The organism is Pseudoduganella namucuonensis (genome assembly GCF_900116645.1).
GTDB classification, from domain to species: Bacteria; Pseudomonadota; Gammaproteobacteria; order Burkholderiales; family Burkholderiaceae_D; genus Rugamonas; species Rugamonas namucuonensis.
The window spans coordinates 1-57,671 of the sequence record NZ_FPBO01000032.1; the positions used below are offsets into that span (position 1 = coordinate 1).

General features: G+C 65.5%; 37 protein-coding genes, 1 tRNA gene and 1 pseudogene (1 of these 39 running past the window's edge). 10 read left to right on the forward strand and 29 right to left on the reverse strand.

What is annotated here, in order from left to right:
• Positions 1-551: acetyl-coenzyme A synthetase N-terminal domain-containing protein (locus BM436_RS26595; RefSeq protein ID WP_143133316.1), on the reverse strand; the 551-nt coding region annotated here is incomplete at its 3' end.
• A 210-nt stretch (positions 552-761) separates the two neighbouring features.
• On the opposite strand from BM436_RS26595, the gene BM436_RS26600 reads away from it, so the two are divergent.
• The 4 genes from BM436_RS26600 (at position 762) to BM436_RS26615 (ending at position 4,026) form a co-directional block, all read left to right on the forward strand.
• Positions 762-1,373, forward strand: a complete 612-nt coding sequence (locus BM436_RS26600) for a YqhA family protein (RefSeq protein ID WP_093558560.1) — start codon at positions 762-764, stop codon at positions 1,371-1,373.
• Between the two features lie 26 nt (positions 1,374-1,399).
• A complete protein-coding gene (locus BM436_RS26605) occupies positions 1,400-2,929 on the forward strand; it encodes a fumarate hydratase (RefSeq protein ID WP_093558561.1) in 1,530 nt (509 codons plus the stop codon).
• A gap of 57 nt (positions 2,930-2,986) precedes the next feature.
• Positions 2,987-3,832 (forward strand): glutamate racemase, encoded by an 846-nt coding sequence (murI, locus tag BM436_RS26610; RefSeq protein ID WP_093558562.1) that lies wholly within the window; start codon positions 2,987-2,989, stop codon positions 3,830-3,832.
• Positions 3,833-3,950: 118 nt separating this feature from the next.
• A tRNA-His gene (locus BM436_RS26615) sits at positions 3,951-4,026 on the forward strand.
• Positions 4,027-4,082: 56 nt separating this feature from the next.
• On the opposite strand, the gene BM436_RS26620 is transcribed toward BM436_RS26615, so the two are convergent.
• Both BM436_RS26620 and BM436_RS26625 read right to left on the reverse strand, forming a co-directional pair.
• Entirely contained in the window at positions 4,083-4,883 is an 801-nt protein-coding gene (locus BM436_RS26620; RefSeq protein ID WP_143133317.1) for a substrate-binding periplasmic protein, read from the reverse strand.
• Positions 4,884-5,061: 178 nt separating this feature from the next.
• On the reverse strand, positions 5,062-7,251 hold the full coding sequence (locus BM436_RS26625) for a hybrid sensor histidine kinase/response regulator (protein ID WP_177307529.1): 2,190 nt from the start codon (positions 7,249-7,251) through the stop codon (positions 5,062-5,064).
• 477 nt (positions 7,252-7,728) lie between these two features.
• Between BM436_RS26625 and BM436_RS26630 the strand changes: the two genes are divergently transcribed.
• The gene (locus BM436_RS26630) at positions 7,729-8,175 is read left to right on the forward strand and encodes a hypothetical protein (protein ID WP_093558565.1); all 447 of its coding nucleotides are present in this window, start codon (positions 7,729-7,731) and stop codon (positions 8,173-8,175) included.
• Between the two features lie 289 nt (positions 8,176-8,464).
• Here BM436_RS26630 and BM436_RS26635 read toward each other — a convergent pair whose 3' ends face one another.
• The 19 genes from BM436_RS26635 to BM436_RS26725 all read right to left on the reverse strand — a co-directional run bounded on the left by BM436_RS26635 (position 8,465) and on the right by BM436_RS26725 (position 33,894).
• The gene (locus BM436_RS26635) at positions 8,465-8,839 is read right to left on the reverse strand and encodes a hypothetical protein (RefSeq protein ID WP_093558566.1); all 375 of its coding nucleotides are present in this window, start codon (positions 8,837-8,839) and stop codon (positions 8,465-8,467) included.
• Between the two features lie 165 nt (positions 8,840-9,004).
• A complete protein-coding gene (locus tag BM436_RS26640) occupies positions 9,005-9,343 on the reverse strand; it encodes an energy transducer TonB (protein ID WP_371859677.1) in 339 nt (112 codons plus the stop codon).
• 60 nt (positions 9,344-9,403) lie between these two features.
• Positions 9,404-9,736 (reverse strand): energy transducer TonB, encoded by a 333-nt coding sequence (locus BM436_RS26645; protein ID WP_093558567.1) that lies wholly within the window; start codon positions 9,734-9,736, stop codon positions 9,404-9,406.
• Positions 9,737-9,816: 80 nt separating this feature from the next.
• Positions 9,817-11,553, reverse strand: a complete 1,737-nt coding sequence (locus BM436_RS26650; protein ID WP_229490751.1) for a methyl-accepting chemotaxis protein — start codon at positions 11,551-11,553, stop codon at positions 9,817-9,819.
• A 362-nt stretch (positions 11,554-11,915) separates the two neighbouring features.
• On the reverse strand, positions 11,916-12,944 hold the full coding sequence (gene dusA, locus BM436_RS26655; RefSeq protein ID WP_093558627.1) for a tRNA dihydrouridine(20/20a) synthase DusA: 1,029 nt from the start codon (positions 12,942-12,944) through the stop codon (positions 11,916-11,918).
• A gap of 150 nt (positions 12,945-13,094) precedes the next feature.
• The gene (locus tag BM436_RS26660) at positions 13,095-15,665 is read right to left on the reverse strand and encodes a DUF3141 domain-containing protein (RefSeq protein WP_093558569.1); all 2,571 of its coding nucleotides are present in this window, start codon (positions 15,663-15,665) and stop codon (positions 13,095-13,097) included.
• 115 nt (positions 15,666-15,780) lie between these two features.
• Positions 15,781-17,613 carry a translational GTPase TypA gene (typA, locus tag BM436_RS26665; RefSeq protein WP_093558570.1) on the reverse strand — a complete coding sequence of 611 codons (1,833 nt, stop codon included), beginning with the start codon at positions 17,611-17,613 and terminating at the stop codon, positions 15,781-15,783.
• 151 nt (positions 17,614-17,764) lie between these two features.
• On the reverse strand, positions 17,765-18,700 hold the full coding sequence (gene truB / locus BM436_RS26670) for a tRNA pseudouridine(55) synthase TruB (RefSeq protein WP_093558571.1): 936 nt from the start codon (positions 18,698-18,700) through the stop codon (positions 17,765-17,767).
• Positions 18,697-19,113: a 30S ribosome-binding factor RbfA gene (gene rbfA, locus BM436_RS26675; protein ID WP_093558572.1), complete on the reverse strand. Its 417-nt coding sequence runs from the start codon at positions 19,111-19,113 to the stop codon at positions 18,697-18,699. The genes truB and rbfA overlap by 4 nt, the downstream gene beginning before the upstream one ends.
• Before the next feature lie 104 nt (positions 19,114-19,217).
• The gene (gene infB, locus BM436_RS26680) at positions 19,218-22,088 is read right to left on the reverse strand and encodes a translation initiation factor IF-2 (RefSeq protein WP_093558573.1); all 2,871 of its coding nucleotides are present in this window, start codon (positions 22,086-22,088) and stop codon (positions 19,218-19,220) included.
• Positions 22,089-22,134: 46 nt separating this feature from the next.
• Complete coding sequence (nusA, locus tag BM436_RS26685; RefSeq protein ID WP_093558574.1) at positions 22,135-23,700, reverse strand: transcription termination factor NusA; 1,566 nt, start codon at positions 23,698-23,700, stop codon at positions 22,135-22,137.
• On the reverse strand, positions 23,697-24,185 hold the full coding sequence (rimP, locus tag BM436_RS26690) for a ribosome maturation factor RimP (RefSeq protein ID WP_093558575.1): 489 nt from the start codon (positions 24,183-24,185) through the stop codon (positions 23,697-23,699). The genes nusA and rimP overlap by 4 nt, the downstream gene beginning before the upstream one ends.
• A 338-nt stretch (positions 24,186-24,523) precedes the next feature.
• Positions 24,524-26,911, reverse strand: coding sequence for a pseudouridine synthase (locus BM436_RS26695; RefSeq protein ID WP_093558576.1), 2,388 nt, complete (start codon positions 26,909-26,911; stop codon positions 24,524-24,526).
• Positions 26,898-27,686, reverse strand: a complete 789-nt coding sequence (gene scpB, locus BM436_RS26700; protein WP_093558577.1) for an SMC-Scp complex subunit ScpB — start codon at positions 27,684-27,686, stop codon at positions 26,898-26,900. Before scpB ends, BM436_RS26695 begins: the two co-directional genes overlap by 14 nt.
• 206 nt (positions 27,687-27,892) lie before the next feature.
• On the reverse strand, positions 27,893-28,924 hold the full coding sequence (locus tag BM436_RS26705; RefSeq protein WP_093558628.1) for a glucokinase: 1,032 nt from the start codon (positions 28,922-28,924) through the stop codon (positions 27,893-27,895).
• 210 nt (positions 28,925-29,134) lie between these two features.
• Entirely contained in the window at positions 29,135-30,100 is a 966-nt protein-coding gene (locus tag BM436_RS26710; RefSeq protein ID WP_093558578.1) for a VTT domain-containing protein, read from the reverse strand.
• Positions 30,101-30,112: 12 nt separating this feature from the next.
• Positions 30,113-31,825, reverse strand: coding sequence for an ABC transporter ATP-binding protein (locus BM436_RS26715; protein ID WP_371859678.1), 1,713 nt, complete (start codon positions 31,823-31,825; stop codon positions 30,113-30,115).
• 2 nt (positions 31,826-31,827) lie between these two features.
• Positions 31,828-32,946, reverse strand: coding sequence for an ABC transporter permease (locus tag BM436_RS26720; RefSeq protein WP_093558580.1), 1,119 nt, complete (start codon positions 32,944-32,946; stop codon positions 31,828-31,830).
• A 9-nt stretch (positions 32,947-32,955) separates the two neighbouring features.
• The gene (locus BM436_RS26725) at positions 32,956-33,894 is read right to left on the reverse strand and encodes an ABC transporter permease (protein WP_093558581.1); all 939 of its coding nucleotides are present in this window, start codon (positions 33,892-33,894) and stop codon (positions 32,956-32,958) included.
• A 533-nt stretch (positions 33,895-34,427) separates the two neighbouring features.
• On the opposite strand from BM436_RS26725, the gene BM436_RS26730 reads away from it, so the two are divergent.
• Entirely contained in the window at positions 34,428-37,079 is a 2,652-nt protein-coding gene (locus tag BM436_RS26730; protein WP_229490753.1) for a TonB-dependent receptor, read from the forward strand.
• Between the two features lie 597 nt (positions 37,080-37,676).
• Positions 37,677-40,493 carry a TonB-dependent receptor domain-containing protein gene (locus tag BM436_RS26735; RefSeq protein ID WP_229490754.1) on the forward strand — a complete coding sequence of 939 codons (2,817 nt, stop codon included), beginning with the start codon at positions 37,677-37,679 and terminating at the stop codon, positions 40,491-40,493.
• 158 nt (positions 40,494-40,651) lie between these two features.
• On the opposite strand, the gene BM436_RS26740 is transcribed toward BM436_RS26735, so the two are convergent.
• From BM436_RS26740 to BM436_RS26760, 5 genes are all read right to left on the reverse strand, one after another.
• Positions 40,652-41,941, reverse strand: a complete 1,290-nt coding sequence (locus BM436_RS26740; protein ID WP_093558583.1) for an aspartyl/asparaginyl beta-hydroxylase domain-containing protein — start codon at positions 41,939-41,941, stop codon at positions 40,652-40,654.
• A gap of 133 nt (positions 41,942-42,074) precedes the next feature.
• On the reverse strand, positions 42,075-43,136 hold the full coding sequence (gene aroG, locus BM436_RS26745; RefSeq protein ID WP_093558584.1) for a 3-deoxy-7-phosphoheptulonate synthase AroG: 1,062 nt from the start codon (positions 43,134-43,136) through the stop codon (positions 42,075-42,077).
• A 251-nt stretch (positions 43,137-43,387) separates the two neighbouring features.
• Positions 43,388-44,848 carry a metalloprotease TldD gene (tldD, locus tag BM436_RS26750; protein ID WP_093558585.1) on the reverse strand — a complete coding sequence of 487 codons (1,461 nt, stop codon included), beginning with the start codon at positions 44,846-44,848 and terminating at the stop codon, positions 43,388-43,390.
• A 120-nt stretch (positions 44,849-44,968) separates the two neighbouring features.
• Positions 44,969-45,766 (reverse strand): carbon-nitrogen hydrolase family protein, encoded by a 798-nt coding sequence (locus BM436_RS26755; protein ID WP_093558586.1) that lies wholly within the window; start codon positions 45,764-45,766, stop codon positions 44,969-44,971.
• The gene (locus tag BM436_RS26760; protein WP_093558587.1) at positions 45,766-50,052 is read right to left on the reverse strand and encodes a YhdP family protein; all 4,287 of its coding nucleotides are present in this window, start codon (positions 50,050-50,052) and stop codon (positions 45,766-45,768) included. Before BM436_RS26760 ends, BM436_RS26755 begins: the two co-directional genes overlap by 1 nt.
• Positions 50,053-50,225: 173 nt before the next feature.
• Here BM436_RS26760 and glnE point away from each other — a divergent pair, with 173 nt between their 5' ends.
• The 3 genes and pseudogenes from glnE to BM436_RS26770 all read left to right on the forward strand — a co-directional run bounded on the left by glnE (position 50,226) and on the right by BM436_RS26770 (position 56,402).
• Positions 50,226-52,964, forward strand: coding sequence for a bifunctional [glutamate--ammonia ligase]-adenylyl-L-tyrosine phosphorylase/[glutamate--ammonia-ligase] adenylyltransferase (gene glnE / locus BM436_RS26765; protein ID WP_093558588.1), 2,739 nt, complete (start codon positions 50,226-50,228; stop codon positions 52,962-52,964).
• Positions 52,965-53,534: 570 nt separating this feature from the next.
• Positions 53,535-53,909: pseudogene (locus tag BM436_RS38735) on the forward strand (TonB-dependent receptor plug domain-containing protein); the annotation flags it as partial.
• Positions 53,910-54,512: 603 nt separating this feature from the next.
• On the forward strand, positions 54,513-56,402 hold the full coding sequence (locus BM436_RS26770; RefSeq protein WP_371859679.1) for a TonB-dependent receptor domain-containing protein: 1,890 nt from the start codon (positions 54,513-54,515) through the stop codon (positions 56,400-56,402).
• A 154-nt stretch (positions 56,403-56,556) separates the two neighbouring features.
• Here BM436_RS26770 and gap read toward each other — a convergent pair whose 3' ends face one another.
• Positions 56,557-57,567, reverse strand: coding sequence for a type I glyceraldehyde-3-phosphate dehydrogenase (gap, locus tag BM436_RS26775; RefSeq protein ID WP_093558590.1), 1,011 nt, complete (start codon positions 57,565-57,567; stop codon positions 56,557-56,559).
• Between the two features lie 30 nt (positions 57,568-57,597).
• Positions 57,598-57,671, reverse strand: the 3' portion of a protein-coding gene (tkt, locus tag BM436_RS26780; protein WP_093558591.1) for a transketolase. Its footprint extends 1,924 nt past the window's final position; only the last 74 of its 1,998 coding nucleotides appear in the window; the start codon falls outside the window, past its right edge; the stop codon is at positions 57,598-57,600.

A 57,671-nucleotide genomic window follows, 5' to 3' on the forward strand; every position in this document is an offset into this window, starting at 1 on the left:
ATGCGCTCCTGCAGCGACTTGGCGGAGAAGCCGCCGAACACCACCGAGTGCGTGGCGCCGATGCGCGCGCAGGCCTGCATGGCGGCCACGCCTTCAACCGACATGCTCATGTAGATGATGACGCGGTCGCCCTTGCCGATGCCGCGCGACTTCAGGCCGTTGGCGAACTTGCAGACCTTCTCGTGCAGTTCCTTGTAGCTGACCTTGGTGACGGCGCCGTCGTCCGCCTCGAAGATGATGGCGGTCTTGTCGGCGTTGCCGTTGGCCAGATTGCGGTCCAGGCAGTTGTACGAGACGTTGAGCTTGCCGCCTTCGAACCATTTGTAGAACGGGGCGTTGTCCTCGTTCAGGGTGCGGGTGAAGGGCTCCTTCCATTCGATGTGCTCGCGCGCCAGGCGCGCCCAGTAGCCTTCGTAGTCGGTCGTGGCTTCGGTCCACAGCGCCTTGTACGCGTCCATGCCCGAGATGTTGGCCTGATCGACGAACGCGGCCGATGGATTGAACACGCGCGATTCCTGCGGGCCTTGTTGTTCTGTGGTTTGGGCTGTCATGCTGATGTCTCCGTAGTGGTAGTAGTTTGCCAATACCTTAAGCGTAGTCGCTTACTGATGCCTTACATGGTTTTTTGCGTACCGATTGACCTGCCTGGCAATCTGGCCTTTTCTACAATTCTACGGCAAACCACACGGGCCGGTGCTTGCGGGCTGGACCGCGTGTAAAATGTCGGCATTTCCGCTGCGGCACACAAGGAGTCAGCATCAATGTTGGATATGGAACCGAATCAATCGCGCAAGCTCTCGCCGCTTCCGGCGTTCATCTTCATGTCCCGCTGGCTGCAGCTGCCGCTGTACCTGGGCTTGATCCTGGCGCAGTGCGTCTACGTGTTCCACTTCTGGGTCGAGCTGAAGGATCTGATCGGCGCGGCGATCGGCAACGAGGCCGCGTTGGAGCACATTTTCCACGCGGTGGCCGTGCCGGGCGCGGCCGTGCCGACCAAGCTGAACGAGACCACCATCATGCTGGTGGTGCTGGGCCTGATCGACGTGGTCATGATCTCCAACCTGCTGATCATGGTGATCGTGGGCGGCTATGAAACCTTCGTCTCGCGCATGCATCTGGAAGGCCACCCCGACCAGCCGGAGTGGCTGTCGCACGTGAACGCGTCCGTGCTGAAGACCAAGCTGGCCATGGCGATCGTCGGCATCTCGTCGATCCACCTGCTGAAAACCTTCATCAACGCGGCCTCCTATTCGATGGAGGTGATCATCGCGCAGACCGCCATCCACATCGTCTTCCTGCTGTCCACCATCGCCATCGCGTACACGGACAACCTGATGACCCGGACCCAATTACTGTCGAAGCAGCCTCACTAAAGTTTTTATCCTCCAGCGAGTACATCATGACCATCATAAAGCAAGACGATCTGATCGAATCCGTAGCCGCCGCGCTGCAGTACATTAGCTACTACCACCCGGCCGACTACATCCAGCACCTGGCGCGCGCGTACGACGCGGAACAGAGCCCGGCGGCGAAGGATGCGATCGCGCAGATCCTGACCAACTCGCGCATGTGCGCCGAGGGCAAGCGTCCGATCTGCCAGGACACCGGCATCGTCAACGTCTTCCTGAAGATCGGCATGGGCGTGCGCTTCGAGGGCTTCACCGGCACCGTCACCGACGCCGTCAACGAGGGCGTGCGCCGCGCATACAACTTCGACGACAACAAGCTGCGCGCCTCCATCGTGGCCGACCCGCAGTTCGACCGCAAGAACACCAAGGACAACACGCCGGCCGTGGTGCACATGGAACTGGTCGAGGGCAACACCGTCGACGTGAGCCTGGCGGCCAAGGGCGGCGGCTCGGAGAACAAGACCAAGTTCGTCATGCTGAACCCTTCCGATTCGCTGGTGGACTGGGTGCTGAAGACCGTGCCGCTGATGGGCGCCGGCTGGTGCCCGCCGGGCATGCTGGGCATCGGCATCGGCGGCACCGCCGAGAAGGCGATGCTGATGGCGAAAGAGTCCCTGATGGGCGACATCGACATGTACGAGCTGAAGCAGCGCGGCCCGCGGAACAAGACCGAGGAACTGCGCATCGAACTGTGCGACAAGATCAACGCGCTGGGCATCGGCGCGCAGGGCCTGGGCGGCCTGACGACCGTGCTGGATGTGAAGATCAATATGTATCCGACCCACGCGGCCTCGAAGCCGGTGGCGATGATCCCGAACTGCGCGGCCACGCGCCACGGCCACTTCGTGCTGGACGGCTCCGGCCCGGCCTACATGGAACCGCCGAAGCTGTCGGACTGGCCGGACGTGAGCTGGACCCCGGACACCGAGAAGTCCAAGCGCGTCAACCTGGACACGCTGACCAAGGAGGAAGTGGCTTCCTGGCAGCCGGGCCAGACCCTGCTCCTGAACGGCAAGATGCTGACCGGCCGCGACGCCGCGCACAAGCGCATCCAGGACATGCTGGCCAAGGGCGAGCAGTTGCCGGTGGACTTCACCAACCGCGTGATCTACTACGTCGGCCCGGTCGATCCGGTGCGCGACGAGGCGGTCGGCCCGGCCGGTCCGACCACCGCGACCCGCATGGACAAGTTCACCGACATGATGCTGGAGAAGACCGGCCTGATCGCGATGATCGGCAAGGCCGAACGCGGCCCGGTGGCGATCGAGTCGATCCAGCGCCACAAGTCGGCGTACCTGATGGCCGTGGGCGGCGCCGCCTACCTGGTGTCGAAGGCGATCAAGAGCGCCAAGGTGCTGGGCTTCGAGGACATGGGCATGGAGGCCATCTACGAGTTCGACGTGGTGGACATGCCGGTGACGGTGGCGGTCGACGCGGCCGGCACCTCGGTGCACAACACCGGCCCGAAGGAATGGCAGGCCAAGATCGAGACGTTGAACGTGGCGGTCGTAACGGCCTAAATTCGGCCTTGCAGAGTCCAGGAATCACAATCCTGGACTCTGCGTGACCTCGCCACCATGATCCCTACCCATCCCTTCCCCACCCCGGCCGACGCCCCCATCGGCGTCTTCGACTCCGGCGTCGGCGGACTCTCGGTGCTGCGCCACATCCGGGCGCTGCTGCCCGATGAACACCTGATCTACCTCGCCGATTCGGCCTGGGCGCCCTACGGCGGCAAGCCGGAGGAAGTGATCGCCGAGCGTTCGCTGGCCATCGCGGCCTTCCTGGTGCGGCAAGGCGCGAAGGCGCTGGTGGTGGCCTGCAACACGGCGACCGTGGCCGCCATCAAGGCCGTGCGCGCGCACTTCCCCGAACTGCCGATCGTCGGCGTCGAGCCCGGCCTGAAACCGGCCGCCGCGGCCACGCGCAGCGGCAAGGTCGGCGTGCTGGCGACCCAACGCACGCTGGCGGGCGAAAAGTTCCTGCTGCTGCGCGACCAGGTCGCCCTCGCCAGCAAGGCAGAGTTCCTGCTGCAGCCCTGCGTGGGCCTGGTCGACCGGATCGAGCTGGGCGAACTCGACACCGAAGCCACGCGCGCCATGCTGGAGCGCTACATCGCCCCGCTGCTGGCCGGCGGCGCGGACACGCTGGTGCTGGGCTGCACGCACTACCCCTTCGTGCGGCCGGCCATCGAAGACGTGATCGCCGGGCTGGGTGCGCGGGACGTGGCGCTGATCGACACCGGAGACGCGGTGGCGCGCCAGCTGGCGAGGCTGCTGGAGGGATCGGGTCTGCAGCGTCCGGGCAGCGTGGGCCATCCGCCGCTGCTGCACGGCTACACCACCGGCGGCGTGGACGCGCTGCTGCCCGCGTTCCGCAAGCTGCTGGGCATGGAGGCGGACGTGGAAACGCTGAAAATCTGAGCAAATCGGGTTTTTTTGAAAAAAGGGCCAAATACCCTTTGCAAGATCGAAATGGCGCTATATAATTCGGCCCTGTCTGCGAAACACAGCATGACAGAAAGCGGTAAGCAAGACAGTGGTGGCTGTAGCTCAGTTGGTAGAGTCCAGGATTGTGATTCCTGTTGTCGTGGGTTCGAGCCCCATCAGCCACCCCAAAGAATATGTGAAAAGCCCGGTCATCGACCGGGCTTTTTGCTTTTCCGCGCCGGTTTTATGGATGCGTCAGCTGGTACTGCCGGTAGTCCGGCGTGGTGAGGTATTCCGCCTGGGCTTGCCAGTAGCGCTCGGTGAAGCGGGGATAGAGGGCGTGGAACTGGCGCGAGACCATCAGGTACAGCGGCGTCTGCTCGAAGGGCTTGCCGGCGCGCTCGATCTTGCCGGCGTAGCGCGCGGCGACCAGCTTGTCCGCCTCGGCCTCCATGCCAATCACGCCATCGAGCCTGCCGTTGACCAGCTTGTCCAGGTTGAGTTCCAGCGTCTTGGCGCCGTCGTCGTAGCGCACGCCGGCCTGCCGCAGGCGCTCGATGATGAGCACGAAGCCGGATTCGACGCCCAGCCTGCCCTCGCCCAGCCGGGCGAAGCGCTGGCCGTCCCATTCGGCCACGCCGCCCTTGCGGCGGTACAGGAAGTAGCGCGGCGTGGCCAGCGCCTTGCGCTCGTCCACATCGCCTTCAACGCCGGGAAACACGCCGTATTCGGCGCGCTCGGCGGAATAGGCGCCCACCATGCCGTCCACCACGCCGGCGCGCAGCTCCTCAACGCAGCGGCGGCGCGGGGCGACGCGGCGCTCCACCTCCAGCCCCAGGTTGCGCGCGGCCTGCACCAGCAGGTATTGCAGATGGCCGGTGCCGTCGATCCGCGCGTACGGCGGGTAGTCCACGTCGATGGCGCACAGGCGGAAACGGGCCGGCTCGGCGCCGCTGCCCGCCGCCCGCGCCGCGCCGATCCCGGCGGACGCCACCGCAACCGCCACCGCCATCGTCGTCAACACCGCATACCGCCGGCCAGCCATGCATCGCTCCAGGGAATCACATCTGTGGGTAGCGTAACACGGTCACAGCAATGTTTGATGGAAACGATATGCGGCGTGGCTGAATTTGCCTACAATGGGGAATCATTGATTTAAGCCAAGTTGATGGGGCTGCTCGCTGCACCGGTTTATCGCCGATGCAGCGATTTTTTTTGCGCGCCTAGCCGCTGATGCGGGCGATCAGCGCGTACAGCCGCCCCATGTCGACCGGCTTGACGAAGTGATAATCGAAGCCGGCCGCGTAGGCCTCGTTGCGGTCGCGCTCCTGGCCGTAGCCGGTCACCGCCACCAGCACCGCGTGCCCGGTTTCCGGCTGGGCGCGCAGGCGCCGCGCCAGCTCGTTGCCGTCGATGTCGGGCAGGCCGATGTCGAGCAGGCAGATGTCCGGCTTGAGCTCGCGCGCCACGTCCAGCGCCACGCGCGAACTGTTTTCCACCCGCACCTGGTGGCCGGCGTCGGCCAGCAGCGTGCCCAGCGTGTCGGCGGCGTCCACGTTGTCGTCCACCACCAGCAGGCGCAGGCTGCGCACCGGCGCGGCGCTGGCGCCGCCCTCCGGCCCCTTGCCCTCGTCCCTGCGCGGATGCGTCATCGGCAGGCGCAGGATGAAGGTGCTGCCCTTGCCGATGCCGTCGCTGTGCGCGGCCACGCTGCCCTGGTGCGCCTCGGCCAGGCGTTGCACCAGCGCCAGGCCCAGCCCCATGCCGCCCTGCGAGCGGTCCAGCGTGCGCTCGTCCTGCGCGAACAGTTCGAAGGCGCGCGCCAGCAGTTCGGGACGCATGCCGACGCCGTTGTCGCGCACGGTCACGGTCACGTTCTCGCCGCGCACGCCCACCGAGAGTTCGACGAAGCCGTCCTCCGGCGTGTACTTGGCGGCGTTGTTGAGCAGATTGGCCAGCACCTGCACCAGGCGCTTGTTGTCGCCGTGGACGAACACCGGCTCCTCCGGCAGCCGCACCACGAAGCGGTGGCGGCGCGCCTCCATCAGCGGCCGCACCTGCTCCACCGCGTGCGAGGCCACGGTGCGCAGGTCCAGCGTCTCCTTCTTCAGCGGAACCATGCCGCGCGTGACGCGCGAGACGTCCAGCAGGTCGTCGATCAGCCCCGTCATGTGCTTGACCTGGCGCGAGATCACCTCGCTGGTGCGCTTGACGGTGGCCTCGTCGAACTGGAAGTGGCGCAGCAGCTCGGCCGCCGTGCCGATCGGCGCCAGCGGATTGCGCAGCTCGTGCGCCAGCATGGCCAGGAATTCGTCCTTGCGGCTGTCGGCGTCGCGCAGCGCGGCCTGGGCGCGCTGGCTGTGCTCGTGCTCCGAACGCAGCGCGGCCACGGCGCGCGCCCGCTCGGCCGCCTCCCAGGTGCGCTGCACCACGTCCTGCGCGATGGCGATGTCGTCGCGCGTCCAGCCGCGCGGCGCCGGCATGGTCAGGTTCAGCGCGCACGTCACGCGGCCGGCCTGCAACAGCGGCACCACCACGATGGCGGCGATGCCCAGCGCCTGGTAGGCCCTGGCGTAGGCGGCCGTGCGGCGGTCGGCGCCGACGTCGTCCACCACGAACGGCCTGCCGGCGGCCAGCGCGCCCATGATCTCGGGGCTGAGCTCGTCCAGCGTGCCGCTGACGGGCAGCGCGGGCAGCTCGCCCTGGTCGGGCGAGGTCCACAGTCCCTGCAGGTAGGCGGTGCGCGTGGCGGCGTGGATCTCGGTGAAATACACGCGCGCCACGCGCAGGTATTTGCCCAGCAGCTCGGTGGCGGTGGTCTTGATCTCGGCCGGCGAGGCCATGCCGCGCATGCGGTCGGCCATGTCCAGCTGGAAGGCCTGGCGCCGGTTCAGCGCCACGAAGGCGCGCTCGGCCAGCACTTCGCGGGTGGACTCGGTCAGCACCAGCAGCACGCCCTCGACCTGCCCGCTGTCGCCCCAGATCGGGCTGTGGCAGTGGGTGAAATAGGTCTCGCGCTGCGTGTGGCCGCGCTCCGGCGCGTAGCTGGCGTTTTCCACGTAATAGGTCTCGCCGGTGAACACGTGCTCGAAGATGGGGCCGATCTGGTCCCACATCTCGCGCCACAGTTCATGCACCGGGCGGCCCAGGTGGCCGGGGTGCTTGCTGCCCAGCACATGGGCGAAGGCGTCATTGTAAAAGGTGAGCAGATCCCGCCCCCAATGGATGGCCATGGGGAACTTCGAGGCGAGGATGGTGCGCAGCGAGACCTGCAGGCTCAGCGGCCAATGCTCCGGCGCTCCCATGCGCGAGGAGCCCCAGTCGTAACCGCGCAAGCGTTCGCCGCACTCGCCGCCGCCGTCCAGAAAGGCCAGGCGCCGCACTGCCATCGGTGGGGTGGAATCATTCGTCATAGTGTTGCAATAAAAACATTCAGTGGAATGATACACCCAGTTAACGTTTCCCATGCAAAAATATTGCGATTGCACAATGCAAGCCGGAAATACGCGGCGCGGCGGAAATACAACGCAAAGCAAGAAAACAAGCGGCTCGCGCGGGTATTTCTCTGTCATTCCTTGCGCTCAAATGGTATGATTTTTACATACCAATAAGTAATTTCTGTTACTTATTAATAATAACCACGTACCGAATAACGCTCCCAGCAGGGAGCCCCGCCGCATGCCCAGCAGGGTCATGCCGGCTTTGCCGGGCAGCGTCAACAACAACAGCCGCGCCTGAACAATCTCGTTGTCCGGAATGTCGCCCTCCGCAAGGTTGGCGGCATTTTTTTTTCGCCGATTTTTATCCGAATCCGCGTGTGTGAGTTTCCATAAGGCATTGATTTAACGCTACAATGGATGCATCCCCATGCAACACTTACCGAGCCGATCATGTCCGAAGAAAAAACGCTGTCCTCCATGTCCACCTACAGCAAGGACACCCCCGTGGGCCATCCCGATATCGATGGCCGCGCGGGCGTTTTCGTGCCCACCGAGCAGTTCGACCTGGCCAACACCACCACCATCCGCAAGGGCGCCGGCATTGTCGGCTTCGGCAATCCGGACGGGTCGCTGACGGTGTACTTCGAAGCCAACCGCTTCGACGAGTCCAGCCTGCACAAATGGGAAAACAAGACGCGCAAGGCCTACGACCGCATGGTGATGCGTGCGCCGACCGTGTCCAAGGCGAAGATCGACGCGCGCATGCTGGAGTACATCGGCTTCATCGACGGCATGGGGATCAGCATCAAGCAGCCGGAACTGCTGCACCACTGGCTGCAAATCTCCAACGCGCTGGACACCGCACCGGAAAACAACGTTGTGCAGTGGAAAAAGTAAGCTGGAAAAGACGCGCCGCCCGGGCTGGCGGCGCGACGGCGTGTCGTCCTACAAAGGCAAGGACTTTCCGCTGATGCCGAAAAGCACCACGGACACCTAAGATCAAGTCATACCGATTTGATAAGCCAGGAGTCCGCCATGTCCAGAATATGCCCCATTACCGTAGGCTCCCTGCTGGTCGGATTGGCGGGCCTGTCCACCTGGCTGCTGTGCTCGGCCGACGTGCTGCACCAGGCGTCCTTCTTCTTCGTGCACTAGGCTGTCGCTCGCCGGGCCGGCGTCCCGCTTTTCAATGGCGGCGGCCGCGGTGCCTGAAGTTGCCAAACACAAAATCCAATCCTATCGTCACCGGCGGATAGTAATAGGCCGGCGGCGCCGTATACACGGGTCCATACACCGGCGAGGCCGGATAGAGCGGCTCGGTGGTGTACACCACGCGCGGCTGCGCGGGCACGGGCTCGGTGCTGTATTCCACGCGCGGCTCGGCGCCGGCCACCACGCGGCTGCCGGGCGCCACCGGCGTCACCGACACGGTGTGCCATTCATAGGGATTCTGGTTCGGATGCACGGGCACGGCGCGCGCATAGCCGGGTCCGGCGGGAACGGCGCAGCCGCTCAACAGCGCGACGGCGGCCAGCGGAATCAAGGCGTAAAGGGTTTTCATTTGGGAACTCCAGGGTGACGACTCACAGCCTATCACTATAAGAAATTCCGGCGCGTTCCGCCGCACTTTTACAGCCTGTTACAGCGCGACACACGGGCGAAAAAAAACCGGCCGCGGGGACCGGTTCAAGTGCAACGGCCGCCCGCGGGGGCGGCCTCGTTATGCTTAGTCCAGCTTCCAGGCGTAGTCGACCTTGGTCCAGGTGGTGTCCGGCTTGCCGTCCTTGCTGCCCGGCTTGAACTTGCACGCGCTGATGGCCTTGATGGCGGCCTTGTCCAGGTTCTTGAAGCCGCTCGACTTCTCGACCTTGGATTCCAGCACGTCGCCCGAGGCGGAAACCTGGAACGACATCGATACGGTGCCCTGCTCTTCGTTCATCAACGACGCCTTGGGGTACTCGGCCTTGCAATTCTTGCTGTCGAAACTAGCTGGCACTTCAGCCGCGTATGCGGATGCGCTCGATGCGAGCACTGCTGCGATAACACTCAACCAACGCTTGTACATGGACATCATTTTCCCCAGGTTTTTTCTAGCCGGACTGCGATTCATTGTAGTGCGGCTGGACTAGAGTTGCCACACGTAATCAACTTTCGTCCACGTTTGCGCCACAGCACCGTCCTTGGTGCCCGGCTTGAATTTGCACGCGCTGATCGCTTTGACGGCGGCCTTGTCCAGGTTCTTGAAACCGCTGGACTTCTCGACCTTGGATTCCACCACCTCGCCGCCTGCCGACACCAGGAAGGCCATCGAGACGGCGCCTTGCTCTTCGTTCATCAGGGAGGCTTTCGGATATTCTGCCTTGCAGTTCTTGGCGTCGAACACCGCGGGGACTTCGGCGGCGAAGCCGGTGGCGCTCAGGAAGGCTGCTGCGATAAAACTGATCGAATGCTTGGTCATTTACCTATACTCACTAGTTTCTCAAACCTTGTTAGACGGCCGCACCTGTCGCGGCCATCGCCAGCGCGCCGGAGGCGGGCTTAGAATTCTTCCCACTCGTCGCTGGAGGTCGCGGCGGCGGCGATCTTCTTCGGCTTGGCGGCGGGCGCCGCGACCTTGGCGACGACGGCCTTGCGGGCCGGCGCGCGCACCACCGACGCCTTGGCCGCTGGCTTGACCGCCTGGGCCACCGGCGCGGGCTTGCGCTCCTCGCCCTCGGTGAGTTTGAAGATGCTGACCACGCGCGCCAGTTCGGCGGCCTGGTCCTGCAGGCTTTGCGCGGCGGCGGCGGCCTCTTCCACCAGGGCGGCGTTCTGCTGGGTCATGCTGTCCATCTCGATGATGGACTGGTTGACCTGCTCGATGCCGGCGCTCTGCTCCTGGCTGGCGCTGGCGATCTCGCCCATGATGTCGGTCACGCGGCGCACCGAGTCCACCACTTCCTCCATCGTCACGCCGGCCTGGCCGACCAGTTTCGAACCGCGCTCGACCTTCTCCACGGAGTCGCCGATCAGGGTCTTGATTTCCTTCGCGGCGCCGGCGGAACGCTGGGCCAGGCTGCGCACCTCGGAGGCGACCACGGCGAAGCCGCGGCCCTGCTCGCCGGCGCGGGCGGCCTCGACCGCCGCGTTCAGCGCCAGGATGTTGGTCTGGAAGGCGATGCCGTCGATGACGCCGATGATGTCGACGATCTTGTTGGCCGATTCGTTGATCGAGCTCATCGTGTCGACCACCTGCGACACCACTTCGCCGCCCTTGCGCGCCACGTCCGACGCGTTCGCGGCCAGCTGGTTGGCCTGGCGGGCGTTGTCGGCGTTCTGCTTCACGGTCGAGGTCAATTCCTCCATGGCGGAGGCGGTCTTCTCCAGCGACGAGGCTTGCATTTCGGTGCGCGAGGACAGGTCCACATTGCCGGCGGCGATTTCACGCGAGGCGGTGCCGATGGTCTCGGTGCCGGTGCGCACCTGGCCGACGATGCCCACCAGGCTGTTGCGCATTTCCTTCATTTCCACCAGCAGGCTGCCCTGGTCGGTGCTGCTGGTGTTGATGGCCACGGACAGGTCGCCGTTGGCGATGCTGCCGGCGATGGAGGCGGTGTAGTCCGGCTCGCCGCCCAGCTGCTTCAGCAGGCCGCGGGTGATGATGACGGCGGCCCCCACGCTCAGCAACACGGCCAGCGCGCCCATGCCGATCATGAAGGTGCGGGCGCTGTTGAAACCGGCCGCCGCGTCTTCCTGCACTTGGGTGTTGAGCTTGTCTTCCAGCGCCGCCATCTGGTCCAGCGCCTCGATCCACTTCTTCTGGACCGGCTTGATTTCCTTGATATACACCTTGGTGGCCGCCTCGGCCTGGTCGGACATCCACAGCTGCGAAGCCTTGGCGATGGCAGGCATGGCCGCCGCCTCGTGCTCGACGATCTGGGCGATCAGCGCCTTCTCCTCCGCCGTGCCCTCGGCCGCCAGCAAGCCCTGCAGCTTCTTCTGCGCGGCGCTGTACTTGTCGGCCTGATCCTTGATGCGCTTCATGTCCTGTTCCATGTCGCCCGAATCGGTCAGCAGGGTCAACACGCGCAGCGAGGTGATGCGGTCGCTGACGTTGTTGCGCATGTCGATCACCAGGCGTGTCACCACATTGTTGAAGCTTACGACGTGGTCCAGGCGGTCCTGGATCTGAGCCATGCGGAAAATGCCCACCACGGTGATGGCGACCAGGAAGGCCAGCACCAGCGTGAACCCGAGGCCCAGGCGCGTCCCCACTTTCATTTTTGCTAAATTCATTTCGGCTTCTTCGTAAGTGACACTATTGATAAGAATTACCCAGGAACGCATCCGCGGAGCAGGTATGCCATCCACCAAGTCGAATTGCTATCGCGCAAGTAATGACAGTAGCAAACAATGACTGCGAATGCAAAAATTGCTCTTGGGATTGTGACAATGTGTGGTTTTTCAGTGCACGCAAATACACGGAAGATTGTTCTGTTTATGTATATATCGGAGCGAATTATAGATGTGGATTTTGCCCCGAAGCAAGCAAAAACTGCCTCAATTTTACGCAACCAAACTTTCTGCGGGGAAAGCCAGTTAGCGCGCACATTGCTTCGGAAAACGGCGCGAAATCAGCACAAACGGGAGGTGAACGATCAGTCTTTTTCGCGCAGGCGCGCGGCCGCTTCCAGCAGCAGATTGGCGTCGCCGGCGGCGAGCTTTTTCGAGTCCGACAAGGTCTGGCGGAACCGGCGCGCGCCGGGCAAGCCTTGCATCAAGCCCAGCATGTGGCGGGTGATGCTGTTCAGCTTCAGGCCGCGGCCGCCCTCCTTCGCCAGTTGCGCCTGGATATAGGGCACCATGGCGGCCAGCACCTCGTCGCGCGTCTTCACCGGCGCGTCCGAACCGTAGTAACGCTGGTCGAAGCGCGCCATCAGGTAGGGGTTGTGGTAGGCCTCGCGGCCCAGCATCACGCCGTCCACGTGCAGCAGGTGTTCGTCGATCTCGGCCTCGGTTTTCACGCCGCCGTTGATGAGGATTTCGAAGTCGGGGAATTCGCGCTTGAGGCGGTAGGCGTATTCGTACTTCAGCGGCGGGATCTCGCGGTTTTCCTTGGGCGACAAGCCCTTCAGGACGGCGTTGCGGGCGTGGACGATGAAGGTGGCGCAGCCTGCGTCGGCGACGGTGCCGACGAAGTCGCGCACGAAGTCGTAGCTTTCGCTGTCGTCGATGCCGATGCGGTGCTTGACGGTGACGTCGATGCTGACGGCGTCGCGCATGGCCTTCACGCAGTCGGCCACCAGTCGCGGCTCGGCCATCAGGCAGGCGCCGAAGGCGCCCTTCTGCACGCGCTCGGACGGGCAGCCGCAGTTCAGGTTGATCTCGTCGTAGCCCCATTTCTCGCCCAGCCTGGCGCTGACGGCCAGGTCGGCGGGGTCGCTGCCGCCCAGTTGCAGGGCGACCGGATGCTCTTCCTCGTTGAAGCGCAGGTGGCGCTCCACGTCGCCATAGACCAGGGCGCCGGTGGTCACCATTTCCGTGTACAGCCAGGTGTGCTTGGTGATCTCGCGGTGGAACACGCGGCAGTGGCGGTCGGTCCAGTCCATCATCGGCGCGACGGACAGGCGGCGGCCGGATCGGATGCCGGCGGTGGTCTCGGAGGTCGGTGCGGGGATGGTGGTCATGGCGGCGCGGCGGGGCGGGAATTCGGGCCGCACATTATACAGGCAATCGGGGCGGCGCCAACGCGCCGGGGACAGACCCGCGGTCCGCGCCGCATGCCATGGTGGAGGCGCATGGCGCGATGGGTCTGTCCCCGGTTTTGGGCCGCCGGGTCAGCGCTGCTTGGCGCGCGCCTTGCCCGGCAGCTTGGTTGCGGACTTGGGCGCGCCCTTGGGGGCGGGGGCGCCGCTCTTCGCGGCGGCCGGCCGGGTCGTCTTGCGCTGCGCCGGCTTGGCGGGCGCCGGTGTGGCGACCACGGGGGCGGACACCGCGACGGCGGGCGCTCGAACGGCCTCGGGGGGCGATATAGGCGCGGAGGCGGCCAGCGGCACGGCGCCGTTGACCGGCGCCGCCGTCGGAATCGTCCCCAAGGGCTCGGGCGCGGGAGGCCGCGACCGCGCCGCCGGCTCGGCGGCGATGGCCGTCTCCAGCGCCACCGGCTTCTCATGCGCCGCCGGTTTCTCCCGCGCGACGGGCTTTTCCTGCACCACCGGCGGCGGCGACGCCTGCAGCTGCGCCGCCTGCTGCGGCACCGGCGTGCGCAGCAGCTCCTCCACCCGCGCCAGGCGGCGCGCCGCCTCGCCCTGCAACGCGCCGGCCGCGTTCAGGATGGAGCGCAGGCTGTTGCCGATGCGGATCCGGTCCGCCTCGTCCGGCGGCAGCAGGTGCGGCATTTCCGCCATCGCCCGTTCCTCGTCCAGCTGCAGGATCATGTTCTGCTCGTGCACGATCTCCTTGAAGCGCGTCATGGTAGCGCGCCGGTTCGCGGGGATGTGCCTGCGCACCTCGCGCAACGCGGCGAAGGCGCGCTCGTCGGCCACCCGCATCTCGGGGCTGCGCGCCACGTACAGCAGCGAGCGGATCACCGCCTCGCGCTCGCCGCCCACGGCGATCTGCTTGGCCAACTCGGTGCGCCGCGCCGCCAGCACCGACTCGCGCGCGATGTCGCGGCCGATGCGGCGCCGCACGCTGCCCGAGTCCGAGCGCAAGCCCACCAGCGTCTGCAGCAGCGGCTGCCCGTACACGCCGAGGAAGAAGCTCTCCACCGCCTTGTCGCGCGCCTCGCGGTACTGGTCCAGCGCCGCGACGATCTGGTTCGACATCATCTCCTGCGCCTGGATGAACACGTTGTCCGGCGAGGCGGGCTTGCGCTCCTCCCTCACCTTTTTCGCCAGCGCGCCTATGCCGTGCAGGAAGGGGTTCTGCGCCGAGAAGGTCTCGTAGCGCAGCCGGTAGGGATGCATGAAGCGCATCCATTCGGCCACCGGTTCGCTGGCCATCGCCTTCACGACCGGGCTGGCGTAGGTGCGGTACAGGCCCTGCGTGACCTCGGACAGCCGCGCCACGGTGGCGAAGCGGCGCTCATCCTCCTCGTCGTTGCCGCCCAGCTGGTGCAGGGTTTTCAGGTCGCGCCGCTCGAAGCGCATCACGTAGCGGCCGTCGGCCAGCTCGGGGTTGACCAGGTCCTCGTCCTTCTCGATGAACACCGCCTCGTACAGGCCGGGCGGCAGTATGTCGATCAGGTCCATCGAGCGGGTGAACTCCTCGTGCTCCTTGTTGGCCACCGAGGCCGAGACGAAGATGCCGAGGTGGCCGATCGACTGGTGCGTGGAGTAGATGACGGTCTGCCCCGCCGCCACCAGGTCGGCGTCGGTCTCGTACAGGTCCAGCAGCCAGCCCAGCGCCTGCTGCGGCGGCGTGATGTCGTCGCCCCAGGAGCAGAACACGATGATGGGCGCGCTGATGTTGCGCAGGTCGATGCGGCGGCCGTCGCTGTCGTGGATGGTGCCGTTGGACAGGCGGTTGCCGACGAACAGGTTGTCGGCGATGAACTGCATCTCCTCCGCGTTCAGCAGCACCGGATTGCCCCACCACCGCTCGAACTCGAGGAAACGCTCGGCCTCCGTGTCCACCTTGGAGTAGACGTTGTAGGCCTTGCTCCACAGCGTGTTGGACGGGTTCATCTGCTCGAAGTTGCTGACCAGGTGGGCGCCGTCGAAGTGGCCGTTGCCCAGGTCGCCCGCGAGGGAGGTCAGCCAGGTGCCGCCGTACAGGCCGCCCAGGTAGCGCAGCGGATTCTTGCCGCGCACGCCGGCCCAGTACGACAGCGGCGCGCCGGCCAGCACGATGGGGCCGGTGATGCCGGGACGCAGCGCGGCCGTCATCATGATCTGCCAGCCCGCCTGGCAATTGCCGATCAGCGCAGGCTTGCCCTCCGCATCCGGATGCAAGGAGCCGACGTGCTCGATGAACTGGGCCTCGGCGCGGCACACGTCCTCGATGGTCTGGCCGGGCACAGGGTCGGGCAGGAAGCCGACGAAGTAGCAGGGATTGCCGGCCTTGAGCACCACGCCGATCTCGCTGTCCTGCTTCATGCCGCCGATGCCGGGGCCGTGGCCGGCGCGCGGGTCGAACACGATGAAGGGGCGCTTGCCCTCGTCCACCTGGACGCCGGCGGGCGGGACGATGCGCATCAGGCTGTAGTTGCAGGGCCGCCGCAGGGTGCGGCCGTCGATCAGGGTGTCGAATTCGAAGGTGAGGACGTGCGGGGCGGTCTCGTGTTCGCGCGCTTCGCGCTCGTTGCCGCGCTGGTACAGCACGTCCATGAAGAGAATGGACCGCTGCCAGGCGTCGATCCAGTATTCGGTGGCTTGTCCCAACAAGCCGAATGCAGCATTACTCATCGCGTGGTCTCCGAAGTGAATGTGCTTCGAGAAGTAATACCATATTTAGATTCGCGCGGGCGAAAAAAAACCCGCCGGCTCTGTCGAGGGGCGGGCTTTTTCGCGACAGCGGGGATTACGCTTCGCGCGAGGCCTTCTTGCGCTCGTGTTCCTTCAGGAAGCGCTTGCGCAGACGGATCGATTTCGGGGTGATTTCCACCAGTTCGTCGTCGTCGATGAATTCAACGGCGTATTCCAGCGACATCTGGATAGGCGGCACCAGGCGCACGGCCTCGTCGGTGCCCGACGAGCGCACGTTGGTCAGCTGCTTGCCCTTGATCGGGTTCACGACCAGGTCGTTGTCGCGCGAGTGGATGCCGATGATCATGCCTTCATACACGGGGTCGTTGTGGACCACGAACATGCGGCCGCGATCCTGCAGCTTCCAGATCGCGTAGGCCACGGCGGCGCCGTCGTCCTGCGAGATCAGCACGCCGTTGCGGCGGCCGCCCAGTTCGCCCTTGGTGTTGTCGACCGGAGCGTAGGCGTCGAACACGTGGCTCATCAGGCCGGTGCCGCGGGTCAGGGTCATGAACTCGCCCTGGAAGCCGATCAGGCCGCGGGCTGGAATGCGGTACTCGAGGCGCACGCGGCCCTTGCCGTCCGATTCCATGTTCTGCAGGTCGCCGCGGCGGCGGCCCAATTCTTCCATCACGCCGCCCTGGTTGACCTCTTCCACGTCGACGCTCAGCTGCTCGTACGGCTCGTGGCGCACGCCGTCGACCATCTTGAACACCACGCGTGGACGGGACACGGCCAGCTCGAAACCTTCGCGGCGCATGTTTTCCAGCAGGATGGTCAGGTGCAGCTCGCCGCGGCCCGACACTTCGAACGTGGTGTCGTCGTCGGTCGGCGCGACGCGCAGCGCGACGTTGGCCTTCAGTTCCTTGTCCAGACGGTCGCGCAGCTGGCGCGAGGTCACGAACTTGCCTTCGCGGCCGGCCAGCGGCGAGTTGTTGACCATGAAGTTCATGGTCAGGGTCGGTTCGTCGACGGTCAGCATCGGCAGCGCGTCCGGGAAGTCCGGTGCGCAAACGGTCGAGCCGATGCCGATTTCGTCGATACCGTTGATCAGGATGATGTCGCCGGCGACGGCTTCGTCCACCAGCACGCGCTCCAGGCCCTTGAAGTTCAGCACCTGGTTGATGCGGCCTTTTTGCGGGGTCGAATCGGGACCGTTCAGGAACACCACGTCCTGGCCGGCCTTGACACGGCCGCGCGAAACGCGGCCGATGCCGATCTTGCCCACGTAGGACGAGTAGTCCAGCGAGGTGATTTGCATCTGCAGCGGACCGTCCGGATTGTCGTCGCGGACTGGAACGTGTTGCAGGATGGCGTCGAACAGTGGCTTCATGTCGCCGTCGCGCACTTCCTCGGTCAGGCCGGCGTAGCCGTTCAGGCCCGAGGCGTAGACGATGGGGAAGTCCAGCTGCTCGTCGGTGGCGCCCAGCTTGTCGAACAGTTCGAAGGTCTGGTTGATGGCCCAGTCGGCGCGCGCGCCCGGACGGTCGATCTTGTTGACGACGACGATGGGCTTCAGGCCCAGGGCCAGCGCCTTGCGGGTCACGAAACGGGTCTGGGGCATCGGGCCCTCTTGCGCGTCGATCAGCAGCAGCACCGAGTCCACCATCGACAGCACGCGCTCGACCTCGCCGCCGAAGTCGGCGTGGCCAGGGGTGTCGACGATGTTGATGTGGGTGCCTTCGTATTCGACGGCGCAGTTTTTCGACAGAATCGTAATGCCGCGCTCTTTCTCGAGGTCATTCGAGTCCATCACGCGGGTGTCGACCTGCTGGTTTTCACGGAAGGTGCCGGATTGGCGCAGCAGCTGGTCCACGAGGGTCGTCTTGCCGTGGTCAACGTGGGCGATGATGGCGATATTGCGAATTGCGCGTTTAGTATTAGACATAGTCGTTGTAATTACAGAAAAACTGCGGAGGCACTAGGATGTGCGAGACTGGAACCCACTAGTATAGCATGTTGCAGCGCAACCCCGAAAAAAAGCTGACAGGCGGGCTGAGCCCCATTTGGGGCCAGGCCCCAAATGGGGCTCAGCCCGCTTATTGCTGCGCGGCGGCGATCAGGCGTTCGGGGGCGAGGATGGCGTATTCGCCCAGCTGGCCGGTGCCGAGCAGCTTGGCGCCCAGGTAGACGCGCACGCGGCCCGGCAATTCCGCCAGGTCGGGCACGGCGACCGCCGGCTCCTTGCCCAGCGGCAGGCGCTGCCCCTGCAGGAAGCGCTTCGCCAACTCCTCGGTCAAGGCCACGGCGGGGAAGGACGACAACAAGGCGTCGACCGGGGCCAGCAGCTCCAGCGGCGCGGGATGCGCGGCCACCTGCTCCAGCGTGACCACGTCCGTCATCGCCAGGTCGCCGACCTGGATGCGGCGCAGCGCGTTCAGGTGCGCGCCGCAGCCCAGGGCCGCGCCGATGTCCTCGCCCAGCACGCGGATGTAGGTGCCCTTGCTGCACTTGACTTCCAGCTTCAGGAACGGCGCCTCGTAGTCGACGAATTCGAGCTTGTGGATGACGACGGGGCGCGCCTCGCGCTCCAGCGTCACGCCGGCGCGCGCGTATTCGTACAGCGGTTTGCCGTCGCGCTTGAGCGCGGAGTACATGGGCGGCACCTGGTCGATCGGGCCGCGGAAGCGTTCCAGCACGGCTTCGATCCGCTCGCGCGTCACGTCCACTTCGCGCGACTCGACGATCTCGCCCTCGGTGTCGCCGGTGTCGGTGCGCTGGCCCAGGTGCACGGTGGTCAGATAGGTCTTGTCGGCCTCCAGCAAGTCCTGCGAGAACTTGGTGGCCTCGCCGAAGCACAGCGGCAACAGGCCGGTGGCGAACGGGTCCAGCGTGCCGGTGTGGCCCGCCTTCTTCGCGTTCAGCATGCGCTTGGCCTTGATCAGCGCGTCGTTGCTGGACAGCCCGACCGGTTTGTCGAGCAGCAGCACGCCGTCCACGAGATCGCGGACGCGTTTCACTTTCGCTTGATTCATTCCGGCTTGTCCGCGCCTTCGCCGGCCGATGCCTCGTCGTCCAGCGCGCGGGTGGCGTTGGCCTGGTCGATCAGCGCCGACATCTGCATGCCGCGCGCGGCCGAGGTGTCGTGGATGAAGTGCAGCGCCGGCAGCGTGTGGATGTGCAGGCGCTTGCCCAGCATGTTGCGCAGGTAGCCGGCGGCGGCGTGCAGGCCGGCCAGCGTGTTCTTCACCGATTCCGCGTCGTCCTTCAGCATCGTGAAGTAGATCTTGGCGTGCGCGTAGTCCGGCGTCAGCTGGACCTCGGCCAGCGTGATCATGCCCACGCGCGGGTCTTTCAGTTCGAACGCGATCAGTTCGGACAGGTCTTTCTGGATCTGGTCCGCCACGCGCAGGCCGCGCGCGGGGATGGTTTTGCTATGTTTTGCCATGATGTCTTACCAATAAGATGTAAAACCGGGGTCAGACCACGATTCCTGGGCAATATTGCCTGGAAAACGTGGTCTGACCCCGGTTTTGGAGCCAGCGGCCGCGATTACAGCGTACGGGCGATTTCCTGCACTTCGAACACTTCCAGGGTGTCGCCAACCTGGATGTCGTTGTAGTTCTTCAGCGACAGACCGCATTCCAGACCGGCGCGCACTTCCTTCGCGTCGTCCTTGAAGCGCTTGAGCGAGTCGATCTCGCCGGTCCACACCACGATGTTGTTGCGCAGCAGGCGGACCGAGGAAACACGCTTGACCACACCGTCGGTGACCAGGCAGCCGGCGATCGCGCCGACCTTGGACACCAGGATGACCTGGCGCACTTCGACCTGGCCGGTGATCTGTTCGCGCTTCTCCGGTGCCAGCATGCCCGACAGCGCGGCCTTCACCTCTTCGATCGCGTCGTAGATGATGTTGTAGTAGCGGATGTCCACGCCGTTCGATTCGGCCAGCTTGCGCGCCTGCGCGTCGGCGCGGGCGTTGAAGCCGATGATGACCGCTTTCGAGGCCACCGCCAGGTTGACGTCCGACTCCGTGATGCCGCCCACCGCCGCGTGCACAACCTGCACCCGCACTTCGGAGGTCGACAGTTTCTGCAGCGACGACACCAGCGCCTCCTGCGAACCCTGCACGTCGGTCTTGACGATCAGCGGCAGGTTCTTCACCTCGCCCTCGGCCATCTGGTCGAACATGTTCTCCAGCTTGGCGGCCTGCTGCTTGGCCAGTTTCACGTCGCGGAACTTGCCTTGACGGAACAGACCGATTTCACGCGCCTTGCGCTCGTCGGCCATGACCATGACTTCCTCGCCGGCGGCCGGCACTTCGGTCAGGCCCTGGATTTCGACCGGGATCGACGGACCGGCTTCGGCCACCGATTTGCCGTTCTCGTCCAGCATGGCGCGCACGCGGCCATACGAGGAACCCGCCAGCACGACGTCGCCGCGCTTCAGGGTGCCCGATTGCACCAGGATCGTCGCGACCGGGCCGCGGCCCTTGTCCAGACGGGCCTCGACCACCAGGCCGCGCGCGGGCGCCTCGACCGGCGCTTTCAGTTCCAGCACCTCGGCCTGCAGCAGCACTTGCTCCAGCAGCTCGTCGATGCCCTGGCCGGTCTTGGCGGACACCGGCACGAACGGCGAATCGCCGCCGTATTCTTCCGGCACCACTTGTTCCGAGATCAGTTCCTGCGTCACGCGCTCCAGGTTGCCGCCCGGTTTGTCGATCTTGTTGATCGCCACCACCAGCGGCACGCCGGCCGCTTTCGCGTGGGCGATCGCTTCCTTCGTCTGCGGCATCACGCCGTCATCGGCCGCCACCACCAGGATCACGATGTCGGTCGCTTTCGCGCCGCGCGCACGCATTGCCGTGAACGCCTCGTGGCCCGGGGTATCCAGGAAGGTGATGATGCCGCGCGGCGTTTCGACGTGGTAGGCGCCGATGTGCTGCGTGATGCCGCCGGCTTCGCCCGACGCCACCTTGGCGCGGCGGATGTAATCCAGCAGCGAGGTCTTGCCGTGGTCGACGTGGCCCATGACGGTCACGACGGGCGCGCGCGGGGTGGCCTCGAAGTGGGCGTGTTCGCCCTGGTCGGCCAGCAGCGCCTCCGGATCGTCCTCGGCGGCGGGGTGGGCCTTGTGGCCCATCTCTTCCACCAGGATCATCGCGGTTTCCTGATCCAGCACCTGGTTGATGGTGCACATCTGGCCCAGCTTCATCAACTGCTTGATGACCTCGGACGCCTTGACGGACATCTTGTGCGCCAGTTCGGCCACGGTGATGGTCTCGGGAACGTGCACGTCCTTGACGATCGCCTCGGTCGGGGCCTGGAAATTCGTTTCGCGGTCGTCCGCGTGCGAATTGCCGCGGCGGCCGCCACGGCCACCGCTGCGCCAGCCGTCGCGGCCCGCGCTGGCGCCGCCGGAGTTGCCGCGGCCCTTGGTCGCGCCGCCCGGGGCGCCGCGCTTCTTGGCGTCGTCCTGCCAGGTCGACGACACATTGGCCGACTTGATCGATTTCTTGTCGCCGGCGGCGGGCTTCTTGTCGCCCGGCTTGTCGGTGGCGGGCTTCTTGTCGGCCGGCTTGTGCAGCGTGCCTTCCGGAGCCTTGGCCTTGACGGCCACCGGCGCGGGGGTCGGCTCGGGAGCCTTCACCACGCGGCGCGGCGCGTTCATCATGGCCTTGATCTGGGCCACTTCGTCGGCCACGGCCTGGCGCGCGCGCTCGGTGGCGGCGGCGCGTTCGGCGGTTTCCTTGGCGGCCTGCTCGGCCGCCTTCTTGGCTTCCTCGGCGGCGGCGGCCTTCTTGGCCTCGGCGGCGGCGTCGACCACCGGCGCGGGGGCGCTGGAGGCCGGCTTGTCGGCGGCCTTCTTCGCCTCGGCGATCCTCTTGGCCTCGGCGTCGGCGGCCTTCCTGGCTTCAGCCTCGGCGGCTTTCTTCGCCTCGGCGTCGGCGGCGGCCTTCTCGGCGTCCAGCTTGGCCAGGCGCTCCTGCTTCTCTTTCAGCTCGGCCTCCTGGCGCGCGATCAGCTCGGCCTGGCGGCGTTGCTCTTCCTCGCGGCGCGCGTTCTCGGCGGCGTCCACCACGGGGGCGGCCGGCGCGGCGGGCGCTGCCACCGGTTCGTCGCGCTGGACGAAGGTACGCACCTTCTTCACGGCCACCTGGATGGTGCGCGATTTGCCGGTCGAATCGGCCTGCTTGATCTCGGTGGTTTCCTTGCGGGTCAGCGTGATCTTCTTCTTTTCCGTGTCCGCAGCCGCGCCGTGGGTGCGACGCAGATGTTCCAGCAACTTGTCCTTATCATCTTTCGACAATGGATCTGACGTCGAACTCTTTTCGACGCCAGCAGAACGCAGCTGCGTCAGCAGCAAATCTGCAGGCATCTTCAGTTCGGTGGCAAATTGGGCTACGTTGTTACTCGCCATTCAGTCCTCTTTTCTATGTGTCGCGGAGATGATAAAGATACTCAAATTATGCCTTTGCGGATTCGGCCGTCGACCATGCTTTGGCCTGCAGGCCTTTGGCGCGGTCGTCGTACTTCGAGTCAACCAACTTCATCTCATCGTCGGTCACATCTTCAAATTCACTTGCAATCAGTGCACGGGCGCGGTCGGCGGACAGCGCCAGGATGGCGCCGAATTCGTCGTAGGCCAGTGCGGCAAAAGCTTCCACGGTCTTGATACCAGCCAGACCCAGCTTGCCGGCGGTGATGCGGTCCATGCCTTCCAGACCAACCAGCGCCTCGTCCATGCCTTCCAGACCTTCTTCCGAAGCGATCGCCTCGGTCACCAGCGCATCGCGTGCGCGGGTCCGCAATTCATTGACGGTATCCTCGTCGAACGCGTCGATCTCCAGCATCTCGGAGATCGGCACGTAGGCGATTTCTTCCAGGCTGGCAAAGCCCTCTTCCACCAGGATGTCGGCCACTTCCTGGTCGACGTCCAGTTTTTCCATGAACAGCGCGCGGATCGCGGCCGTTTCCTGGGCTGCCTTGTCGGCCGATTCCTCGGCCGTCATGATGTTGATCTTCCAGCCGGTCAGATCGGCGGCCAGGCGCACGTTCTGGCCCGAGCGGCCGATGGCGATCGCGAGGTTTTCCTCGTCCACCACCACGTCCATCGCGTGCTTTTCCTCGTCGACCATGATCGACGAGACGTTGGCCGGGGCCAGCGCGCCGATCACGAACTGGGCCGGATCCTCCGACCACAGCACGATGTCCACGCGCTCGCCGCCCAGCTCGCCGGTCACGGCCTGCACGCGCGAACCGCGCATGCCGACGCAGGTGCCGATCGGGTCGATGCGCTTGTCGGCCGTGTAGACGGCGATCTTGGCGCGCACGCCGGCGTCGCGGGCGGCGGATTTAATCTCCAGCATGCCCTGCTCGATTTCCGGCACTTCCAGCTCGAACAGCTTCATGATGAACTCGGGCGCGGTGCGCGACAGGATCACCTGCGGGCCGCGCATATTGCGGTCCACGCGCAGGATGAAGGCGCGCACGCGGTCGCCGATGCGCAGGTTCTCTTTCGGGATCATCTGGTCGCGCGGCAGGCGCGCCTCGATCTTGCCCGATTCGACGATCGCGTCGCCGCGTTCCATGCGCTTGATGGTGCCGGTCACCAGCGCGTCGCCGCGCTCCAGGAAATCGGCCAGGATCTGTTCGCGCTCGGCGTCGCGCACGCGCTGCAGGACCACCTGTTTGGTGTCCTGGGCGAAGCGGCGGCCGAATTCAACGGACTCGATCGGCTCCTCGATGTATTCGTCGACCTCGATGTCGGGAATCTGTTCCTTGGCTTCGAACAGCAGCACTTCCTGGTCGGGCAGCTGCAGGCCGGCCTCGTCGGGCACCACGTGCCAGCGGCGGAAGGATTCGAACTCGCCGGAATCGCGGTCGATCGAGACGCGGATATCGACCTCGCCTTCGTAGCGCTTCTTCGTGGCTTGCGCCAGCGCGAATTCGAGCGCTCCAAAGACCACGTCCTTGTCGACGTTTTTTTCACGCGCCAGCGCGTCCACCAATAACAAAACTTCGCGACTCATGCTTTGCGTCCCTTAAAATCCACCTGCGGCACCAAACGTGCCTTATCCATATCGGCGAGCGTAAACTCCAACAGCGCCGGACCATCTTTACCTTCAAATTCCAGCGCCAGCATGTCGCCCTGCGGTTCGTGCAGGATGCCCTGATAGGTACGGCGGTTGGCCGTATCGGGCAAGGCGACTTTCAGCTTGACGATGGCTTCGCTACCGGCGAAGCGAACGAAATCGGCCATCTTGTTGAGCGGCCTGTCCAGGCCGGGCGACGAGATTTCCAGACGTTCGTAGTTGACGTTCTCGACCGTCAGCACATGGCTCAGCTGATGGCTGACCGTGGCGCAGTCTTCTACCGTGATCGGACCTTTTTCGGCCGCGTCTTCCGCCGAGAAATCGATATACACGCGCAACAGTCCGCGCTCGGCCCGTTCAACCTCAACCAGCTCATAGCCCAGACCGGAGACGGTCTTTTCAATTAGTTCCGGCAGTTGCAAGAAATTCTCCAGATCAAAACCCGACTTCGCGGGCCACTAAAAACGGTTCACCAAAAAAAAAATGGGCATTTGCCCATCTTCTTGTACTTCCAACCAGATGAAAGCAGTCTCAGCATCAATCACTGCGATAACTTTTCCTTTGGTTTGCCATTATAACTGCAACTTGATTTCGCTGCAATGCCACATACCATATCGGACGGGCTTACAACAGTTCAATTGCGGCTATTTTCGCGAAATACCCAACCTAAAACCGGGGACAGACCCGCGATCCGCGTCCTCTGCCCCTGGTCGCAGCGTGGCGCGGAGGGTCTGTCCCCTCGGCCCGCGGCGGTGGCGAATCAACCCTTGCGGCGGCGCGGCATGCCGTGGTCGGTCGCGCCGCCACGCGGCTGGCCGCCGCGGCGCGGGGCGCCGGCGTTGGCGAAGCCGAACGTGGTTTGCAGCGGGTCCGGCTGGCGCGGACCGCGCGGGCCCTTGCCCGGGCCGCCCTGTCCCTGTCCACCCTGACCGCCGCCTTGGCCGCGTCCCGGTCCACCGGCGCCGCCGGCGGCCTGGCCGCCCGGACGGCCGGAACCCGGACGTCCCGAACCGCCACCCGGACGGCCGAAGCCGCCGCCTTGGCCGGCGCCGAAGTACGAGCCCTGGCCCTGGCCACGCGGACCGCGCGGCTGCTGCGGGAACGGATCGGCGTTCTTGTTGCTGACGTCCATGCGGTTGCCGTTCGGCTCGTTGTCCTCGCGTTCGCGCTTGAACTTCTGGTTGCCGCGCTGGCCCTGGCCGCCCTGCGCCGGAGCGCCCTGGACCGGACGGCCCTGCGGACCGCCCTGCTGGCCTTGCGGACGCTTCTGGCCGCCGCCCTGCTGCTCGCCGGGTTGCTTCTTCTCGACGCCGTAGGCGGCCAGCAGGTCGCGCACGGTATTCTCTTCCATCTCTTCCCAGCGGCCGCGTTTCAGGTCGCTCGGCAGGGTCATCGCGCCGTAACGGGTGCGGATCAGGCGCGACACGGTCAGGCCGACGGCCTCGAACATGCGGCGCACCTCGCGGTTGCGGCCCTCGCCGATCACCACGCGGTACCACTTGTTGATGCCCTCGCCTCCACCGTCGGCGATCTTGGAGAACTGCGCCACGCCGTCTTCCAGCTCGACGCCGGCCAGCAGCTTCTGGCGCATGCCCTCTTCCAGCGTGCCCAGCGTGCGCACCGCGTACTCGCGGTCGATGTTGTAACGCGGGTGCATCAGGCGGTTGGCCAGGTCGCCGGAGGTGGTGAACAGCAGCAGGCCCTCGGTGTTGAAGTCCAGGCGGCCGATGGCCAGCCATTTGCCGGCCTTCATGGTCGGCAGGCGGTCGAACACGGATGGACGGCCGTCCGGATCGTCGTGGCTGACGATCTCGCCGGCCGGCTTGTGGTAGACCAGCACGCGCGGCGGCTTCTTGCTCACCTTGCGCTGGATCAGCTTGCCATTGATGCGCACGGCGTCGGCCGGCAGGATGCGCTGGCCGATGTGGGCCGGCTCGCCATTGACCGACACGCGGCCGGCGATGATCAGGTCTTCCATGTCGCGGCGCGAGCCAAGGCCGGCCTCGGCCAGCACCTTGTGCAGTTTCGGCGCGTCGTCGTCGGAGGTCAGGTCGCGGCGCACGGCCTTGGCCGGCTGGCGGCCCTTCGACGGCTCGTCGCTGTCGAAGGCGTCCGAGGTCACGTAGGAGAAGGCGGCGTCGGCATCGTTGAGCGGCTGCTTGCCCTTGTTGCCGAAGGCGCCAGGCACGCGCGGCTGCTGCGGTTTTTTCTTCTTGTTCTTGCCGCGGCCCTGCTCCTGGCGCGCGCCTTGCGCGTCGCCCTCGGCGGCGGCGCCGGCTTCGGCGGCCGGCGCGGCGTCGACCGGCGCGGCGACCGGACGGGGCGGCTGCATCGCCTCGCGCACGGCGCGCTGCTCACGCATCTGGCGCGGACCGCGCGGACGGCGGCCGTCGGCGCGCTCGGCCTGGTCGCCGGCCGCCGGGGCGGCTTCGCCGATCACGGTGGCGGCGGGTTGGACGGCTGGCGCGTCGCCGGCCGGGGTTGCGTCGGCGGACTTGGCTTTCTTGGCGCGGGGCGCCTTGGCTGGGGAGTCGGCGGCGTCGGCTGGCTTGGCGGCGCGCGGCCCGGGGGCTTGACCCTCGGCACCAACGTCGGCGGCCTTGGCGACCGCGTCGGCGGGCTTGGCGGCGCGTGGCGCGGCGGTTTGGCCTTCAGCGGCGGCCACGGAGACCGGCGCCTCCGGCTTGGCGGCGGGGGCGGCTGCAACCGGCGCCGCGGCTGGCGTGGCGTCCGCGGCTGGCGCGGCGGCTTTGCGGGTCGCGGCTGCCGGGGACTTGCGCGCGACGGTCTTGGCGGCGGCGGGCGCGGCGTCCGCGGTGACGGACTGCGCGGCTGGCGCCTCGGCCGCGGGGGCGGCGCCTTCGGCGGCGGCCTTGACCGGCTTGGCGCGCGGTTTTTTCACGGGCGCCGGGGCATCGGCGGCGGAACTGTCGGCTGGAGCGGCGGCGCCGTCCGCCGAAGCGGCGGCCTTGGCCTTGCGTTTGGGCTTGGGCGTCTCGCCCTCCGCCAGCGCGCTCAGCGCGGGGGCCGCGCCGGCATCGGCTTCGATCTGGGCTTTGGTGCGGCGCTTGGGTTTGGCTACCGCGTTCGCGGCCACGTCCGCGGCAGGGGCGCCGGCGACAGTCTCTTGGGTATCAGGTTTGTTCATTATTCATTTCTTGGTTGGGCTCAGCGTCAACCGTCATTTCTGGCGCAGCGGCGTGAGTCGTTGCCTCGTCGAGGCGAGCTGCTTGGCCGGCATCCGGGCTGATTGCGGCGTCCGCCCCAGCCATCTCGCTACCTTGACCAGCATGTTGCGCGGCAGATTGCGCCGCTTTCTCAAAATTCTCTTGCAGGGCCGCTTCCAGCGCCTCCATATCCGGAGGTCCGCCCCGCATATCGCTGATTTGCTGCAGTGGCGGCAGCTGGGACAGCGAGTTCAGCCCAAGGTCATCCAAAAACTGCTTGGTGGTGCCCAGCAAGGCCGGGCGTCCCACCACGTCGCGGTAGCCGATCGCGTCGACCCAGCCGCGGTCCTCCAGCATCTTGATCGTCTGCGAGTTCACGGCCACGCCGCGGATCTCCTCGATGTCGCCGCGCGTCACCGGCTGGCGGTAGGCGATGATCGCCAGCGTTTCCAGCGTGGCCCGCGAATACTTCGGCGGCTTCTCGGGATGCAAACGATCCATGTACAGCTTCATTTCGGGCCGGCTCTGGAACCGCCACCCGCTGGACAGGCCCACCAGCTCGACGCCGCGTTCCGTCCAGTCCTGCCTTATTTCTTCCAGCAATGTCTTGATCGTGTCCGAGCCCACGCCGTCATTGCGTGGCCGGCCCTGGCTGTCGACTTCGACAAAGAGCTTCTTCAGACTGTGTATCGACAATGGCTCATGCGCGCATAGCAAAGCGGTTTCGAGGACCTTTTTCGCCTCAACTGTATTCATATAGCGAGTTGTGTTTGCAATTACATGCAAGAAGAGCGCCCGGGCCGATGCGCGCTGGGCAGGAGCACTACTGGATAGAGGAGAAATGTTTTCGGGCGAAAACCGGCGCGGACCAGCCGTAAAAATGAAGCCGTTTCATCCAACTGCGGCAATTGTACCTGATAAAACGCTGGCCGGGACATTTTGTCCCGGCAACAGAAACGGGATCAGGCCGACAGCAGTCGTTCCGACAGGATTGCCGAAACACCCACGAAAGCGGGATATTGGGCCGTGATGACATAGGTGGGAATGCGGCCCAGGTAGCCAGAGAAGCGGCCTTTCGCCTCGTAGCGGGCGCGGAAGCCGGAGCGGTCGAAACGGGCGCCCAGGCGCGGGACGATGCCGCCGCCTATATAAATGCCGCCCTGCGCGCCCAGCGTGACGCCGAGGTTGCCGGCGACGGTGCCCAGCATGCGGCAGAACGCCTCCACCACCTCGTCGCACAGCGCGCATTCGCCGTCCAGCGCGCGGCGCACGATTTCCGGCACGGCGATCTCCTCCCTCGCCACGCCCTTGTGATGGCACAGCGCGCGATAGATCAGCTCGATGCCGACGCCGGACATGAACCGCTCGGCCGAGACGTGCTCGAACTCGGTCCAGGCGTACTGCAGGATCGCCACTTCCAGCGGATCGACCGGCGAGAAACTGGCGTGGCCGCCCTCGCTCAGCAGCGCGGTCCAACCTTCCGCCTTGCCTGCGCGCATGTTCGGAATCAGGCCGGACACGCCCAGGCCGGTGCCGGCGCCGATCAGGCCCAGCGGCGCGCCCGCTTGCGGCACGCCCCCGCCCACCTGGCGCTTTTGCTCGTCCGACAGGAAAGGCAGGGAACTGGCCAGCGCCGTGAAGTCGTTCACCACCACCAGCACGTCGAACCCGCACTCCTTGCGCAGCGCCTCGATCGAGAATTCCCAATGGTGGTTGGTCATGCGCACGCAGTCGCCCGTGACGGGGTTGGCGATCGCGATCGCGCCGTGGCGGATGCCGCCACCGGCCACGGCGGCCACCTCGGGCAGCGCCAGATAGGCGCGCAGCGCGTCGGCGATGGTGGCGTAGTCGCCGCAAGCCAGCACATTGATGAAATCGATTTCACCAGGCGCAAGCTCCAGCGCGAAACGCGCGTTCGTACCACCAATGTCCGCCAGCAAACGCGGGCCACCCGGGAAGCCGGAAATCAGGGGGGAAGTAGGCTGGGCTGTCATGATCGTGAAAAAAAAGTTGAGGCTCAAGCTTACGGATTTCTTGGCTTGGACGCAAGCCTTGTTTGTAGTTTTAGTACAATATCGCACGATCGTGCTACAGAAATTAATGTGTTGCAAGATTTTATAGGTAGTATGACTACCGTCCAAAAGCAAAAAAACCCCGGCCTGGACCGGGGTTTTCTGAGCGGCCGCGCGCGGCGCGTACGGGCGTCAGCTCGCCATGCTGGGCACGGTGCCCTCCTCGCCGCGCGGACGCCGCAGTTCGTGGGCGAAGGCCGAGTTCCAGGCCTCCAGGCCGCCGTGCAGCGGCTTGGCGTGGGTATAGCCGCTGGCCATCATCTGCTTGGCGACGTGCGCGGCGGTCACGTCGTTGGGGCAACTGCAATAGACGATGATGCGCGTGTCCTTGGGCAGCGCGGCGATCACGCCCATGGGGTCGCCGTTCACCAGCAGCGCGCCGGGAACCGGCGGGTCCAGCGATTGCGCGGTGGCGCTGCGCGCGTCCACCATCACGAGGTCGTGGCCCTCGGACAGCAGCTGCCTCAGCTCGTCCACGGTGACGCGCTCCATCTGCACCGCCCGCTGGAAGCGCTTGCGCTCCACGTACTTGAACAGCACAAACAGCGTCAGCAAGGCGCCCAGCACCATCAGCGCGGTGCCGCCCATGGTGGCCAGGATGTCCAGCACCTGGTCTATGCTCTGGTGGAAATAGGCGCCGATGGCGATGCCGCTGCCGCTCCAGATCAGCCCGCCCGGCACGCTGAAGCCGAGGAAGCGGGGATAGCTGGTGCCCATGGCGCCGGACATCGGCGGCGCGATGGTGTTGAAGCCCGGGATGAACTTGGCCACCAGCAGCGATTTCGGGCCCCAGCGGCGGAAATTATCCTCGGTCTGGCTGACGCAATAGTCGGGCGACAGGGAGATGCGGCACAGCAGCTTGAGGATGCGCCGGCCGTAGCGGCGGCCCGCGCGGAACCAGAAGAAGTCGCTGATGGAACAGGCCAGCAGCGCGGCGCCGAGGATGCCGCCCCAGTGCAACTGGCCGGTGACGGCCAGCGCGCCCGAGACGATCAGCAGCGGGAAGGCGGGAATCGGCAAGCCCATCTGCTCGATCAGGACTATGGCAAAGACGATGAAGACGCCGTATTCCTGCAGCAGTGTAAGTAGATTCGCCATGATTACGCTATCTTATCCGATTTCACCGGGTATCGCCGCCAGCAGCGCCCTGGTGTAGGGGTGCGCCGGATTGCGGTACAACTCGTCCGAGTCGGCCAGCTCCACCACCTCCCCCTGGTGCATGACCATCACCTGGTCGGCGATGTATTTCACCACCGACAAGTCGTGCGAGATGAAGATGTAGGACAGGCCGAACTCGTCCTGCAAATCCTGCAGCAGGTTCAGCACCTGCGCCTGCACCGACACGTCCAGCGCGGAAACCGACTCGTCGCACACCAGTATCTCGGGTTTCATGGTCAAGCAGCGCGCGATCGCGATGCGCTGCCGCTGGCCGCCAGAGAACTCGTGCGGATAGCGGTGGAAGGCCTGCGCCGGCAGGCCCACCTTTTCCAGCAGCGCGTGGGCCGCCCGCGTGCGCTCGGCGTCGTCGGCGCCGATGCGGTGCAGCCGCATCGGCTCCAGCAGGATCTGCCCCACCGTGAAGCGCGGGTTCAGCGACGCGTACGGGTTCTGGAAAATGATCTGGATGCGGCGCTTGTAGGCCATGTATTCGCGGGCCGGCATGGAGATCAGGTCCCTGCCCTCGAACAGCGCGGTGCCGCCGGTGGCTTGGTGCAGGCGCAGCAGGGTCAGGCCCACGGTGGTCTTGCCGGAACCTGACTCGCCGACCACGCCCAGCGTCTTGCCGCGCGCCAGCTTGAAGGACACGTTCTTCATCGCCTGGAATTCGCGCTTGCCGAACAGGCCCTCGCGGAAGTAGAAGCTCTTGCTGAGCTTGTCCACCACCAGCACGTGCTCGTCGTCGGGCGAGCTGCCGCGCGCGCGCTGCCGGCCCGGCGGCATGTCCGCGCCGGCTTGCCCGCCGGTCTGCGCTCCGGCTTCCGCGTCCTTCATATAGTCGCCGATCACCGGCAGCCGCCATGGCCGCCGGTCCAGCGACGGCCGGCAGTGCAGCAGCGCGCGGGTGTATGCGTCCGCGGGCTGGACCAGCACCTGCGCGGCGGCGCCGCTTTCGCGCACCTCGCCATGGCGCATGACGACCACGTGGTCGGCGATCTCGCCCACCAGGCCGAGGTCGTGCGTGATGAACAGCACCGACATCTGGTGCTTTCTTTGCAGCCGCGCGATCAATTCCATGATCTGTTTCTGGATCGTCACGTCCAGCGCGGTGGTGGGCTCGTCCGCGATCAGCAGCTTGGGCTCGCAGGCGATCGCCATCGCGATCATCACGCGCTGCTGCTGGCCGCCGGACATCTGGCTGGGATAGGCGTCGATCTTGCGCTCCGGGTCGGGGATGCCTACCTCGTCCAGCAGCGCCAGCGCGCGCGCCCTCGCCTGCCGCCGGTTCATGCCCATGTGCTGGCGCAGCACCTCGCCGATCTGATAACCGACCGTGAACACCGGGTTCAGCGAGGACATCGGTTCCTGGAAGATCATCGAGACGTCCTTGCCGCACATGGCGCGCCGCTGGGCGGCGTCCAGTTTGAGCACATCCCGGCCGTTGAACAGGATGGCGCCGGCCGGATCGATAATGGTGCTGTCCGCCGGCAGCAGGCCCATCACGGCCAGCGAGCTGACCGACTTGCCGCTGCCCGATTCGCCCACCAGCGCCACCGTGCTGTTGCGGGGCACGGTGAAGGAAATCCCCTTGACCGCCTCGAAGGTGGTCTTCTTGTCGAGCCGGAAGGCGACGCGCAGGTCGCGCACTTCAAGGATGGCGTCCATGCTCATTTCACTTTCGGGTCGAGGGCGTCGCGCAGCGCGTCGGTGAACAGGGAAAAGGCGGTCACCAGCACCGCCATCGCGCCGGCGGCGGCGGCCAGCTGCCACCATTTGCCCAGGATCAGCTCGTTCTGCGCCTCGTTCAGCATGGAGCCCCAGCTGACCACGCCCACCGGCACGCCGAAGCCGAGGAAACTCAGGATGACCTCGGCCTTGATGAAGCCCACCACCAGGATGGACAGCTGCACCAGCGCCACGTGGCTGACGTTGGGAAAGATGTGGGAGAACATCTTGCGCCAGTGGGAGGCGCCAATGGCGTCCGCCGCCATCACGTATTCGCGCGCCTTGTGCTTGATGTATTCGGCGCGGATCAAGCGGTAGGGGCCGGTCCAACCCGTCAAGCCGAGGATCAGCACGATGGTCAGCACGCCTTTTTGCTGCAGCACGGCCGCCACCGTGAGGATCATCAGGATCGAGGGGATGGAGGTGAAGATGTTGTAGAACCAGTTGAAGAAGTCGTCGACCAGGCCGCCGTGGTAACCGGAGACGGCGCCGAACAGCGTGCCCAGCCCCACCGCCACCAGCGCGGCCACCAGGCCCACGACGACGGAGGTTTCCGCGCCCTTGATGGTTTTCTTGACGATGTCGTGGCCCCACTTGTCGCCGCCGAAGGGCAGCGTGGGACGGCGCTCGGCGGGCGCCGCGCCCTGGCCGCCGCCCTGGCCCAGGGACGCGCGCAGCTCGGCCATGTCGGCGGCCAGCGGATCGGGCACACCGTCGGCGGCCGCGCCGGCGGCGGGCGCTTGCAGTTGCGCGATGTCGTCGGCGAGCGGGTCGAATTCATTGGCCGGTGGCGGTTCCTGGCGGGCTGCGCTGCGCTTACCCCGCCCTACGGTATCCGGCGGTTGATCGGCCGCCGCGCCCGCCTGCGCGGTAAACGACGGCGGCGCGTAGTTGACACCCACCTCCTCCTCCCAGTCCGCCGCCACCAGCCCGCTGGCCGACAGCGCCAGCATCAGCAGGAAGGCGCTCACCACCGCCAGCGACGCCATGGCGACGCGGTCCGCGCGCATGCGCCGCCAGGCGAGCGTCCACAGTCCGGGCGCGGCTAAACTAGTCTGCATCGATATCCCTTACTTCAGTTGCACGCGCGGATCGACCGCCTGGTACATCAGGTCGGTGAGCAGGTTGAAGACCATGGTGGCGGCCGCGACATACACGGTGATCGCCTTGATCACCGGGAAATCGCTGCGCTCCACCGCCAGGATCACCTCCCGGCCTATGCCCGGGATGCCGAAGAAGCGCTCCAGCAGGAAGGCGCCGATCAGCAGCGCCGGCAAATTGGCCATCACGTGCGTGATGATGGGGATGGCCGCGTTGCGCAGCACGTGCACCCACATCACGCGGCGCTCGCTGAGCCCCTTGGCGCGCGCGGTGCGCACATAGTCCTGGCTCGCCTCGTCCAATACAAAGCTGCGGTACAGCCGCAGCGTGGGCGCGATCGACACCGCCAGGCCGATCAGGATGGGCAAGGCGGAATAGCGCAGCAGGTTCTCCCAGAAGCCCTCGCCCCAGCCCTGTACCGGAAACAGCCCCAGCTTGTAGGCGAAGCCATACTGGAACACGATGATGTAGACCAGGATGGAGATCGACATGCCCACCGTGCACGCCACCATCACGGCGCGGTCGGTCAGCGAGCCGCGCACGAAGGCGATGGCCAGCGCCAGCGCGATGCCGATCGCCGTTTCCAGCACCGTCAGCGGCACCAGCACCGTCAACGACGGTCCCAGCCGCGTGGTGATGATGCCCGCCACCGATTCGCCCGTGGCCCAGCTCTGGCCGAAGTCGAAGGTGACGATCTGCTTCAGGAAGATACCCAGCTGCACGTGGTACGGCTGGTCCACGCCCAACTGGCGGCGGATGTTGGCGATGCCCTCGGCGCTGGACATCTTGCCGGCCAGGATATAGGCCGGGTCGCCGCCCACCCAGTTAAACAGCAGGAACACCAGCAGCACCACGCCCAGCATGGTGGGGAGCATCTGCCACAGGCGGCGCAATATATAAGCGGTCATGCGTAGGTTCCCCGATTCGAATACGGAGAGCCGGCTCCGGGTGCCGACATCTTAATGGCTGGACCTGGCGCCAGCAAGCCGCATTCATCCGTTGATCCCGCGCAATACCCGATCACACCAACTTGGTTACAAATCGGCCCGATCGGGGGCGCCGGACCGATAAATCCACGCCGCAAGGCCACAGAAATTCAGGCGCAAAAATTTAACAAATCCAGTGCATCTACGCGCATTTCCACGCAAATAGTCGTCATCCATCCCGGAACGGCTGTGAGAAATCAGCCTGTTTTTTCAATGCCTGACACAATACGCAATTTTGCGAAAGTGCCGCACGACCGTGCGTTGTATCTACGCACATTCAACATTTCATTATTGACATCACTCCCGCCCGGATGGTTACATCAGTGGCTTCGAGAATAATATTTCTTGAAAGAATGCCTTCGCGGCCAGTGCCTACCCGGCCTCAAACTGGCCCTGGCTATAAGAATTGTTCGCAAGTTTTTTTGGGAGTTTTGGCAATGATGAAAGAAACTGTAATGTCCCGTTCGGTCCGCCTGGTGTGCGCGGGCGGCCTGCTGGGCCTGGGTCTGATGGCGCAGACCGCGCTGGCGCAGACCGCCGACCAGCCCATGCAACGCGTGGAAGTGACGGGTTCGTCGATCAAGCGGCTGGTGTCCGAAACGGCCAACCCGCTGACCGTGTTCAAGGCGGAAGATTTCGTCAAGCAGGGCTTGACCACCGCCCAGGAAGTGCTGGACCGCATTCCCTCGAACAGCTCGAGCTACAGCGCCGGCAACACCGTTGGCGGCAACAGCTCCGGCCTGCCGACCGGCGGCCAGGCCAGCGCCGACCTGCGCGGCCTGGGCGGCGACAAGACGCTGGTGCTGCTGAATGGCCGCCGCATCGCCAACCACCCGTACGACGGCGCCTCCGTCGACCTGAACATCATCCCGGTCTCGGCCCTGGAACGCGTGGAAGTGCTGCGCGACGGCGCCTCCGCCATCTACGGCACCGACGCGATCGGCGGCGTGATCAACTTCATCACGCGCCGCTCGGTGCAAGGCACCACCATCACCGCCGAGGCGATCCTGCCGCGCAAGGTCGGCGCCGACGAGAAACGCGTCAACATCTCGTCCGGCTTCGGCGACCTGGACAAGGACGGCTTCAACGTCTGGGGCGTGTTCGACTACCACAAGCTGGACATCCTGACCTCGCAGCAGCGCGAATTCTCCAAGACCGGCGTGATCCCGTCGCGCGGCCTGAACCTGACCTCGGGCACCACCTTCCCGGGCAACTTCTTCGACCCGGGCTCCAACATCACCGGCAACCCCGGCCGCGCCACCGGCTGCGACGCGCCGTTCTCGCTGCCGATCGGCGGCGGCGGCACCTGCCGCCAGGATTACACCCGCCTGATCGACAACCTGCCCGCGCAGGAACAGACCGCCTTCTTCGGCAAGGCCACCTTCAAGATCAACAACGACCACCAGGCGACCATCGAGTACCTGCACGCCGAGAACGACGTGCTGTCGCACACCGCGCCGCCGCCGCAAACCGGCCTGACCCTGCCGCGCACCAGCAAATACTACCCGGGCAACTCGGGCGGCGTGCCGGCGATGGCCGGCCTGTCCGGCCAGCCGCTGTCCGTCAACTGGCGTCCGACCGAGGCCGGCCAGCGCGAGATCAACTCCATCGGCGCGGCCGACCGCCTGAGCATCGGCGCCGAGGGCCTGCTGGGCGCGTGGGACTACAAGACCGCGTTCACGCTGTCGGAAAGCCGCTCGGCCGAGTGGTTCACCGGCGGCTACGTGCAGGATTCCGGCTTCGCCGCCGGCGTGGCCAACGGCATCCTGAACCCGTTCGGCAAGCAGGACGCCGCCGGCAAAGCCTACCTGGACAGCGTCGCCCTGCGCGGCAAGGTGCAGGACGGCAAAACCCGCAACACCGGCATCGACTTCAAGGCCAGCCGCGAGCTGATGGACCTGGCCGGCGGCAAGATGGGCGTCGCCGTCGGCGGCGAACTGCGCCGCGAGGAAGCCGACTTCTTCGTCAACCGCGACATCGCCAGCCAGGCTGCCAGTTCCGGCCTGTCCGGCTCGCAATCGACCTCCGGCTCGCGCACCATCAAGGCCGTGTTCGCCGAGGTGAACCTGCCGCTGATCAAGGACCTGGAAGTCCAGTTCGCCACCCGCTTCGACGATTACAGCGACGCCGGCAACACCACCAACCCGAAACTGGGCGTGCGTTACCAGCCCAGCAAGCAGGTAGTGCTGCGCGGCTCGGCCTCGACCGGCTTCCGCGCGCCGACGCTGTTCGAGAAGAACGCGCCGCAATCGAAAAACGACACCAACAACTCGTACAACGACCCCATCCTGTGCCCGGGCGGCGTGCCGTCGTCCAACCCGATCACCAACCCGCTGCGCGACTGCGACCTGCAACAGTTCAAGCTGCAGGGCGGCAACCCCAACCTGAGCCCGGAAAAGTCGAAGACCTTCGCCTTCGGCATCGTGCTTGAGCCGATCCCACAGGCGACCCTGGCGGTCGACTACTGGAACATCAAGCTCAAGGACAAGATCAACGCGCTGCCGGAAGAGACGATCTACGGCAACTACGCGAAATACCAGGACCGTTTCATACGTAACGCCGACGGTTCGCCGTTCGCGATCCTGGACCTGAAGGAAAACCTGGGCAAGGTCAACACCGACGGCGTGGACGTCAGCCTGACCCTGCGCTCGGGCGCCACCTCCTGGGGCAACCTGACCTTCTCGCTGGACGGCACCTACGTCCACAAATACGAGTACCAGGACGAGCGCGAAGGCCCGTTCACCCAGAACGTGGGCCGCTACGCCGCCAACAACCCGGTGTTCCGCTGGAAGCACAACGCGGTGATCGGCTGGCGCATGGGCGTGTGGAGCGCGTCGCTGGCGCAGTCGTTCAAGACCGGCTACACCGACCAGAACCTGGACATCCCGGCCCAGTTCCTGAACGAGGTGCCGTCCTACAGCCTGTGGAACCTGTCCGCCACCTACACCGGCATCAAGGGCCTGTCCCTGACCGGCGGCGTGAAGAACCTGCTGGACAAGGAACCGCCGTTCTCCAACCAGGGCACGCTGTTCCAGAAGGGCTACGACCCGCGCTATACCGACCCGGTCGGCCGCTCGCTCTACCTGCGCGGCAGCTATTCCTTCTAAGCGCCCTGTAGACGCCTAGGTGGAACCCGAAGATGCCGCCGGCGCAAGCCGGCGGCATCTTCGTTTAACGCTTCGCAAACGGCGCCGATCGGGACAGACGGTCACTCGCTTTTGTCGTAAAAAAGTAACGTTCCATTACCACCAAAGCATCATTTACAAATTGCCACAAAGCTTGAAGCGCCTTGTTTACAGGCTTTTTCAGGCCTTCAAGCGAACTGGGCTTTTGACCTGATATTCACCGATGTTGCCCGTCTTTTAGGCCCTTCTTCGCGTAAGTCGCGAAAAAGCCTGGACCGCCCCGACCAGTGAAAAACGACCCTTGTTGTTCAAGAGCTTTAATTTTCCAGATTGACATCAAGGTACGCGGATGATTTCATAAGCCCTGAGAAAACTTTTGCCGTTTTTTCAATGATGTCCCACAAGGCATCAGGTGGATAAAAACAAATCAACGCGGATGCAAGCACCCGTTTGTTAAAAGCTTTACATTGGGAGTTCTAAAAAATGATGATGGAAACAGTGTTGTCTCGTTCCGTACGTCTGATCTGCGCCGGCGGCGTGGCATTGGGCATGCAGGCAGCCTATGCACAGGAAGCCCCTATGCAGAAGGTGGAAGTTACCGGCTCGCGCATCCCGACCGCAAACATCGAAGGCACCAGCCCAGTTACCGTACTGGGTGCGAAAGACATCAAAACCGACGGCGTGCGCAACGTCGAAAGTCTGCTGAATAACCTGCCACAGGTCTTCGCCGACCAGGGCGGCAACGTGGTCAACGGCTCGACCGGTACCGCGACCGTCAACCTGCGCGGTCTGGGCGCCGAGCGCACGCTGGTGCTGGTCAACGGCAAGCGTATGCCGATGGGCTCGCCATCGAACGTGGCGGCCGACTTGAACCAGATCCCGGCACCGCTGATCAAGCGCGTCGAGGTGCTGACCGGCGGCGCGGGCGCCGTCTACGGTTCCGACGCCGTGTCCGGCGTGGTCAACTTCATCATGAACGACCGCTTCGAGGGCGTTCAGCTGGAAGCGAACATCGGCGGCTTCAACCACTCGCAAAAAGGCGGCAGCGTCGCCAAGCTGGTGGAAACCCGCGGCGCGACCAACCCGTCGCAGTTCAAACTGCCGGGCGACAAGGGCTTCGACGGCAAGTCGAAGGACGCCAGCCTGCTGGTCGGTAGCAACTTCGCCGACAACAAGGGTAACGCCACCCTGTTCTTCAGCTACAAGAACGAAGACGCGCTGCTGCAGGCCGACCGCGACTTCTCCGCTTGCACGGTCAGCTCCAACGCCACCGGCTTCGCTTGCGGCGGTTCGGGCACCAACGCCACCGGCCGTATCGCCAGCCTGGAATCGGCCGGCATCTCCAAAGGCAAGATCCTGACGATCGCCGACGCCAACGGCACCGCGCGCCCATTCAACAACGCGCTGGACCAGTACAACTTCGGCCCGATCAACCACTACCAGCGTCCTTCCGAGCGCTATGGCTTCAACGGCACCGTCCACTACGACGTGAACGACAAGATCCGCCTGTACTCGGACTTCTCCTTCCACGACGACCGCACCGTGGCGCAGATCGCCCCGGGCGGCATGTTCGACGGCGTGGCCGTGCTGCGCAACGACAACCCGTTCCTGTCGCAAAGCATCAAGGACCAGCTGGGCATCACCCCGACCACGACCACCGAAGTGTCCATCCTGCGCCGCAACGTCGAAGGCGGCGGCCGCCAGTCCGAATACCGCAACAGCTCGTACCGCGAACTGTTCGGCGTGAAAGGCGAAGTCGGCGGCTGGAACTACGACATCTACGGCCAGTCGGCCAAGGTGATCTACTCGCAGAGCGAATCGAACTACTTCTCCAGCACCCGCGTACAGCGCGCCCTGGACGTGGTCAACGTCAACGGCGTGGCGACCTGCCGCTCCGTGGTCGACGGTTCCGATCCGGCCTGCGTACCGTACAACGTGTACAAGCTGGGCGCGATCACCCCGGCGATGCTGGCCTACCTGCAGATCCCCGGCATGCGCAAGGGCTCGACCGAGCAGCAGATCCAGGGCGCGACCATCGCCTCCGACCTGGGCGACTACGGCATCAAGGTGCCGGGCCACAGCAGCGGCGTGGGCGTGTCGTTCGGCGCGGAACACCGCAAGGAAAAACTGGAACTGATGACCGACGCCGCCACCCAGGCCGGCGACCTGTCCGGTTCGGGCGGCCCGACCGGCGGCGTGGTTGGCCAGTACTCGGTGAAGGACGTGTTCGGCGAGATGCGCATTCCGCTGATCGAGAACAAGCCGTTCGCCGACAAACTGGAAGCCAACGCGTCCTACCGTCACTCCAGCTACAGCACCGGCAACAAGGCCAACACCTTCGGCGTGGGCCTGGACTGGGCGCCACTGAAGGAAGTGCGTTTCCGCGGTTCGTACCAGAAGGCCGTGCGCGCGCCTAACCTGATCGAACTGTACACCCCACAGGGCAACAACCTGTTCGACATGGACGCCGATCCATGCGCCGGCGACACCCCGAGCGCGTCCCTGGCCGCTTGCCAACGCACCGGCGTCACCGCCGCGCAGTACGGCAACATCCAGGACAGCCCAGCAGGCCAGTACAACTACCTGCAAGGCGGCAACACCAACCTGAAGCCTGAGACCGCCAAGTCGAAGACCTTCGGTGTGGTGCTGACCCCGATGCGCAACCTGAGCGTGACGATCGACTACTTCGATATCCAGGTGGAAGACACCATCGACATCATCGATCCGGCCACCTCGCTGTCGAAGTGCCTGGCCACCGGCGACGCGCGCTTCTGCTCGCTGATCAAGCGTGACCGCACCGGCTCCCTGTGGCTGTTCGACGATGCCAAGATCACCGGCACCCAGCAGAACATCGGCAGCACCGGCACCACCGGTATCGACGTCGGCGCCAACTACGTGCAGCGCATCGGCGCCTACGGCTCGGTTGGCTTCAACTTCGCCGGCACCTACCTGCGCAAGCTGGAAACCGAAGAGATCAAGGGCGAAGGCGTGTACGACTGCGTGGGCTACTACGGTCCGAACAAGTGCGAACAGCCCAACCCGAAATGGCGTCACAAGATCCGCGCGAACTGGAACACCCCATGGAACGTGGATCTGGCTGTGACCTGGCGTCACATCGACAAGGTGCAACTGCAGAACCTGAGCAGCAACCCGCTGCTGAGCGGCGCGTCGAACCCTGTCGATCGTGAACTGGGCCAGCGCGACTACATGGACCTGTCGGCGTCGTACAACATCACGAAGAAGATCTCGCTGTCCGGCGGCATCAACAACGTGTTCGACCGCGATCCTCCTCTGACCTCGCAACTGGCCACCGGCCAGGGCAACGGCAACACCTACCCATCGGTCTACGATGCGCTGGGCCGCCGCCTGTTCATGACGATGACCGCCAAGTTCTAATTCTTTAGAACCCGGCAAGAACGGCACCTTCGGGTGCCGTTTTTTTATGCCCGAAAAAAGGGGTCAGGTTCGGTATTAAAAAAATACCGAACCTGACCCCTTTTTTGGGCACCAAAAAAAAGGCGCCAGCGGCGCCTTCGTCTATATATATAGTGGCTTCAGAGTTCGAAGCCGCCCGACATGCCGCCGAACGCCTCGATGCCCTCGCTCATGGCCGTGATGGCGGCGCGCTCCGCCGCGCTCAGCTGCGGATGCCAGACGTCGAAGATCAGCAGCACGCGCAGCTGGTCGCTGTCGTTCCAGGCCTCGTGCTCGATGGTGTCGTCGAACACCCAGGCCTTGCCCATTTCCCACGCGCGCACGTCGTTGCCGACGCGGAAACCGCAGTCCGGCGGCAGGATCAGCGGCAGGTGCGTCACCAGCCGCACGTTGGAGACGCCGGTGTGCGCCGGGATGCGGGTCTTCGGTTTCAACAGCGAGAACATCGCGGTCGGCGTGCGCTTGCTCTGTCGCGGCTGCGGCGCCAGCGCCAGCGCGGCCATCGTGGCCGGACACTGCGCGGCGTGCGCCTCGACCCGTGCGCCCTTCTCGATCAGGTGGTAGGCGCTCCAGTCCGGCGAGTTGTTCAGCTGCGCGAACTGGTTGTGCGGCAGGTCCGCCGGATAGGTGAGATAGGGCGTGAAGCCCTGGTCGGCCTTCAGCACGGCCAGGAATTCGTCGCGGATGGCGTCGGTGGACGCCTCGACCTGCTCGATCCAGGGGAACAGACCGCGATCGAAGAAGGTGATCGGCGCCAGGCCTGAGAAGTGGAACAGCGCCGGGCGCGATTCGTAGCGCTGCTTGCGGCCGAACATGATGTCGACCGATTCGCGGAAGCGGCCCAGGTCCTCGCCCCGCATGTCCTTGAAGAAGGCCGACAGGTGCCGGTCCATGAAGGTGCCGAACTCGCTGTTGTAGCGGTCGCGGTACTGCAACGCCTGCCGCAGCATGGGGCGCAGGTCCGGGTTGACCTGTTCCATCGGCGGCGCCACGGTGGCCGCCGCGCCATAGGCGCGCGCCGCCTCGTGGGTCTTGCCTTGGCGTTCGAGCAGGTTGCCGCGCAACAGCAGCGCCAGCATGTCGTTGGGATCGATGGACAGCGCGCCGCGGATCGCCGCCGCCTCGCCCTCCTCGTCGCGCAGGCCCTGGCACACCACGGCCAGGTTGATCCATTCCTGCTGGTCGCCGCCGTCGGCCGCGATCAGGCGCTGCAGCAGCGCCTTCGCCGCCAGCAGGTCGCCCGCGCGGAAGGAACGCTGGCTCAGCGCGGTGAGCGCCTTGCGGTTGTCTGGATCGCCGTCGAGGATGCGCAACCATAGCACTCCGGCCTCGTCGTGGCGGCCGGCCTGGATGGCGCGCGCGATGTCCTGTTCCAGCGCGGCGATGTCTTGGGCGTTCAATTTCTGCACTTTCGTTCCCTGTGGTCAAGTCGATATTCGTCCCACCGTTGTGGGGCGGGACTGCGCTTGGATTTTAGCCTGCGCGCCCGGCCCGCAGTTGACGAAAGTGAAAAATGCTAGGTGTATTGCAACAGTCCCGGGCTCAGTCCTCGGCCTTCAGGCGGCGCTGGCGCACGGCGGCGGCCAGGCCCTCCAGCACTTGCACGCTGCTGTCCCAGTCGATGCAGCCGTCGGTGATGGACTGGCCGTAGGTCAGTTCCTTGCCCGGCACCAGGTCCTGGCGGCCGGCCACCAGGTGCGACTCCACCATCACGCCGACGATGCGCTGGTCGCCCGCCGCGATCTGGCCGGCGATGTCGGCGCACACCGGGATCTGGTTTTCCGGCTTCTTCGAGCTGTTGGCGTGCGAGGCGTCGATCATCAGGCGCGCGGCCAGGCCCTGGGCGGCGATCTGCTTGCAAGCCTCCTCGACGCTGGCGGCGTCGTAGTTGGGCGCCTTGCCGCCGCGCAGGATGATGTGGCAGTCCTCGTTGCCGTTGGTGGACACGATGGCCGAGTGGCCGCCCTTGGTCACCGACAGGAAATGGTGCGGCTGCGAGGCGGCCTTGATCGCCTCCACGGCGATCTTGACGTTGCCGTCGGTGCCGTTCTTGAAGCCCACCGGGCAGGACAGGCCGGACGCCAGCTCGCGGTGCACCTGCGATTCGGTGGTGCGGGCGCCGATCGCGCCCCAGCTGATCAGGTCGGCGATGTACTGCGGGCTGATCACGTCCAGGTACTCAGTGCCGGCCGGCAGGCCCAGCTCGTTGATGTCGCGCAGCAACTCGCGCGCCATGCGCAGGCCGTCGTTGATGCGGAAGCTGTTGTCCATGTAGGGGTCGTTGATCATGCCCTTCCAGCCGACGGTGGTGCGCGGCTTCTCGAAGTAGACGCGCATCACGATCTCCAGGTCAGCGCCCAGTTGCTTGCGCAGCGGCGCCAGGCGGCGCGCGTATTCCATCGCCGCCTTCGGATCGTGGATGGAGCAGGGGCCGATGACAACCATCAGGCGGTCGTCCTGGCCGTGCAGGATGCGGTGCAGCGCCACGCGCGCCTCGGCGGCGGTGTTGCTGGCCGCCTCGGTGCAGGCAAATTCGCGGATCAGGTGCGAAGGTGGAACCAGTTCCTTCATTTCGCGGATGCGCAAGTCGTCGGTGCGTTGCATGTCTTTCTCCTGGTGTTGTGATGGTCTGAATGAAAAGCTGGGATAAAAAAAAACCGCCATCGCTGGCGGTTTTGTCTGGGTCTGCTGGGATCTCGCTTTGCTGCTACGTGAACCGGCCGCTACTCCACCGCCTTTGGGTTGGAATTGCTAAAGTAAAAGTGGCCGGTAAAGAAAACGAAGCGTTGCATGGTGCAATCCGAATTAAGTTCGGTCAACTATAGGATATTCGACCGATCTTTGCAAGGAAATTGTTAAGCGGTCCCGCCGACGGTGACGCCGTCCAGCCGCAGCGTGGGCTGGCCGACGCCCACCGGCACGCTCTGGCCCTCCTTGCCGCACACGCCCACGCCCGAGTCCAGCTTCATGTCGTTGCCGATCATGGACACGCGGTTCAGCACGTCCGGACCGTTGCCGATCAGGGTGGCGCCCTTGACCGGGTAGGTGATCTTGCCGTTCTCGATCATATAGGCCTCGCTGGCCGAGAACACGAACTTGCCGTTGGTGATGTCGACCTGGCCGCCGCCGAAGTTCACCGCGTACAGGCCGTTCTTCACCGACGCCAGGATCTCGCCCGGGTCCTTGTCGCCGCCCAGCATATAGGTGTTGGTCATGCGCGGCATCGGCAGGTGGGCGAACGATTCGCGGCGCGCGTTGCCGGTGACCGGCATCTTCATCAGGCGCGCGTTCATGGTGTCCTGGATGTAGCCCTTCAGGATGCCGTCCTCGATCAAGGTGGTGCACTGGGTCGGGTTGCCCTCGTCGTCGATGTTGAGCGAGCCGCGGCGGTCGGCCAGCGTGCCGTCGTCGACCACGGTGACGCCCTTGGCCGCCACGCGCTCGCCGATGCGGCCGGAGAAGGTGGACGAGCCCTTGCGGTTGAAATCGCCCTCCAGGCCGTGGCCGATCGCCTCGTGCAGCAGGATGCCGGGCCAGCCCGGTCCCAGCACGACCGTCATCGGGCCGGCCGGCGCGGGGCGCGCGTCCAGGTTGACCACCGCCGACTTGACGGCGTCCTCGGCGTACTGTTCCAGGATCTCGTCGGTGAAGTAGCCGTAGTCGTAGCGGCCGCCGCCGCCGGACGAGCCCATCTCGCGGCGCCCGTCCTGCTCGGCGATCACGGTGACGGACACGCGCACCAGCGGGCGGATGTCGGCCGCCAAGACGCCGTCGCTGCGCACCACCAGCACCACGTCGTACTCGCCGGCCAGGCCGGCCATCACCTGCACCACGCGCGGGTCCTTGGCACGCGCCATCTTTTCCACGCGCTCCAGCAGTTTCACTTTCGCGGTTGCGTCCAGCGACACCAGCGGATCGTGCGGCAGGTACAGCGCGCGGCCGCCCTGCTGCGTCATGGACGACGCCACCTTGATCTTGCCGGCGCCGGCGCGCGCGATGGTGCGCGTGGCGGCCGCCGCGTCCAGCAGCGCGATCTCGGAAATCTCGTCCGAGTAGGCGAAGGCGGTTTTGTCGCCGGACACGGCGCGCACGCCGACGCCCTGGTCGATCGAGAAGCTGCCGGTCTTGACGATGCCCTCTTCCAGGCTCCAGCCCTCGTTCTTGGTGAATTGGAAATACAGGTCGGCGTAATCGACCTTGTGGGTGAACATGGTGCCCAGCGTTTTCAGCAGCTTGGCCTCGTCCAGGCCGAACGGCGTCAGCAGCAGATCGCGCGCGACGGCCAGGGTGGACAGATTGGGTTCGAATGGGGTCATGTTGTTGCCTCTAGTAAGATGCTGTCATTGTAACGGGAAGCCCAAGGGAACGCTCGCTACAACCAACGGCAGTTGCTGGGGTCAGACCCGGCGGGTCTGACCCCAGCATCTGCCTCGGGTTTACATTGTCCGGTGTTTCAGCGCCGGCAGGCTCTCGCGCACGCTGTCCATGAACAGGCGGTCGATGTCGCCGTGCACCACGCCCTCGCCCTCGGCCAGCACGTCCTTGATCTCGCCCCAGGGGTCGACCAGCATGCTGTGGCCCCAGGTGCGGCGGCCGTTCCGGTGCTCCCCGCCCTGCGCCGCCGCCAGCACATAGCACTGGTTCTCGATGGCGCGCGCGCGCAGCAGCACTTCCCAGTGCGCCTTGCCGGTGGTGTAGGTGAACGCGGCCGGCACCACGATCAGGGACACCGGCCCCATCGCGCGGTACAGCTCGGGGAAGCGCAGGTCGTAGCAGACCGACATGCCGACCTTGCCCAGCGGCGTGTCGACCGTGCCGACCGTGTCGCCCGGCACGATGGTGCGCGCCTCGTCGTACGATTCGGTGCCCTTGGTGAAGCCGAACAGGTGGATCTTGTCGTAGCGGCCCACGTGATTGCCCTGGTCGTCGTAGACCAGCGTGGTGTTGACCACCCTGGCCGGGTCGCTGGACGCCAGCGGCAAGGTGCCGCCCAGCAGCCAGACGCTGTGGCGGCGCGCCATCCCGGCCATGAATTCCTGGATGGGGCCGCTGCCCAGCGGCTCGGCGCAGCGCACCTTGTCGGTGTCGGACAGGCCCATGATGGCCCAGTATTCGGGCAGCAGCACCAGCCTGGCGCCGGTGGCGGCGGCCCGCTCGATCAGGCGGCCGGCGGTGGCGATGTTGTCGGCCACCGAGGGCGTGGAAATCATCTGGATTGCGGCGACGGTGTTCATTATTCGGCTTTCCTCTTGGCTTGGTTCACAGGGGGAATGGTTTTCGAACTGTCCAGCTTGGTCATGACGGGCGCCCGCCAGGGGCCCGTCACCTGCATCTCGTAGGCCAGCGACTTGGCCAGCGGCTGGCTCAGGAACAGCTGCGCCAGGTAGCTGCCCAGCCCGATCACGGGATTGACGGCCAGCGCGTACACCAGCGGCGCGGTGCCGAAGTTGACCTCCGGCAGCACCACCACGTGCAGGTTGGCCGTCTCGTTGGCGATGTCGGCGGTGCCCTCCATCAGCACGGTGGCGGCCATGCCGTGCATTTTCAGGTTGTCGGTGCGGGCGATGCCCTGGGTGATGACGGCGTTGGCGGTGATACCGTCGAAGGCCAGGCCTTCCGAGAACACGTCCTGGAAGTCCAGCTTGAGCAGGCGCGGCAGCGCTTGCAGGCTGAGCACGCCCAGCAACTTGGCCGCGCCCGGGTCCTGCTTGAGGAACTGGCCCTTCTCCACGTCCAGCTTGATGTGACCGGACAGCGAGGGGATGTCCAGCGCGTACGGCAGGCCCTTCCAGGCGATGTCGCCGCTCAGCGTGCCCCTGCCGTTGCGCAGCGTGTCGACGAAGCCGAAGCGGTCCAGCAGCTTGCCGGCGTTGACGATGTCCAGCGCGAAGTTCAGGTTGGTCTGGTGCTGGCCGTTGCTGGCCACCCAGCGGCCATGGCCCATCAGCTCGCCGTCCGCGTTCGACAGCAGCAGCTTGCTGATGCGCCATTCCCGCGCCGACGCGACCGGCGCGTTGTGCGCCTGCAGCTCCAGCCGGCCCAGCGGCTTGTTGAACAGCTCGAAGCGGTCGGCCACGATGTCCAGCGCGGGGATGGAAGGCTGCGCGCCCTTGTTCTCCAGCAAGTCCTTGACCTCGTGGGCCGACGAGGCCGGGATGATCAGCGACGACAGCCGCGCCGTCACCTTGCCCACGCCCTGGCCGGTGGGCGATTCGCTCCAGGTCACGTGTCCGGCCACCTGGGCCGACTCGATGTTGGCTTGCCACACGCCTTTTTGATAGGTGACGCCGGCCACCGAATTGTCCAGCTTGCGCTCGGCCACCGTCAGCTCGGTGGCGCGCGCGGCCATCAGGTCCGGCACCACGTATTGCGCCAGGTCGGGACCGTCCGCGGCGCCGGCGGGAGCGGTGCCCGGCGCGGTGGCGGGAACGATGGCCGGCGCGGTGGCGGCAGCGGTCGCCGGCGCGGCGAAGGCGACCGGAACGATGGCAGGCGCGCCGCTGGCCGGCGCCGCGGTGGCCGGCGCGGCCCCGGACTTGCCGGCGAGGCGGTCGGCCAGGTCCACCCAATGGTCCACGTTCAGCGACTTCAGGCTGGCGTTCAGCGCCAGGCCGCTGTCCGGCTCCGGCGGCGCCACGTTGACGCCGATGCCGCCGCGCACCAGTTTCCACGGCCCCTTGCCCTGGCGCTGGCGCTGCCACGCGGCGCTGATGCCGGCGCCCAGCGAGACGCGGATGTCGTCGCGCATCAGGCCGGCCTCGTTGGCGTTGGCGCCGTTGAGCACGAAGCGCAGCGACATCAGGTCGGCCGCGTTCTTGTTCAGCGGCGCGGGGAAGTCCAGCCCCAGGCCGGCCAGGCTGGAATCGACCGTCACCGTGTAGCGGTGGTCGCGCGCGCTGACCAGCGCCGAGTAGCGGGTGCCGCCATTCAAGTGGTTGGCGACGCGCTGCACCGCCGGCGTCGGCCAGGTCTTGCGCAGGCCGTCGGTGGTGACCGCGCCGCCCACCCGCACCTGGATGCTGCCGTCGCGCTGGGTGCCGCCGGACACGGCCACCGGGCCGCCGACGAAGGCGCCGGCCAGGCCGTTCAGGTTGACGCCCTTCTCGTTGAATTCGATCTTGCCGGTGGCGCCCAGCACCGGCGGCATGTCGTTCCACAGCACCACGTCGTTGCCCTGCAGCTGAAGCACGCCCAGCACCTTGGACTCGGGCAGGCGGTGCAGCGGCAGGTGCAGCTTGAGCGCCAGCCTGGCCTGGCCGGTGGCGGTGGTCTCGTCGGTGAAGTGCCCGATCCACTCCAGCACCGGGCTGGCCGCCACGTAGTGCAGATAGTCCTGCATGGCGCCGGCGGCGTTGCCGTCGATTTCCAGGATGCTGTCGTGCGAGGACAGGTCGGCGATGACGGCCTTCACATTGCTCAGCGCCACGTTGTTGCCGGTGGCGGCCGTGTCGCCGCGGATCTCCATGCGCGTGCCCTCGAACAGGAAGCTGCCCTTGATGCGCTCGGCCTGCGGCCACAGCGGCGACTTGCCGTCCTTGGCGTAATAGCCGGGGTCGTAATTGAGCTTGCCATTGCTGATGCGGCCGGCCACGCGGAACTCGCCCCTCGCCTTGTCGGCCGCCGTGTGGCCCTTGAACGGGAAATGCGCCAGGTCGCCGCGCAGGCGCAGCGCGACGTCGTCGGCGCGGCCGTCCTCCAGCGCGCCGGTCAGCCAGTGGCGCAGGTGCTCGGGCGTTTGCAGCGGCAGGTAGCGGCCTATCTTCTTCACGTCGAAGCCGTCCAGCTTGCCGGTGAAATCGGCCTTGCCCGCGCTCTTGCCGTCCAGAGGAATCACGTGGCTGCCGGACAGCGTACCGCTCAGGCCGTCCTGCGCGAAGGCCAGCTCGTCCAGTTCCACCTTGAGCTTTTCATTACCCTCGAACGACCAGCGCGCGCGGCCGGCGAGCTTGTCGAAGGCCATGTCGGCGTCGGCGAAGTAGTCCGGCATGCGCAGCACCAGCCGGTCGCCCGCCAGGGTGAAGGCGCCGCCCTTGTCGCTGGCCTCGATGGTGCCGCTGAGATTGTCGAAGCCGGGCAGCGCCGGCATGCCGCGCACGGCGGGCGCGTGCGCCGTCTTCGCTTGCGGCAGGCGCGCCGCGCGGGGCTTCATGCCCAGCCGCTCCAGCGTGCCCTTGAACTGGTAGGACAGCAGCGCCGGGTAACTGCCGGTCCAGGCGCCGGACACGTCCAGCAGCCGGCCGCTGGGTTCCACGTCGGCGAGGATCTGGCGCTGCTGCGCCGTCAACGGCAGGCGGCCGGCCAGCGCGGCCAGCGCCCGCAGGTCCAGCACGCTGGCGCTCAGCTCCATGCGTTCCGGCGTCTTCGCGGTGGCGGCCGCGTAGCGCTCGGCCAGGTTGGTCGGCGCCATGGCCAGGCCGTCGCGGGTGCGCAGCGAGAAATTGGCGAGGTTGATGCTGTGGCCCAGCGCGCCGAAGGCGGGCTGGCCGCTTTGCAGCGCGGCCGGGATTTCCTCGCGCGCCGAGACGCGGCCGCGCACTTCCAGCAAGTCCAGCGGCTCCAGGTCCGGCCCCAGCGCGGCGACCACGTCGTTCAGGCCGACGTCGGCCGTGAAGCCGGCCAGCTTGGCGTGGTCGATCGAGACCCAGGCGCGCACCGAGCCGGTGCCCGAGCGCAGGTCCAGCGGATAGCGCAGGTGGCGCCGCCAGGCGGCCAGGTCGGCGCTGCGCACGTCGGCGTAGACCTCGCCCTGCCACAGCCGGAAGTCCGACGGGCGCTGCGCGAAGGTGGGGTGGAGGAAGTCGGCCCGCACGTCGACCGGCCCGCCCAACTCCGCGGCGGGAGTGGCGGTCAGCGCGAACTGGTGGCGGCGCCATTTGTTGCGCAGCACCAGGTTCATATTGTCCAGCGCCAGCGGCGCCGCGCCGCGCAGCGCGTCGGTCCAGACCAGCTTGCCTTCGCGGATAACGATCTCGCGCTGCGCCAGCAGCCAGTCGGCGCCCTTGCCGTCGCCCTTGCGATTGAGGTCGATGAACACGCCGGCCGCGTACAGCTTGCCGTCGGCGTCGCGCCGCACGTCCAGGTTGGGGCGTATCAGTTCCAGCGATTCGAAGCGCACGTCCAGCGCCGCCACGCTCCACCACGACAGCGTGGCCGACACGCTGGGCAGCGTCAGCACCTGTTTGCCCTGCTTGTCGCGCAGGCGCACGTCGCCCAGGAACAGGCTGGGATGCAGGCCGGACCAGGAGGCGTAGATGCGGTCGATGGTGACGGGGTTGCCGACGGCGCGGCTGGCCAGCCTTTCCATATCGCCCTTGTAATGGTCGATATTGGGCAGCACCAGGTAGCGCAGCGCCAGCAGCAGGACGGCGAACGCAAAATACAGCAACAGGGCCAACTTGACAGTGAAGCCCAGCACGTGATGGGTGGCCAGATTGCAGACGCGATAGGCGGAACGCAGCCTCTGCCAGCGCACGGCCAATGGCACGCTGTCTGTCACTGTCTCCTCTGGCGGTTTTTGCATCAATACGCTAATAATTCAGGCCCGGCTTCAAATAAATCGCTAAAATCGTTTCCAGCCCATCCAGACGCTCGCGGCAGAGCCTGCGCGCGTCCCAGCCTGCGTTGCCATTCTAACGCATAGGGTGTCCGATCTCCGCTCCGATTACACTACGTTACTTGTCCTTTACTCTATCCATGACTGCAACTTCCCCGACCGCGGCATCCCGTTATTTCCAGCGCTGGACCGGCGCCGATCCAGGCCGGCCGGCCAAGGTCGATGCGCTGGCGCAATTATCGCTCGCCGAACTGGATTTTGCTGACTTTTTGACAAAGGAAACCGACGCCGGCGGCCAACCGCTGCCCCTGCCGCGCGCCATGCGCCGCCTGCGCAACCTGCTGGTGTGCACGCTGATCCGGCGCGACCTGGACGGCAGCGCCGACCTGCACGAGGTGGTCACGGCGATGACGCGCTTCGCCGATTTCGCCATCCAGACCCACCTGGCGGCGCTGCACGCGGAAATGGTGGAGCTGCACGGCCAGCCGCTGTCCCAGGACACCGGCGAGGCGCAGGAGATGATCGTGCTGGCCATGGGCAAGCAGGGCGGCGGCGAACTGAACGTCTCGTCCGACATCGACCTGATCTTTGTATACCCGGACGACGGCGACACCCAGGCCGGGCCGGGCCAGCGCAGCCTGTCCAACCACGAGTTCTTCGTCCGCCTGGGCAAGAAGCTGATCGCGGCGCTGGCCGAGATCACCGAGGACGGCTACACCTTCCGCGTCGACATGGCGCTGCGCCCGAACGGCGGCTCCGGCCCGCTGGCGGCCAGCCTGAGCATGGTGGAGCAATACCTGATCGTGCAGGGCCGCGAGTGGGAACGCTACGCCTGGGTCAAGGCGCGCGCCGTGACCGGCAAGCCGGCCGACATCGCCGCGCTGGACTCCATCGTGCGGCCGTTCTGCTTCCGCCGCTACCTGGACTTCGGCGTGATCGACGCCATCCGCAATATGCACGCGCAGATCCGCGCCGAGGTCAACCGCCAGGAGCGGCTGCACCCGGACCGCAGCAACAACGTCAAGCTGGGCCGCGGCGGCATCCGCGAGATCGAGTTCCTGGCCCAGGTGTTCCAGCTGATCCGCGGCGGCCGCGACACCAGCCTGCGCGACCGCTCCACCCGCGCCACGCTGCGCGTGCTGCCCGAAAAAGGCCTGCTGGCGGCCGACATCGTCGAGCGGCTGCTGGACTCCTACACCTTCCTGCGCAACCTGGAACACCGCCTGCAGTACGTGGACGACGCCCAGACCCACACCCTGCCGCCCAACGAGGCCGACCAGCGGGTGGTGGCGCAATGGATGGGCGCGACGGACGTGGCCGCGCTGCTGGCCGAGCTGGACCGCCACCGCAAGTTCGTGGCCGAGCAGTTCGACGCCATCTTCGCCGACAAGAGCGGCGGCGCGCAGGACGGCGACATCGATCCCGGCACCAGCAACGCCTGCGCCGACCCCGACAACCGCGAAGCCATGGAGGCGCGCTTCGCCGCGCTGGGCTACGACGACCCGGCCGGCGCCGCCCAGCGCCTGGTCGCCACCTGGCAGGCGCCGCGGTTGCAATCGCTGCCCGAGGCCAGCCGCAACCGGCTGGTGTCGCTGGTGAACGCGGCGCTGCCGCTGATCGCCGCCACCGCCGAGCAATCGACCATCGGCAGCCAGCTGGTGACCCTGGGCGCCCTGCTCGACTTCCTGGAGGCGGTGGCGCGCCGCTCGGCCTACCTGTCGCTGCTGACGGAATACCCGCACACGCTGGAACGCGTGATCCGCATGATGCACGCCAGCGGCTGGGCCGCCAAGTTCCTGACCAAGCACCCCATCCTGCTGGACGAGCTGCTGGACGACCGCATCCGCAACGCCGTGTTCGACCCGGTGGCGCTGGCGGCCGAGCTGGACACCCAGCTGCGCGCCACCACCGGCGACACCGAGCGGCAGATGGACATCCTGCGCGAGGTGCACCACGCCCAGCTGTTCCACCTGCTGGCGCAGGATCTGGCCGGCGACCTGACGGTGGAAAAGCTGGCCGACCATTTGTCGGCGCTGGCCGACGTGATCGTCGCCGCCACCGTGGGCGCGGTCTGGCAAACGGTGGCCACCCGCCACCGCGAAACACCGGCGTTCGCGGTGATCGCCTACGGCAAACTGGGCGGTAAGGAATTGGGTTATATCTCCGACCTGGACGTGATATTCCTGTTCGACGACGACGATCAGGAAGCGCCGGCGCAATACGCCAAACTGGCGCAGCGTTTTATTACCTGGATGACGTCCCACACGTCGGCCGGCATATTGTTCGATATCGACATCGCATTGCGTCCGGACGGCGCCAGCGGCATGCTCGTTTCCAGCGTCCAGGCGTTCGAGCGTTATCAGGACAGCTCGGCGTGGATATGGGAACACCAGGCCCTGACGCGCGCCCGTTTCTGCGCGGGCGATAGCGCCATCGGCGAGCGCTTTGAACAAATACGCTGCAAGGTATTGCGCAAGGAACACCCGGTGGACGGGCCGTTAAAAGGCGAGGTATTGGCCATGCGCAAGAAAATGGCGGATGCGCGGCCGAATAGATCGGACTTGTTTGATTTAAAACAAGACGCGGGCGGCATGATCGATATCGAATTCATCGTTCAATATCTGGTGCTGCAGCACGCATCGACTTATTCGCAGCTGACGGGGAATGTCGGCAATATCGCGCTGTTGAAAATGTGCGGCGAATTGGGATTGATCGACGCCGAACTGGCGGCCAGCGTGGCCAATGCCTACCGCGCCTTCCGCAAGCTGCAGCACCAGATGCGTTTGCAGGGACAGGAGAATGCGCGGGTCGATCCGGCCCGTGTGGCCGGTCACGCGGATAGCGTGATCCGCTTATGGAACGCCATATTCACGGATTGAAGCCGATATAGGCGGCGACCCCGCCGCCCCCCTCCCTGGCCGCCGCATGGCGGCTTTTCTATTTCCGCAACGTTATATTTGTGGCATCTGCACCACAATCGTGCAAAGGCCCGCAGCGCGTTCGTTCCGCCGTTTTCATGCTGGAAACTGGCTTGTTTACGCCAGTTTCCGGCATGGCCGCGAAACCTTTGTGCGCGCACGCACAGAGCAAAGAATGCACGGATCAGGGGCGCGCTTCCGAATTTTTGACAACATTTCCACTTTAAAAACAAATAAATGTGGGGAATGCGTGGAAATAGAAACAATTAAGAAACCAATAATTCAAATGGAATAGTAACCAATCTAATTACTATCAAGAATTAAGTATTCTTCAAAAGATACCTTGGTTAGCGCAACCTTCCTCCCGCGCATATACAAACGCATACAAGGCACTTGTTGACCATATGGCCGGCTAGTGACTACATTTGATTGTTTTTCAACACTCCACACCGAGAAGGAAAGGCAATGATGAAAGAGCGGGTATTATCCAATTCCATCCGTCTGCTCTGCGTAAGCGGCTTTGCATTCACCATGCAATCAGTCCAGGCGCAGACCCCTGTGACGCCCGATGCCATTCAAACCGTGCAAGTGACCGGTTCGCGTATCAAATCCCCCAACGCGGATTCGCCGTCGCCGCTGCAAATCCTGACCTCCGCCGATATCGCCGCGTCGGGCGCGACCAATCTGCAGGAATTACTGCAAAAGAATCCAACGCTGGGCGCGCCGACGCTGAGCCGGACCAATTCCAATTTCCTGACGTCCGGCGGCGGCGTCGCCACCGTTAACCTGCGCAATCTGGACGACTCGCGTACGCTGGTGCTGGTCAACGGCCGCCGCTTTGTTTCCGGCCAGCCCGGCGAAACCGCGGTCGACCTGAATACCATTCCCACCGACTTTATCGAGCGCATAGAACTGCTGACCGGCGGCGCCTCCGCGACTTATGGTTCGGACGCGGTCGCCGGTGTGGTCAACATTATCCTGAAGCGCAATTTCAATGGCGTGACGCTGGATGCCCAAATGGGTAAAAGCGACCAGGGCGACGACTCCAAAAAGAAAATCGCCTTAACCTGGGGCACCAGCAGCGCCGACGGCAACAGCAATTTCATGGGCCATTTCGGCTTTAGCAAGCAGGGCCCCGTGTACTCGCGCGACCGCGGCATTTCCGCCATCGACCAGAACTCGGCCATGATCCGTACCGGCAACGCGTCCGACGCCTTCATCGCCGACCGCCCGTTCTATTCCGGCTTCGCGCCGCAGGGCCGCTTCTTCCACGACACCGGCTCGTACACCTACGACGCCAACGGCAACCCGATCGCGTGGAACCAGAACGGCACCGGCGGCGCCAACCCGACCGGCTACAACCGCTCCGCGCTGCGCACCATCGCCGTTCCCGTCGAGCGCTATCTGTTCGCCACCAACGGCACCCACGCGATCAACGAGAACCACAGCGCCTTCTTCGAGGGCACTTACGCCTCTACCCGCGCCAGCACCAACATCGAGCCGTACGCGCTGGGCGCGGAGGACATCTACCCGGCGTCCGGCGGCCAGGTGCCGGCCGAATTCCTGGTCAACGGCCGCATGGTGCGCAACCCCATCGTGCCGCAATACCTGTGGGACCGCATCAGCGACACCGACGGCGACGGCGCGCGCGACTACTACTTCACGCGCCGCATGGCCGAGGTGGGCTCCCGCCATTCCGACGCCGAGCGCGGCACTTTCCGCCTGGCGACCGGATTGAAAGGCACGCTCAAGGACTGGAACTACGAGGCCTTCATCGCCTACGGCAAGACCAAGGAATCGCAGAGCTCGACCGGCCAGGTCAATGTGCTGAACTTCCGCAGCGCGCTGGAAGCCGTCCCGGACGCCACCGCGCCGGGCGGGGTGGCCTGCCGCGACGCCAACGCGCGCGCCCAGGGTTGCGTGCCGATCAACGTGTTCGGATTCAACTCGATCTCTGCCGACGCGCTGAAATATGTGGTCGCCCCGGGCTCGCTGGACAATGCCGTGACCCAGAAACTGGCCGGCGCCTCCGTCAACGGCGAAATGTTCGAACTGCCGGCCGGTAAGATCGGCTGGGCGGCCGGCGCGGAATACCGCAAGGAGGAGTCGTACAGCATCCCCGATCCGCTGACCCAGGCGGGCCTGAACGCCGGCAACGCGATTCCGCCGACCTTCGGCAAGTTCGACGTGCGCGAATTCTTCGTCGAATCCCGCGTGCCGCTGCTGAAGGACCAGCCGTTCGCGAAGTCGCTGAGCTTCCTGGGCGCCTACCGCCATGGCGACTATTCCACCGTCGGCAAGACCAACAGCTGGAACGCGGGCATGGAATGGGCGCCGAGCAACGACGTCAAGGTGCGCGGCACGCACGCGGTCTCGACCCGCGCGCCGAACATCAACGAGCTGTTCTCGCCGCCCAGCCAGGACTTCCCCACCGGCCTGGTCGATCCGTGCCTGGGCGTGACGCTGACCTCGACCCAGCCGTCCGCCGCCGCCTGCCGCGCCGATCCCGGCGTGCTGGCCAACATCCGCGCCAACGGTGTGTTCACCCAGACCCAGGCGGACCTGCAGGGCATCAGCGGCTACAACCGCGGCAATCCGAACCTGAAGGCGGAAAAAGGCATTTCGAGCACGATCGGCATCGTGCTGACGCCGCGCTCCATCCCGGCGCTGAGCAAGTTCACCTTCACGGCCGACTACTTCAAGATCAAGATCGAGGACGCGATCGTCAGCACGCCGCGCCAATACTCGCTGGACCAGTGCTACGGCGGCGGCAATCCGGCGTTCTGCTCCTTCATCACCCGCTACCCGACCAACGTCGGCAGCAGCAGCGCCGGCGCCATCCAGTTCAGCGACACCGCCGTCTCGAACAGCGGCGGCAAGGGCACCGAGGGTGTCGACCTGACCGCCTCCTGGGCGGACCGCGTCGGCCCGGGCCGCCTGAGCGCGCACGTGGCATACACCTACGTCAAGTCGCTGTGGGACCTGCCGCTGCCGGACGCGCAGAAGGACGAGAATGCCGGCGAGATCAGCACCGCGCAAAACGGCGCCACGCCGAAGAACAAGGCGGTCGTCAACCTGGCGTACAAGTGGGGCGCGTTCGGCATCAACTCCACCACCACCTACTACGGCAAGGTGGCGCTGGACGATCAGTTCCTGGCGCAGTTCGACCTGCCGGCCCGCTCGGTCAGCACCGGTTCGAAGATCTACAACGACTTCCAGTTCAATTACACGCTGAAGAAGTCGGTTGAGCTCTACCTGGGCATCGACAACGCCTTCAACACCAAGCCGGCCCCCATCATCAGCGGCCTGCCAGGCAATGTCACCGGCACCGAGACCGACGCCAGCATCTACGATCCGATCGGCCGCCGCTACTACCTGGGCGTGCGCGTCAGTCTGTAATCCAGCGGCCACGCACGACCAAAGGCGCCCGCGGGCGCCTTTTTTTCGCCCCCGCTGGAAAACACCCCTGGGGTATTTAATAAATACCCCAGGGGTGTTTTCGCCGGGCGTAAAAAAACCCGCCGGGGCGGGTTTTTTTACGCTTGCGCCGGGATTACTTGGCGTTCATCAGCGCGACGGTGGTGTCCAGCATGCGGTTGCTGAAGCCCCACTCGTTGTCGTACCAGGACGACACCTTCACCAGGCGGCCCGACACCTTGGTCAGGGTCGAGTCGAAGTTCGACGAGGCCGGGTTGTGGTTGAAGTCGATCGACACCAGCGGTTCGGTCTGGTAGGTCAGCACTTCCTTCAGCGGGCCCTCGGCGGCCGCCTTCATCAGCGCGTTGACCTCGTCCACCGTGGTGTCGCGGTTGGCGATGAAGGACAGGTCGACCAGCGACACGTTGATGGTCGGCACGCGGATCGCGAAACCGTCCAGCTTGCCGTTCAGCTCGGGCAGCACCAGGCCGACCGCGGCGGCGGCGCCGGTCTTGGTCGGGATCATCGACATGGTGGCCGAACGGGCGCGGCGCAGGTCCTCGTGCATCACGTCGCTCAGCACCTGGTCGTTGGTGTAGGCGTGCACGGTGGTCATCAGGCCGGTTTCCAGGCCGATCGCGTCGTGCAGCGGCTTGACCAGCGGGGCCAGGCAGTTGGTGGTGCAGGACGCGTTCGAGATCACGGTGTCCGACGCCTTCAGCACGCCGTGGTTGACGCCGTACACGATGGTCGCGTCCACGTCCTTGCCGCCCGGCGCGGAAATGATCACCTTCTTGGCGCCGCCCTTCAGGTGGGCCGAGGCTTTTTCCTTGGTGGTGAAGAAGCCGGTGCACTCCAGCACCACGTCCACGCCCAGCTCGCCCCATGGGATCTCGGCCGGATTGCGCTGCGCGAACACACGGATCGGATCGCCGTTGACGATCATGTTGTCGCCTTCCACCGTGACGGTGCCGGGGAACTTGCCGTGGGCGGTGTCATAACGGGTCAGGTGCGCGTTCGACTTGGCGTCGCCCAGGTCGTTGATGGCAACGATCTGGATGTCATGTTTCTTGCCGCCTTCGTAGAAAGCGCGCAGTACATTACGGCCGATGCGGCCGTAGCCATTGATTGCTACTTTGATCGTCATTCTAAGCTCCTGATGATTAAAAAAAGTGTGTTACGCGGCGATTACAGATTTGACCTTGGCTACCACGTTCTCCACCGTGAAGCCGAAGTGCTTGAACAACACGC

Bases quoted from the DNA above. Each gene is read 5' to 3' on its own strand.
- BM436_RS26600 (WP_093558560.1), top strand. From the start codon at position 762: ATGTTGGATATGGAACCGAATCAATCGCGCAAGCTCTCGCCGCTTCCG.
- BM436_RS26605 (WP_093558561.1), top strand. From the start codon at position 1,400: ATGACCATCATAAAGCAAGACGATCTGATCGAATCCGTAGCCGCCGCG.
- murI (WP_093558562.1), top strand. From the start codon at position 2,987: ATGATCCCTACCCATCCCTTCCCCACCCCGGCCGACGCCCCCATCGGC.
- BM436_RS26620 (WP_143133317.1), bottom strand. From the start codon at position 4,883: ATGGCTGGCCGGCGGTATGCGGTGTTGACGACGATGGCGGTGGCGGTT.
- BM436_RS26625 (WP_177307529.1), bottom strand. From the start codon at position 7,251: ATGACGAATGATTCCACCCCACCGATGGCAGTGCGGCGCCTGGCCTTT.
- BM436_RS26630 (WP_093558565.1), top strand. From the start codon at position 7,729: ATGTCCGAAGAAAAAACGCTGTCCTCCATGTCCACCTACAGCAAGGAC.
- BM436_RS26635 (WP_093558566.1), bottom strand. From the start codon at position 8,839: ATGAAAACCCTTTACGCCTTGATTCCGCTGGCCGCCGTCGCGCTGTTG.
- BM436_RS26640 (WP_371859677.1), bottom strand. From the start codon at position 9,343: ATGTACAAGCGTTGGTTGAGTGTTATCGCAGCAGTGCTCGCATCGAGC.
- BM436_RS26645 (WP_093558567.1), bottom strand. From the start codon at position 9,736: ATGACCAAGCATTCGATCAGTTTTATCGCAGCAGCCTTCCTGAGCGCC.
- BM436_RS26650 (WP_229490751.1), bottom strand. From the start codon at position 11,553: ATGAATTTAGCAAAAATGAAAGTGGGGACGCGCCTGGGCCTCGGGTTC.
- dusA (WP_093558627.1), bottom strand. From the start codon at position 12,944: ATGACCACCATCCCCGCACCGACCTCCGAGACCACCGCCGGCATCCGA.
- BM436_RS26660 (WP_093558569.1), bottom strand. From the start codon at position 15,665: ATGAGTAATGCTGCATTCGGCTTGTTGGGACAAGCCACCGAATACTGG.
- typA (WP_093558570.1), bottom strand. From the start codon at position 17,613: ATGTCTAATACTAAACGCGCAATTCGCAATATCGCCATCATCGCCCAC.
- truB (WP_093558571.1), bottom strand. From the start codon at position 18,700: ATGAATCAAGCGAAAGTGAAACGCGTCCGCGATCTCGTGGACGGCGTG.
- rbfA (WP_093558572.1), bottom strand. From the start codon at position 19,113: ATGGCAAAACATAGCAAAACCATCCCCGCGCGCGGCCTGCGCGTGGCG.
- infB (WP_093558573.1), bottom strand. From the start codon at position 22,088: ATGGCGAGTAACAACGTAGCCCAATTTGCCACCGAACTGAAGATGCCT.
- nusA (WP_093558574.1), bottom strand. From the start codon at position 23,700: ATGAGTCGCGAAGTTTTGTTATTGGTGGACGCGCTGGCGCGTGAAAAA.
- BM436_RS26695 (WP_093558576.1), bottom strand. From the start codon at position 26,911: ATGAACAAACCTGATACCCAAGAGACTGTCGCCGGCGCCCCTGCCGCG.
- scpB (WP_093558577.1), bottom strand. From the start codon at position 27,686: ATGAATACAGTTGAGGCGAAAAAGGTCCTCGAAACCGCTTTGCTATGC.
- BM436_RS26705 (WP_093558628.1), bottom strand. From the start codon at position 28,924: ATGACAGCCCAGCCTACTTCCCCCCTGATTTCCGGCTTCCCGGGTGGC.
- BM436_RS26710 (WP_093558578.1), bottom strand. From the start codon at position 30,100: ATGGCGAATCTACTTACACTGCTGCAGGAATACGGCGTCTTCATCGTC.
- BM436_RS26715 (WP_371859678.1), bottom strand. From the start codon at position 31,825: ATGGACGCCATCCTTGAAGTGCGCGACCTGCGCGTCGCCTTCCGGCTC.
- BM436_RS26720 (WP_093558580.1), bottom strand. From the start codon at position 32,946: ATGCAGACTAGTTTAGCCGCGCCCGGACTGTGGACGCTCGCCTGGCGG.
- BM436_RS26725 (WP_093558581.1), bottom strand. From the start codon at position 33,894: ATGACCGCTTATATATTGCGCCGCCTGTGGCAGATGCTCCCCACCATG.
- BM436_RS26730 (WP_229490753.1), top strand. From the start codon at position 34,428: ATGTCCCGTTCGGTCCGCCTGGTGTGCGCGGGCGGCCTGCTGGGCCTG.
- BM436_RS26735 (WP_229490754.1), top strand. From the start codon at position 37,677: ATGCAGAAGGTGGAAGTTACCGGCTCGCGCATCCCGACCGCAAACATC.
- aroG (WP_093558584.1), bottom strand. From the start codon at position 43,136: ATGCAACGCACCGACGACTTGCGCATCCGCGAAATGAAGGAACTGGTT.
- tldD (WP_093558585.1), bottom strand. From the start codon at position 44,848: ATGACCCCATTCGAACCCAATCTGTCCACCCTGGCCGTCGCGCGCGAT.
- BM436_RS26755 (WP_093558586.1), bottom strand. From the start codon at position 45,766: ATGAACACCGTCGCCGCAATCCAGATGATTTCCACGCCCTCGGTGGCC.
- BM436_RS26760 (WP_093558587.1), bottom strand. From the start codon at position 50,052: ATGCAAAAACCGCCAGAGGAGACAGTGACAGACAGCGTGCCATTGGCC.
- glnE (WP_093558588.1), top strand. From the start codon at position 50,226: ATGACTGCAACTTCCCCGACCGCGGCATCCCGTTATTTCCAGCGCTGG.
- gap (WP_093558590.1), bottom strand. From the start codon at position 57,567: ATGACGATCAAAGTAGCAATCAATGGCTACGGCCGCATCGGCCGTAAT.